This is a genomic window from Burkholderia sp. BCC1999, assembly GCF_905339975.1.
Taxonomy (GTDB): domain Bacteria; phylum Pseudomonadota; class Gammaproteobacteria; order Burkholderiales; family Burkholderiaceae; genus Burkholderia.
Window position 1 is genome coordinate 1 of the sequence record NZ_CAJPHP010000013.1, and the last position, 56976, is coordinate 56976.

Sequence of the window (56976 nt, forward strand, 5' to 3'; positions counted from 1 at the left end):
CGTTTTCGATGCGCACGAATGCGTCATTCGGTTTGAGCATATCCGTCGTCGGTCGATGCATCGCATCAGGTGTACTGAATGAATCCCGTTTCATGATGGTCCGTTTTAAGCAGGTAAGCGAATCTCTGGCGTCAGGCGCGACCGGTCGGCAGTCGCGCGGTGCTGGCGGAGAGGGATCGAGCGATTCCTCGTCCGGAACGAATGGCGCAACGAAACAGGTGTGGGGGCTCGCACGGCGATCAGCGGCAATCAGTCGCGAACGACCGGAGGCACCGCGCTGGCTGTCAGGAAGATTTCATCGGTTTTCATCGGGCTTTCCGCACGTTTCTGTCGTCTCCAGTGCGAATTTTTAAACCCGTCAAAAACCTTTTGGATCGCGGATTTCCGTTTCGGACATTGAACGGGATCGATGTTTGGGTAGGCGGCAAAACGGGGCATGACCCGGCCGCGCGCCGCACCGCGGGCGCCCCGGCGGGACGGGCGCCGCCGGGTGACACGGAGGGTGAAACGGGGGTCGGGAAAACGAGCAGCCGGGCGGCTGCCACGCGCGGCCGGTGCGCCGCGCGGGTCACGTCACTTCGCGTTCAGTTCCTTCCAGCGCCGGTAGACGGCGATCGCGTCGGCGTGCTTGTGCTGCACCATCGGCAGCCGGCGTTCCTCGATCGGTTTCGCATATTCGGCATAGAACGTGTCGAGCTCGAAATACTTGCGGTCGTCGCGGTAAAACGGCGCGTAGTCCTCGCGGGTCGTGATGTAGACGACGCGTTTCGGGCTGCAGTAGTACAGCGAACCGAGGCACATCGGGCACGGGCTCGCGAGAATGTAGATCTCGCAATCGGTCAGGTGCTCGGTGCCGAGCTTGCGGCACGCGTCGCGCACCGCGAGGATCTCCGCATGCGCGGTCGGGTCGCTGGTCTGTGCGACGAGGTTCGGGCTTTCCGCGACGATCTCACCGTCGCGGACGATCACCGTCGCGAACGGGCGGCCGCCCTCTTCCACGTTCTTCATCGCAAGATCGATCGTGCGTTTCACAAAATCCATGGCTGCATCCTCGTTGAATCGGAATGGTGCGAACGTGCGGCGGATTCAACCGGCCGATGCACGTCGGGCGGAAACCTGCGCGGCACCGCTGCCGCGGCGCCGCGCAGGCCTCAGAACGGCTTGGTCGGCAGGTACTTGCCGTCGAGCGTGATCACCGCGCGCGAACCGCCTTCGGGATCGTCGACCTTCTTCACGTCGAGCCGGAAATTGATCGCGCTGATGATGCCGTCGCCGAACTTCTCGTGAACGAGTGCCTTCAGCGTCGTGCCGTACACCTGCAGCATCTCGTAGAAGCGGTAAATGGTCGGATCGGTCGGCACGCGATCGTCGATGCTGCCGCGCAGCGGGATCGTCTGCAGCAGCAGCACCGCATCGTCGTCGAGGCCGAGCTTGCTGGCAACGCTGCGCGCCGCATCGGCCGGCAGCGCATGCTGGCCGAGCAACGCGGCCGTCACGAACGCTTCGCTCAGGCCCGTGCCTTCGGTTAGCTGCGCGAACGACAGGTTCTTGCGCGCCTTCGCGAGAACGATGGCCTCCGCAAGCGCGTGGCGGGCGGTCTGGCTGTGCTGGGACTGGATCATGGCAATTCCTCGTGGTGGGGTGGGAGCGATTCAGGCCGCGACGGGAAGCGTCGCGGGCGTGGCGCGAACGTCGGGATGGTCCGCCAGGGAGACGAACCGGCCGGTCGCGCCGTCATGGGCGTCGATGCAGCCCGATTCGATGTCGTAGACCCAGCCGTGCAGCGCGAGCCGCCCTTCTTCGAGCGCGAGCCGCACGGCAGGGTGCGTCTTCAGGTTCGCCAGTTGCGCGACGACGTTCTCGCGCACCATCGAGTCGATCCGCTCGCGTTCGCTGCGATGCGTACGCGCCTCGTTCACGACACGCGCCGAATCGGCGTAGCGCAGCCAGTGGCCGACGGCCGGCATGTGGTCCATGCACTGACAGGTGGCAATCGCCGTCATCGCGCCGCAATCGGAATGGCCGCAGATCACGACGTCGGTCACGCGCAGCGCGGCCACCGCGTACTCGACCGATGCCGACACGCCGCCCGGCTCGGGGCCGTACGACGGCACGATGTTGCCGGCATTGCGGATCACGAACAGGTCGCCCGGTTCGCGCTGCGTGACGAGTTCGGGCACGAGCCGGCTGTCCGAGCACGAGATGAACAGCGCCCGCGGATTCTGGCTGCGCGCGAGATCGCGGAACAGCGCGGCGCGCGCCGGATAGGCATCGCGCTGGAACTTCAGGAAGCCTTCGATGATGTCCTTCATCGCGTGTTCTCCGGTGCGGGTGGAATCGATGAAGGGCAGGTTACGCCGGACTTCCAATAACGTAAAAGACTGATTTATGATCCCCTGGATAAGCAGGACTTATAGGAACGACCATGCTGCTGCGCCATATCCACTACTTCCTCGCCGTCGCCGAGCACCGCAGCTTCACGCGTGCGGCCGCCGCGCTGCACGTGTCGCAGCCCGCGCTGTCCCAGCAGATTCGCCAGCTCGAGGAGACGCTCGGCGCGCAACTGTTCGACCGCACCGGACGCGTGACACGGCTGACCGACGCCGGCGACGTGTATTACCGCTATGCGCGGCAGGCACTGCATGATCTCGCGGAAGGCCGGCGCGCCATTCACGACGTGCAGGATCTCAGCCGCGGTTCGCTGCGGATCGCGGTCACGCCGACCTTCACGAGCTATCTCGTCGGGCCGCTCGTCGAGGCGTTTCACGGCCGCTATCCGGATGTGTCGCTGTCGGTGCGCGAGATGTCGCAGGAACGCATCGAGGCGCTGCTCGTCGACGACGAGCTCGATGTCGGCATCGCGTTCGACGAGGTGCAGACGGCGGATATCGAAGCACAAACGCTGCTGGTGGAAACGCTCGCGCTCGTCGTGAGCCGCCGGCATGCGCTCGCCGGGAAACGCAAGGCCGGCCTGCGCGCGCTGCACGACGCGCCGCTCGTGCTGCTCACGGCCGAGTTCGCGACACGCGTGCAAATCGATCGCTATTTCCGCGAACACGACGTGCAGCCGCGCGTGTTGATGGAAGCAAATTCGCTGGGGGCCGTGATCGAGATCGTGCGCCGCACGAACCTCGCGACGCTGCTGCCCGCGACGATCGCGAGCGGGCACGACGATCTCGTCGCCGTCGCGCTCGATCCGGCCGTCCTGCGGCGCACGGCCGTGCTGTTGCAGCGCAAGGGGGCGTACCGGAGCGCGGCCGCGCGCGCGTTCGTCGAACTGGCGCTGGCACGGGGAAAGGGAAAGGAGAATGAGAAGGAGAAGGAAAAACCGATAGGCGATACACGCCCGGCGAGCCGGAAGGCCGCCGGTCAATGAATGCCGCGGCGCCGGATCGAACCGGCGCGGCAAACCACGTCAGTTGTAGCCGAGAATCGCCACCGCCGCGACGTCCGGCCGATCGATCGTATTCCCGACGAGCGACGTCATCGGCTCCTGCAGTACGGCTTGATACGACGTCACGCGCGCGGCCTCGGGCACACCCGCATCATCCGGCGCCGGTTCGTCGAATGCCGTATCGAAACCGCTGTAAAAACCCGGTTGTTTCTGCGAAAAAGTCATCTCCACTCCTTTACCTGATTATGTTTTCGATGTTCTAACCGACCTGCTTCATCGCTGCCGCATGCACCACGGTACCGTCATGCGCAGCCTCCGATCGCGCCAGCTGTGCGCGCGTGCGCCGCGTGATGTGAATCACCGCGAACACGACCGGCGCGATCAGCAGGCCTTCCGCCAGTTCGGGATCGACCGGCAGGTTCATCACGTGCAGCGCCTTGAACGCCGCCGTTGCGAGCGACAGCACGTAGTACGAAATGGCTGCCACCGACAACCCCTCGACCGCGTGCTGAAGATGCAGCTGGTTGCGTGCGGTGCGCTCCATGCCCGCCAGCAGGCGCGTCACGTCTTTTTCCTGCGCGAGATTCACGCGCGTGCGCAGCAGGTCGACCGCCCGCGCGATCCGCGCGGCAATCTGTTCGTGGCGCGCCCATACGCTGCGACATGTTTCCATCGCCGGTGCAAAACGACGCTCCATGAATTCGGCGATCGTCGGCATCCCTTCGATGCGCTCCTCGCGCAACTCGTGGATGCGCGCCAGCACGAGCTTTTCGTACGCCCGCGACGCGCTGAAGCGCGCGCCCGATCCCGACAGCGATTCGACCCGTACCGCGAGGTGCGTGAGCTTGACGAGCAGCGCCGTGTCATCGCCATCGGCGCCGCTCGCGTCCATCCGCTGCATCAATGCGTGCAGCGCCGCATGGATCTCGTCGAGCTCGCGGCTCATCCGGCGCGCGACGGGCAGCGCCAGCAACGCCATCATCCGGTACGTTTCGATTTCATACAGGCGCTGCAGCAGGCGGCCGCCCTGCTCCTCGCGGAAATCCTCGTCGACGACGAGAAAGCGCATGAAGCCGTCGTCGCGCACATGCCAGTCGCAGAACACCTTGCCGCCACCGAGCACGTTGCTGCCGACGAGCGCGGGCCCGTCGATCCAGCGGCGCAGGTCGCCGCAAACCAGCCGCGCGGCGTCGCCCGTCAGCAGCTCCATGCGCACCGCGACGAAGCGGATACCGGAGAGCCGCGCGAACCACGCAGCCGGAATGCCTTCGATCGCGAGATCGTCGAAATAGCCGGTGTCGCGCCGCGGCGCGACGAACGTGAAGGTCGAGAATTCGGTGTGGCGCTCCCACTTCAGGTGCCAACCGCTTGGCGACTGCACCGCGTAGTGCGTCGCGCCTTCGTGCGGCGCGGCGATGCCGGTATCGCGGCACAGCGCGTGCAGCAACGTTTCGTGGATGTCGGGCTGGCCATCCGCGTAGATCGCGTAATGCGTGAGCGACACGGCTTCGGCGAGCCGCAGGAACGGCCGGGCATGCAATTCCGCGGCCAGTGCGGCGCGCAACGGATGGTCGATCATCGATACACCACGCTTCCTTGTTCAGTCGTGCACACCGGATCAACCGGCCTGAACGCCGCGCCGCCCTCGGGCGAAACGCCAGCGTGATCGCACTATGGCAGACACACAGCAACAATAAAAACGCATAATGTTGATCGTTACGTTCAGTTTTCCTGATACCCATGAAGATGCTCGATCACGACGTGCTGGCCACCGTCGTCGCCGTCGCGGAGACCGGCAACATGACCCGCGCCGCCGAGGCGGTGAACCGCTCACAGTCGGCCGTGAGCATGCAGATCAAGAGCCTGGAAGACGCGATCGGCCGGCCGCTGTTCGTACGCAAGCCGCGCAGCATCGTGCTGACGCGCGAAGGCGAGGTGCTGCTGGGATTCGCCAGACGAATGCTGGCGCTGCGCGACGAGGCATGGGCGGCCGTGGTGCGGCCGGAAGTGACCGGTAAAGTCGTGATCGGCGTGCCGGACGACTACGCGTCGTCGCTGCTGCCGTCGGTCCTGAAGAAGTTCTCGGCGACCTACCCGAAGGTCGAGATCCAGGTGATGGGGCTGCCGAGCAGCGCGCTCGCGCCGCTGATCAAGGAGGGCACCGTCGACCTCGTCTGCGGCACACGCATCAAGGGGCTGTCGGGCGACTTCATCCGCCACGAGCCGATGGCGTGGGCCGCGATGACGAACGGGCCGCGCGTGTGGGAAGAGCGGCCGCTGCCGATCGCGGTGTTCATGCCGGGCAGCGTCGCGCGCGAGAACGCGATCCGCAGCCTCGAACGCGCGAAGGTGCCGTACCGCACCTCCTATGAAAGCCCGAGCCTGCTCGGGCTGCTCAGCATGGTCGAGGCCGGCCTCGCGGTCGCGCCGCTCGCGCGCTGCGCGATTCCCGCGCAACTGTCGATGCTCGGCCGCGCCCACGGGCTGCCCGACCTGCCGCCGCTCGAACTGATTCTCGCGCGCAGCACGAAATCGAAGCGCCCGCCGTGCGACTTTCTCGCGGAACAGTTGATGGAAGACCTGCAGCGGCAGACCGGGCAGACTGGCGACGCGTGATCAGCGCGTCGCGCCGAACCCGGCCGCGCCCAGCGCCGCGTTGACGTTCGCGGCAACCCGATCGACGAGCGCTTCCAGCGTATCGCCGCGCACCTGCGCATGTTCCGGCGCGACGTGCTCCGTGCGTTGCCAGCCCCACTGCGCACCCGACGCGACCGACAGCGTCGCGCCGAAGCGATTGCCGTGGCGACGGCCGAAGGTGCTCACGCGCCGCTCGGCCACGTAGTCCTGTTCGGGCAGGCAGAGCCGGATCTCGATCGCCACCTGGTCGCGATCGTTGATGCGCGCGGCCGGGCTCACCGTTGCTGCGAACACCTTGCCGATCCGCCAGATCACGCAGGTCTCCCAGGCCGTGAGCGGCCCACCGGCTGATTCGACCCTTTCGGTGTCGACCGACCACTGATGCCGGTCGGGAACGACGATCGCCTGATGCAGCAGCATTTCGGCCACGCGCACCGTCGTCACGAGCTGACGCGCGAGTTGCTGGCCCGACGGCAGCGACGCCGTCCGGAACCGGCCGTTTGCCGGCCGCGCGACAGGTACTGCTTCCAATAGATCCACGACTCCTCCGTATTCGTGATCGGCGCCGCGCATGCAGGATCGCGCGCCGGTCCGCCGCTTGCGGGCGGACGGACACGGCGACCGGTAATCGGGCGACGGATCGGACAAGCCATCAAGGAACGAACGACAACCAACGAGCAACAACCGTTCCCCGCTTCATCGTGCCTTCGGCCCGACGCGCAACCGGCGCGCGACCGGCCCGATCACCGCATCGGCCTGCTGCGCGATCAGCATGTGCAGCGTGAAATCCAGGTCTTCCGGCGCGATGTCGAAGTGCACGTGGACCACGTCGCGCACGGCACGCGCACTGACGACATACACACCGAGCGGGGAATGCAGCAGCGCCGCGAGCCGCGCATGCGCGCGTTCGCCAGAATCGGCCGTCAACGTGACGGGCAACTGCAGGCGCGGGCGCGGCGGCGGGAACGGAATGACGTTGTTGCATACGCCGGCGCGCAACCGGCGGCCGGCGACATCGAAGGCGGGAACGGGATGAATGAAGGTCATGGAGCGGACGGAGGCCGTCTCGGCTGTTCGACACATCACCAGCTTAGAAGAGACGACATAAACGTCGTGCAAAAAAACGGGGCGCCGGTGCAAAAAGCGGCGTGGAGGACACGTCACCGGCTGGTGGCTGGTGGCTGGTGGCTGGTGGCTGGTGGCTGGTGGCTGGTGGCTGGTGGGCGGTGGGCGGTGGGCGGTGGGCGGTGGGCGGTGGGCGGTGGGCGGTGGGCGGTGGGCGGTGGGCGGTGGGCGGTGGGCGGTGAGCGGTGAGCGGTGAGCGGTGAGCGGTGAGCGGTGAGCGGTGAGCGGTGAGCGGTGAGCGGTGAGCGGTGAGCGGTGAGCGGTGGGCGCTGGACGGCGGCTAAAGCCCGGCGACCGATCTCGCAGTCGCCGTGCCCGCACCACGGCCGCGCGCCACAGTCCGCGTCGCCCCCGCCTGTGCGCCGGTCATCCCGCTATGCGAACGCTTCGAGCGACGCGCGCCGCCGCTCGTCGACCATCGATTCGATCAGCGACACCAGATCGTCGGTCAGCGGATCGCAGATGCCCGGCGAGCGATGCAGTTCGAGATCGGCAGCCGGCAGCGGCGGCAGCCCGTCCGTCTCGTCGAGCACGCGCCAGTTCTCGGGCAACGTGCAGCGGTCGATCATCGTCACGGCCGCGCCGTGGTTCACCGCGATCTTGATGCCGGTCGGGCTCTGGCTCGTATAGACGACGTGATACGGCCGCTCGGCCGTCGCGAGCGCCTGCAGCCCGCGCTGCCGGTAGCAGCACGTCTCCGGAAACAGCGCGAGCGGCACCGACGCCTGCGGGCCGAGCGCGAAATCCCGGTGCGCGGCCCACACGACCTCGTGACGGCCGAGCAGCCGCCCGCCCGCGTTCGGCCCATGGCGCACGACGAGCGCGACGTCGAGCTCGCCGGCCTGCAGCCGTTCGAGCAGTTCGAGCGACGTGCGGCAATGCACGTGAAAGCGCGCGCCCGGCCGCATCGCATAGAACGACTTCAACAGGTCGGGCAGCCACAGCTCCGCATAGTCCTCGGGCAGCCCGAAGCGCACGACGCCGCGGTCGCTGCTCGCCTGCTTCAGCGCGAGGATCGCGTCGTTCTGCACCTGGATGATGCGGCGCGCATGGATCAGGAAATTCTCGCCGTCGCGCGACAGTTCGAGCCGCCGGCTGTTGCGCATGAACAGGTGCGTGTCGAGCCGCTCCTCGAGCGTGCGGATGCGCAGGCTGATCGTCGATTGCGTGCGATGCAGTTGCCGGGCCGCCGCGGTGAAGCCGCCGCTCTCGACCACGGCGACGAATGCGCGGATCAGTTCGGGATCGAGCGAACTGAGCTTCGACCAATCGGGCCTTTGAATGGCAGCCATCGGAATTACTCGCTTTCGAAAAAAGAAGGGAAGACGAAAGATAGGGCTCGGAGTACGCCGATTGTTGTCCGGATGCGCCCGGCCCTCCAACCCCTGCCCGGGTATGACAAACCCGGAGCCGGTTCGCGAATGCCCACCCGCCGATCCCGCCCCTCCGGCCGTCATGACAACGGCCGAGGCTTGCCCGGCGGGCGTCCGCGTCCCGGGCCGAGGGCATTCCCGGAGACGACGAAAACTCATAGCCCGATCAGGAAACATCGATTCACCGGCCACGCCACGGCCCACCACAATCGCCTCACACCAACCTTATCGACGAGACACCGCAATGACCGCATCCCAACTCAGGCAGCTTTACATCGGCGAAGGCTTCGAAGGCCCCGGCGTCAACCTCGCGCATATCAACGTGCTGGTCGGCCCGCGCAACGGCCCGGCGGGCCAGGCGTTCGCCACCGCGCTCGCGACGCCGTCGGCCGGCCACGCGCCGTTCGTCGTGATCGCGCAGCCGGGCGTGCCGACCAAGCCGCTCACGCTGTACGTCAACAAGGCGCAGATCGCCAACGATTTCCACGGCAACGCCACGTGGGGCGCGTCGCAGGCCGGCATCGCGAAGGCGGTGGCCGAAGCGCTCGAGAACGGCACGCTGCCGCCCGAAGCGGAGAACGACTGGGTCGTCGTGTCGGCGAACTGGGTGAATCCGCAGACCGACGATCTCGATGCCGTGTTCGAGAACAACTATCGCGCGTGCCGCAACGCGATCGTAGCCGCGATGGAAGGGCTGCCGCATCGCGACGCGGTATTCGCCGCCGCGCGCGACGTGTCGAACCCGTTCTACACCCCGAAGAAAAACTGACGACGACAAGCGGCCGGCACAAGGCCGCACCTGGAGGAAACATGGAATACGTCCGCCTCGGCCAGTCAGGCCTGAAGGTGTCCCGCCTCTGTCTCGGCACGATGAACATGGGCACCCCCGAATGGAAGCCCTGGATCTTCGACGAAGCGCAGAGCGAGCCGATCGTGCGCCGCGCGCTCGACGCCGGCGTGAACTTCATCGATCTCGCGGATTTCTATTCGACGGGCGTCGGCGAGGAAGTGGTCGGCCGCATCCTGAAGCGCAATGCGCGCCGCGAGGAGCTCGTCGTGACGACCAAGGTCGGCTACGACATGGGCAGCTACCCGAACGCCGGCGGCCATTCGCGCAAGCACGTGCTGGACGGCATCGACGCTTCGCTCAAGCGGCTCGGGATGGATTACGTCGACATCTTCATGCTGCACTTCTTCGACGTGAACACGCCCGTCGAGGAGACGATGAGCGCGCTCCACGACATCGTGCGCGCGGGCAAGGCGCGCTATATCGGCGTATCGACGATGTACACGTGGCAGTTCGCGAAGATCATGCAGGCCTGCGAACGAAACGGCTGGAACAAGCCGATCAACATGCAGCTGCAGCTGAACCTCGCGTATCGCGAGGAAGAGCGCGAGATGGTGCCGTACTGCATCGACCAGGGCGTCGGCGTGTCGGTGTTCAGCCCGCTCGCGCGCGGCCTGTTGACCTGCGAGCCGCAATCGACGCGCAACCAGACCGACTTCTTCACCGCGCAGATGTACGGAGATGCATCGTCGCTCGCAATTGCCGCATCGGTCGCGAAGGTCGCGAAGCGCCGCGGCGTGCCGCCCGCGCAGATCGCACAGGCCTGGGTGCTGAGCCGCCCGGGCATCGCGAGCATGCTGGTCGGCGCGGATTCCGTCGCGCAATTCGACAGCGCGCTCGGCGCGCTCGAAACGCAGCTCACCGAAGAAGAACTGTACGAGCTGGAACGCAACTACACGCCGTGCGACCTGATCAACGACTACACGGCCGGCAAGCGCATCGCGCGCGAGTCGCGTCCGGCGCAGGGCAGTTTCGCGACGGACTGAGGCACTGAAGCACTGAAGCTCCGAGGCACTGAAGGAACGACCCACAATGAACGAATTTCTGAGGACCGGCCATTACATCGGCGGCGAATGGCACGAATCACATGGCGCGAGCGATGCAACCTATCCGGTGCTGAACCCGGCGACCGGCGAGACGATCGCGAAGGTCGCGAAAGGCGGCGCCGACGACACCCAACGCGCGATCGATGCCGCCGCGCACGCGTTTCCCGCGTGGCGCGCATTGACCGCGAAGGAACGCGGCGCCCGCGTGAAGCGCTGGGGCGAGCTGATGCTCGAGAATCGCGACGCGCTCGCCGAGCTGCTGACGCGCGAGCAAGGCAAGCCGCTCGCGGAAGCGCGCGGCGAAGTCGCGTATGCGGCGAGCTTTCTCGAATGGTTCGCGGAAGAAGCGAAGCGCATGTACGGCGACGTGATCCCGAGCCCGAAGCCGGATTCGCAGATCGTCGTCACGCGCGAGCCGGTCGGCGTCGTCGCGGCGATCACGCCGTGGAATTTCCCGCTCGCGATGATCACGCGCAAGGCCGGCCCCGCGCTCGCGGCCGGCTGCACGATGGTGCTGAAGCCGTCGGAGGAAACGCCGCTGTCGGCGTTCGCGCTCGCGGTACTCGCCGAGCGCGCGGGCGTGCCGGCCGGCGTGTTCAACGTCGTGTCGGGCGACGCGGTCGCGATCGGCGAGACGCTGACGAGTTCGTCCGTCGTGCGCAAGCTGTCGTTCACGGGCTCGACGCGGGTCGGCAAGCTGCTCGCGAAACAGTCGGCCGACACGCTGAAGAAGCTGTCGCTCGAACTCGGCGGCAACGCGCCGTTCATCGTGTTCGACGATGCCGATCTCGATGCGGCGGTCACGGGCGCGATCGCGTCGAAGTTCCGCAACACGGGCCAGACCTGCGTGTGCGTGAACCGCTTTCTCGTGCAGGACGGCGTCTACGACGCGTTCACGCGCAAGCTCGCGGACGCCGTGCGCACGCTGCGCGTCGGCAACGCACTCGCGGGTGAAGTGGACCAGGGGCCGCTGATCAACGAGGCGGCGCTCGGCAAGGTCGAGCGGCACGTGGCCGATGCGACCGCGAAGGGCGCCCACGTGCTCACTGGCGGCAGGCGTCACGCGCTCGGCGGCACGTTCTACGAGCCGACCGTGCTGACCGACATGACGGCCGACATGCTGATCGCCGAAGAGGAAACCTTCGGCCCCGTCGCTGGCTGCTTCCGCTTCACGACCGAGGAAGAGGCCGTCGCCGCGGCCAACGACACACCGTTCGGGCTGTCCGCGTATTTCTACACACGCGACCTCGGCCGCGCGTGGCGCGTGTCGGGTGCGCTGGAGAGCGGGATGGTCGGCGTCAACGACGGGATCATCTCGACCGAAGTCGCGCCGTTCGGCGGCGTCAAGCAATCGGGGCTCGGCCGCGAAGGCTCGAAGTACGGCCTCGACGAATACGTGGAACTCAAGTACACGCTGATGGCCGGCCTCGGCCGCTGACCGCTCCCCGCGGTCGACCCGCGCCGCGCGCCGTCCGACCGCGCGGCGCCTCGCACGACGCTCGCGGCGGCATGCCGCCTGCGCGCGCCGCTGCGCACCAGATAACAATCCAGGAGGCAGCTTGACCCAAGCCAACGTTCAATCCGGCACTGCACGCGCGTTGCCGCTGCCGCGTGGCGCCGGTGCGCCGCACCGCTCCGTCGCGCTCGACGACGTGCCGCTCAACCGTTTCCACGTGAAGATCGCCGGCCTCACGTTCGGCGCCCATTTCACCGAAGGCTACACGCTCGGCACGATCGGCTACGCGCTCGCCGCGCTCGGCAAGCAGATGCCGATCGACGCATTCTGGATGGGAATGATCGGCAGCTCGGCGCTGATCGGCATCTTCTTCGGCAGCCTCGTGTTCGGCTGGCTGTCCGACCGGATGGGCCGGCAGAAGATCTTCCTGACGAGCTTCGTGATCATCACGGCGGCCGCGTTCGCGCAGTTCTTCGTCACATCGCCGCTCGAACTGTGCGTGCTGCGCGTGCTGATCGGCTTCGGGATGGGCGGCGACTTCACCGTCGGCCACGCGATCCTCGCCGAATTCTCTCCGCGCAGGCATCGCGGTGCGCTGCTCGGCTCGTTCAGCGTGATCTGGACGATCGGCTATGTCGCCGCGAACGTGCTCGGCCTTGCGTACGGCGATGCCACGCCCGACGCATGGCGCTGGCTGCTCGCGTCCGCTGCGTTGCCTGCGCTGATCGTGCTGGTGCTGCGGATCGGCACGCCCGAATCGCCGCGCTGGCTGCTCGGCAAGGGGCGCGTGCAGGAAGCGCGCGCGATCGTCGCGAAGCATTTCGGGCCGCACGTGATGCTCGACGGTTCGGCCGAACCGCATACGAATGCCGGTTTCGCGCGACTGTTCCAGCGCGACCTGATTCGCCGCACGCTTTTCAACTGCGCGTTCTTCGTGTGCCTCGTGATTCCGTATTTCGCGATCTACACGTTCCTGCCGACGATCCTGAAGACGATCGGCCTCGCCGAAGGTTTCGGTGCGGACCTGCTGCTGAACGCGTTTCTCGTGCTGGGTGCGCTGATCGGCATCTGGCTGACGATCCGGCTGTCGCGACGCGGCTTTCTGATCGGCTCGTTCGCGGTGACGTGCGCGTCGCTCGTCGCGTTGGCGGTGCTGCCGTCGGCGGCGGCCGTCGCGATGATCGTCGCGTTCGCGATCTTCACGCTGACGATGTCCGCGTTCAGCAACCTTGTCGGCGTGTTCCCGCCCGAGTGCTTCCCGACCGAAGTGCGTGCATGCGGCGTCGGTCTCGCGATCGCGTGCAGCCGGCTCGGTTCGGCGATCGGCACGTTCCTGCTGCCGGCCGGCATCGCGACGCTGGGCTTTCACGCGACGATGTTCGCGCTCGCGGGTGTGCTGCTGGTGGGGATGATCGTGTCGATCGCGTGGGCGCCGGAGACGAAGCATCTGACGCTGGAGGAGGCGTCGGGGCATTGACGAGGGAGGCGGGTTGCGTGCCTGCCTGCGTCGGTACGCTCGACGCTTTTACGTCGGCACGCGGCTGATGTGCGGCGGCAATGTGGAATGCGATTCGAATGAACCCGGCCAAGGCCGGGTTCGTGCATTCGAGCCGGCAGTTTTTCTACCTTCCCGACAATACGCGATTCGTGAAATCGCTCAGAACAGAATCGGCGCGTAGTCCCGCGCGCCGTGCAGGATGTGAAGGATATCGATCTGCTCAGGCGGATCACCGACGATCCGATAGAAGATCTGATAGTTGCCGTACACGCGGTGCCGCACGCCGTGACGCTCGAAGCGCGGCACCAGCGGAAAAGCCAGCGGCATCCCGGCAAGACCCAGACACTTGTCGCGAATCTCCCGCACGAAGGTCACGGCTCGTTGCGGATTGTCACGCGCGATGTAATCGGCAATCGCTTCGAGTTCAGCAATCGCGAAATCTGACAGGCGCACGGTCAGGTCTGGCGATCGGCCTGGGCCCGGTACTTCGCCTCCAGACGATCGAAGACTTCCGCCGCCTCGGCGCCGCGTCCGGCTTCCGCATCGGCCAGGCTGCGCGCGATCACCGCGTCCAGCGCATTGAGTTGCGCCTCGCGATCCTGGATCAGGCGCACGCCTTCGCGCAGCACTTCGCTCTTGGATCCGTAACGCCCCGATTCGACCAGCTTCGCGACGTAAGCCTCCAGCTGCTGGCCCAGTTCCGCACTGATCATGCCGACCTCCCGACCGGATTGAATTCGATCCATCCAGCGTATCCCGGTTATCAACTATTATCAAGAAGACGATCTCCAGACGGATCGACGCGAATGCCTTCACAGCCGATCGGGTGGATGGAACGGGACGGAATTCAGACAGGCCGCGGCGCGCCGGCATTCATCCGGGTTTCGCCTTCCCTCGTGTAGCCTTGCCGAACGCTCACCATGCGGACACCGATCATGATTGAAGACATCGTCACGCCACCACCTGGCCTGAAGGTCTACCCGTCGGACACCGACGTCTTTGCCGAGCCCCATGCCGCACTTGCGCGCCATCTGCATCCGCTCGTGTCGATCGACCTGTCGACGGTCAATCCGTCGTGGGAGGGCTGGATCCACCTGCTCAGCCCCGTCGAACCTTATGACGGGCTCGTCGGGCAGGACACGGCCGCGTACCACAACGACTATCTCCGCGCGAACTGGATCGGGTTCCGGCTCGACGAAAACAACCGCTACACGCTGCTCGGCGACCCGCGCTACTTCTATCTGGAAAACCCGCCCGGCACGCATGACACGGGCTATCGCAAGGAACTGGAGGCGCACTACGCCGAGCAACAGGCCAGCATCGAAACCGCGCGCAAGCGGTTCGCCGAATACGGCGTGCTCTACTCGTCCAACCAGTACGCGCCGGACGAGCGCGATTTCAGCCAGGAAAAACCGTGCGACCTCATCGACCAGCTTGGCGGATCGGTCGGCTGGGGCAACTGGTCGGGCACATCGGATTTTCCGATCGACGACAGCAATCCGGACGACATCCGGCCGATCGGCCCCGACGGTGCGCGCTTTCGCTTCGTCGCCGGCGTGACGGGGTGGGAATATCGCGCGATGGGGGCCGACTGGATTCTGCTGTTTTACGAGCCGGTCAGCCGCGTGGCACTGTTGACGTTCGACTGGTCGTAAGGCGGGCGGAAGGGGCCATCGTCCCGCCTCGCGATTGGCCGTTTGGGGGACTCGGCCTGCCGGATTCGCGGCGATATGCTGGGGTTTTCCATTCACTACCGGAAGCCATGCCCGCTCCAACTGTCGATCTCAGTCATGTTCTGCCGTACGAGACGACGTACTTCGACGATCGGCTCGAGGTCGATCGAAACGACCTCGATATTTCCGCGTTGCTTGGCGTGAGCGGCAACGTCCCCGACGAACTGCTCGTTTCGTTATGCGGAGCACCTGCCGGATCAGAAATTCAAGCCTATCTCGACAGCGCGGACAGATTGACATTCGCCGTCACGCACCCGAAATTGATTCGATCGGAGAACCGCGTCTCCGTGCTTCAGACCCGAGACTCGTCCGTACTCGAATTGGGATCTATCGATCTTGTCGATAACGCCATCGCCGGCCTCGGCGCAGCGATGCTATGGCGGATTGTTAGAGCATGCGATAGGTTGAGGATCGCCCGGATCAGCGCGTTCGCGATAGGCGGTCGCAAAGCCGCACCGCAACCCGGCGGGCCACGGCTCTCCGGATACTACGCATGGCCCAGGTTCGGCTTTGATGCGCCCATTCCGAATCGGCATGGTGACGAGGCCGCGCTGTTCCAGTATTTCCCCGGATATCCGGTCGGGTTGGCCGATCGGTCGCTTCGGTCGTTACGTGCACTCTTCACAACGCGATTCGGGCGGGACTTCTGGCGAGTCGCGGGGTCACATCGCTGGATGACATTCGAGGTTGCCCTGCAGAGCCATTCCGTGCGGACGCTGCGGCAATACCTGATCGAGAAAGGAATTTACGAATGACCCAAAAGCACCGCCCGATCACGGGCTTCCGTTTCGCGAAGCAAATAGCCAGGCGCAGCCGCATGACGAACGAGAATCGCCCCATTCGTCTCTCGGAAATCCGGCTGCTCATTGGCGAACTCGTCGCAAGCGCACGCCATCACGATCAAGCGCAGGCGGCGCTGACGTCTGCCGTCGAATATCACGCGCAACCGGCCGGCAAGCCGACATCACCGCCGCAAAGAAAAGTCTTCGACGTGGGGCCGATCGATCACTCGAAAAGCACATTGCAGATCATCTCGATGGCCGATGCCGAAGCCCGTTGTCGCCGGGAAACACTCCTGCACTTCGGACAGGACCCCGACCTCTAGCCCGCGGCAATGGAACGCAACCGCGCGGCTCGGTTCAACGGCGATCCAGCCAGTCTTCAGTTCGTAACGATCTTTGACAGACACCAAAGCAGGAGGCACCGCACGACCGGCGCGGACCGATCCGATTTTTCCCACATTCCAATCAGCCGCGTCCTACAGTCGCCCCCTCCCCCTTCCGTCCCGCCTGCCCGCGCATCCACGCGGCAAATGCAACCACGTGCTCGACGGCGACTGTCTCCGGCTCGACATCGAGCCAATAGCCGAACGGCCCGATCGGCTGCACCGGAGACAGTCGCACGAGGCTGCCCTCGGCGATCTCCTCCTCGATCATGTTCAGGTCGACCACCGCGAGCCCCGCGCCTTTGCGCGCCGCACGGATCGCCTGTTCGAGCGTGGAAAACTCGATACCATCGCCGATCCGCGCCAGCGGCACGCCCGCCTGCTCGCACCAGTCGGCCCACAGCGTCAGGCGCTTGCCTTCGTGCAGCACATGCAGCGACGGCAGCCGGCCGAGCAGCACGTCGAGCGCGTCACCGCGATAACGCGGCGCGCCGACGAGCGCATGCCGCTCCATCATCAGCAGCTCCGACTGCATCCCCGAGCGCGCCGCGCGCCCGAAGCGGATGTGGCAATGGCAATCGTCGGCCGGCTCGGTGCGGATCGACAGCTCGACGTCAGGCAACGCCTCCGCGAGCGTGCCGAGCCGCGGCGAAAACCACTGCGTCGCGAACGTCGGCGGCAACGACACCGTCAGCCGCCGCTTCGCACCCGGCCGCGTGGCGGCGATTTCATCGACACCACGCTCGATCGTGTCGAACGCCTGCCCGATGAACGGCAGCAACCGCTGGCCGGCATCGGTCAGGCGCACACCCTTGTGATCGCGCTCGAACAGCCGCGCGCCGAGCGCTTCCTCGAGCAGCCGGATCTGCCGGCTCACCGCCCCCTGCGTCACGCACAGCGAAACTGCCGCACGGTTGAAGCTCAGGTGACGCGCGGTCTCCTCGAAAAATCGCAATGCGATCAACGATGGCAGGCGTCGCATGATGAGTGTCCCTTTCGTTCGTATCGTTTGTATCGTTCGTGCTGTTACCGGCCGTCACCGCCGTCCCGACTGCGGGCAGCCTGATCGCAACAAGGCGCCCCAATCACCGCGCCGTAAAAACCGCGACGGCCCGCGCCCTCCGTCGCATCCATTCATCGTCCCCGCGCCCGCGCCGCCCGCCTACAATAAGCATCCCGCACCAAACACGACACCGCCCCGTGAGACGCAAGATGCCGGCGCTGAACGCGCTGAAAGCCTTCGAGATGGCCGGCCGCACCGGCAGCTTCACGCGCGCGGCCGAACTGCTCAACGTGACGCAGAGCGCGGTGAGCCGCCAGGTCCGCCAGCTCGAGGGCCAACTCGGCGAAACCCTGCTCGAGCGCCGCCATCACCAGCTCGAACTGACGGCGGCCGGCCGCGTGCTGCTGCGCGCGCTGCAGCAATCGTTCGACAAGATCGAGCTGACCGTCCGCAGCCTGCAGGAAAAAACCCACCTGAACCGCCTGCGCGCGAACGTGCCACCCACCTTCGCCGCGCGCTGGCTGATGCCGCGGCTCGGCCGGCTGCGCGACGCACATCCCGAATTCGAGCTGAGCCTCACGACCCGCATTCACGACAGCCTCGGCGAATCGCGCGTGCTCGACTGCGCGATCCGGTTCGGCGACGGCGAATGGGACGGCTTCGACAACGCCCTGCTGATGCAGGAGCAGCATATCGCCGTCTGCGCGCCCGCACTGTATGCGCGGCTGCGACAGGACGGCGCGCCGATCGACCTGAACCGCTTCACGCTGCTGCACGTGCTCGCCACCGACGACCAGCGCTACCTGACCTGGCAGCACTGGCTGAAGGCCGCCGGCATCGCCGACGTCGACACGCGCGGCGGCTACGAATTCGACCTCCTCGACCACGCGATCCGCGCGGCAATCGACGGCCTCGGGATCACGATCGCCGATCGCCACATGGTCGCGCGCGAACTCGCGACCGGGCAACTGATGCAGGTGCTCAACGTGCACGTCGACGGCCACCAGTCGTACTGGTTCGTCACGCGGCCCGAGCAGACGAACCTGCCGCACATCGTCCAGTTCCGCGACTGGCTGCAGCAGGAAGTGTGGCTCGCGAAGCGCCATCTCGAACCGTCGTCGCCGCTGCCGCAAGTGCCGCTGGCCTGACGCGCGATCCGCCCGCGACCGACGCGACCGCCGGCCGCGGGCGACACCTTACCGGCTCCCGCGCGGGTCCGCACGCGGTCCGGTCGAAAATACGACAGGGCCGCCGCCCGCGCGCCATCCCGCCACCACCGCGGCAGCCTTGCCGGACGGCCGATTCCGGCCGATTCGCCGAGTAACGTGCATTTTTCTCATGTTCGACGCGAAAATAAGTCGTTTGTCGTGCGCTAAACGCATGAACAGAATGGCCTCTGTCCCGTGCCACGCGTGTCGCCACCCGAAGCGATCCGCCTGCATTCATCGGAGGAGTCACTTCATGCGCACCGAACGCAACTACGTCAACGGCCGTTTCGTCGCCCCGGAAAGCGACACGTTCATCGTCGTCCACAATCCCGCTACCGAAGCGCCGTTCGCGCGCGTGCCGGCCGCGACGCCGGCCGACGCACTTGCTGCCGTCGACGCCGCGGCCGCCGCGCAGAAGGCATGGCGCAAGCTGCCGAGCGCCGAGCGCGCCGTGTACCTGCACCGTTTCGCCGACGCGCTGACCGCACGCGCATCCGAGATCGGCACGGCGCTCGCGCAGGAATCCGGCAAGAGCGTCGAGGACGCGTCGAACGAAGCCGTCTACGCGGGCCAGATCACGCGCTACCACGCCGAGTGGGCGCGCCGGATCGAGGGCGAGATCATCCCGAGCGACACGCCCGACGAAAACCTGTTCCTGCAGCGCGAGCCGATCGGCGTCGTCGCGTGCCTGATCCCGTTCAACTATCCCGTCTACACGCTGCTGCGCAAGGTCGCGCCCGCGCTGATCGCCGGCAACACCGTGGTCGTGCGACCGAGCAACCACACGCCGGTGTCCGCGTTCGAGATCGCGAAGGCGGCCGACGATGCGGGCTTCGCGCCGGGCGTCATCAACATCCTGACGATGGACCACGCGACGGCCGAAGCGCTGTGCACGCACCCGGCGGTCGGGATGATCACGCTGACCGGCAGCGTAAACGCGGGCCGCAAGGTGCTCGATTACTGCAAGACGAACATCGCGAAGCCGTCGCTCGAACTCGGCGGCAAGACGCCCGCGATCATCGAGCCCGACGCCGACCTCGAACGCGCGGCCGCCGCGCTCGTCGCGTCGAAGACGACCCATTGCGGCCAGCTCTGCACGGCGATCGAGCGCGTGTACGTGCACGACAGCGTGCACGACCGTTTCGTCGCGCTGCTGAAGGAAAAGATGGCGGCCGTGCGCATCGGCAACCGTGCGGAAGACGCCACACGGATGGGCCCGCTCGTCAGCGCATCGGCGCGCGCGCACATTCACGGAATGGTCGAACGCGCGATCGCGGCAGGCGCGACGCTCGAAACCGGCGGCGCGATCCCCGACGGCCCTGGGTTCTTCTACCCGGCCACGCTGCTCACCGGCGTGCGGCAGGACATGGAGATCGTGCAGGAGGAAACCTTCGGCCCGATCATGCCCGTGCTGCGCTACACGACGATCGACGAAGCGATTGCGCAGGCGAACGACCACCAGTTCGGCCTGTCGTCGGTGCTCTACACCGAGCATTACCGCACCGCGATGAACGTCGCGAACGCGATCGAAGCCGGCGAGCTGTACGTGAACCGCACGCCGGCCGATCCGTACCAGGGCTTCCATGCCGGCTGGAAACGTTCGGGCCTCGGCGGCGACGACGGCAAGCACGGGATGCTCGAATTCACGCAGACGCGCCTCGTCGTCATGAAGTACTGACACCGGCGCGCGCACCACGACACCACCCCGCGCGCGCCGCCCCTGATTCAACCAGAACATAAAAAACCTGCAGGCCTCCGCTTCAAGGACGCCTGATGGAGGAAGACATCATGCCGACCCAACCGTCGACGCCCGCGGCGTCGCTCGCGTTGCACGACGACGCCCACGCGTCGCCGCATTCCCGTGCGCAACGCTACCTGCAACTGCTGCTGCTCGTGATCGCCGCGGGCGCGATCTACCCGATGCTGTATCTGCGGCAGGTGTACCAGCCGACGATGCTGCAGTTCTTCCATATCGACGACGTGCAGCTCGGCTACCTGTATTCGTCGCTCGGCACGATCTTCCTCGTCAGCTACCTGCCGAGTGGCTGGCTGGCCGACCGCCTGTCGCCGCGCTGGCTGATCTGCTTCTCGCTGCTCGCCACCGGCGCGCTCGGGCTCGTCTACGCGACCGGGCCGTCGTTCGACACGCTCGTGCTGATCTTCGGCGGCTGGGGGCTGACTACCGGCCTCACGTTCTGGGCCGCCGTGATCAAGCGCGTAAACATGATCGCGGGCCCCGACGAACAGGGCCGTTTCTTCGGGCTGCTCGACGGCGGCCGCGGGCTCGTCGAGGCGCTGCTCGCGACGATCGCGATCACGTTGTTCGCCTATGTGACGCAGGCGCACGGCGGCACCGACGCGGCCGGCTTCAAGCTCGTCGTGCATCTGTACGCGTTCTCCTGCATCACGCTCGGCTTGCTGCTCGCGCTGGTGAAGGATCCGACGGGCGCGAACGAACGCAAGGCCGTGACGGAACGCAGAACAGGCAACGTGCTGACCGACCTGAAGACGCTCGCGGCGATCCCCGAGCTGTGGCTCGTCGCCGTGATCGTGTTCTGCGGCTACCAGGTGTTCTGGGCGACCTACAGCTTCTCGGCCTACCTGCACGAAGGCAATTTCGGGCTCAGCGCGACGGCGGCCGGCTTCATCACGACGCTCAAGCTGTGGATGCGCCCCGTCGGCGGCATCGGCGGCGGCTTCCTCGGCGACCGCGTATCGAAGGTGTCGGTGCTGTTCTGGGCGCTGGTGCTCGCCGCGCTGTCGCTCGTCGGGCTGATCGCCGCGCCCGCGCACAGCCCGCAGGCGATGCTCGTCGTGCTCGTGCTGTTCATCGGCATCCTCACCTATGCGATCCGCGGCCTGTACTGGTCGCTGCTCGACGACTGCAAGGTGCCGACGCATTGCGCGGGCCTCGCGATCGGCCTGATCTCGGTGCTCGGCTATTCGCCCGACGTGTTCGTGCCGCTGATCAACGGCTACGTGACGCAGACCTACCCGGGCGCGCACGGCTACCAGCTCTATTTCGGCTACATCGCGGCCATCGCGCTCTGCGGCGCGGGCGCGGCTGCCTTCCTCAAATACCGCCTCAACCGCATTCACCGAATCCAGGAGTCCGTATGAAGATCGTTTCGCTCGAAACCCATATCGTCGCCGTGCCGCCGCCGCATATCGGCGGGATGTACTGGATCTTCGTGAAGCTGAAGACCGACGACGGCATCGAAGGCGTTGGCGAGATCTATTCGGCGACCTTCGGCCCGAAGGCAATGGCCCCGATCATCGACGACGTGTTCGAACGCCACCTGCTGAACCGCGACCCGCATCACGTCGAACGGCTGTTCCGCCAGGCGTATTCGAGCGGCTTCACGCAGCGACCCGACCTCACGATGATGGGTGTCGTCAGCGGCCTTGAAATGGCGTGCTGGGACATCATCGGCAAGGCGGCCGGCAAGCCCGTTTACGAGCTGCTCGGCGGCCGGATTCACGAGCGGCTGCGCTCGTACACGTACCTGTACCCGAAGAACACGAAAGGCGAATACGACTACGACGATCCCGACCTCGCGGCCGAATGCGCGGCCGAGAACGTGAAGCTCGGCTTCACCGCCGTCAAGTTCGACCCGGCCGGCCCGTACACGGCCTACTCGGGCCACCAGTTGTCGCTGGAAGTGCTCGACCGCTGCGAGCTGTTCTGCCGCCGCGTGCGCGAAGCCGTCGGCAGCAAGGCCGACCTGCTGTTCGGCACGCACGGGCAGATGGTGCCGTCGTCGGCGATCCGGCTCGCGAAGCGGCTCGAGAAATACGACCCGCTGTGGTTCGAGGAGCCGGTCCCCCCCGGCCAGGAAGAGGCGATCGCGCAAGTCGCGAAACATACGTCGATTCCGATCGCGACCGGCGAGCGCCTGACCACCAAGTACGAATTCCACAAGCTGCTGCAAGCCGGCGGCGCGTCGATCCTGCAGCTGAACGTCGCGCGCGTGGGCGGCCTGCTCGAAGCGAAGAAGATCGCGACGCTCGCCGAAGTGCACTACGCGCAGATCGCGCCGCACCTGTACAACGGGCCGGTGGGTGCAGCCGCGAGCATCCAGCTTGCGACCTGCACGCCGAACTTCCTGATCCAGGAAAGCATCATGACGTGGGGCGGTTTCCACGCGGAAGTCGTGAAGACGCCGATCCGCTGGGAAGACGGCTACATCATCCCGTCGAACGAGCCGGGCCTCGGTATCGAACTCGACATGGATGTCGTGCGCCGCCACACGCCGTACACCGGCGAACGGCTGCACCTGCAGATGGGCGAACACCCCGTCGACGTGAAGGATCTCGCCCCCGCGAAAGGCTGAGCGCAAAGGACAGACATGAGCTACGACTACATCATCGTCGGCGCGGGCTCGGCCGGCTGCATCCTCGCGAACCGCCTGAGCGAATCGGGCCGGCACTCGGTGCTGCTGCTCGAAGCGGGCGAACGCGACGCGTCGTTCTGGTTCAAGGTGCCGGTGGGCTTCACGAAGACCTACTACAACCGCCGCTACAACTGGATGTACTACAGCGAGCCCGAGGCGCAGCTCGCCGACCGCAAGCTGTACTGCCCACGCGGCAAGGTGGTCGGCGGGTCGGGCTCGATCAACGCGATGGTCTACGTGCGCGGCCAGCGCAGCGACTACGACGACTGGGCGAACGCCGGCAATCCGGGTTGGGCGTACGACGACGTGCTGCCGTACTTCCGCAAGCTCGAAACCCACGCGGCCGGCGCGACCGATCCGCGGCATCACGGCGCGACGGGGCCGATCCACATCACGTCGATGAAGGCCGACGTGCATCCGATCGTCCACGAGTTCCTGAAGGGCTGCGGGCAACTGAACCTGCCGCGCACCGACGATTTCAACGGTGTGCAGTTCGAGGGCGCGGGCATCTACGACCTGAACACGAAACACGGCGAACGCTGTTCAAGCAGCTTCGCGTACCTGCGCCCCGCGCTGGACCGCGCGAACCTCACGCTGCGCTCGGGCGTGCTCGTGCGGCGCGTGACGTTCGACGGCACACGCGCGACCGGCGTGGTCGTCGCGGGCGAGCATGGCGACGAAACGCTCGTCGCCGCGCGCGAGGTGATCCTCGCGGCCGGCGCGGTCGATACGCCGAAGCTGCTGCAACTGTCGGGCGTCGGCGATCCGGCGCTGCTCGCGCGCCACCGCGTGCCGCTCGTGCAGGCGCTGCCGGCCGTCGGCCGCAACCTGCAGGACCACCTGTGCGTGAGCTTCTACTTCAAGGCGAACCGGCCGACGCTGAACGACGAGATGGGCACGCTCATCGGCAAGATGAAGATCGGGCTGCGCTACCTGCTGACGAAACGCGGCCCGCTCGCGATGAGCGTGAACCAGGCGGGCGGATTCTTCCGCGGCACGGCCGACGCGCAGGAGCCGAACATTCAGCTCTACTTCAACCCGCTGTCGTACCGGATCCCGAAAAGCGACCGCGCGAGCATCAAGCCCGAGCCTTACTCCGGATTCCTGATCGCGTTCAACCCGTGCCGGCCGACGAGCCGCGGCACGATCGAGATCGCGTCGAACCGCGTGGAAGATGCCGCGAAGATCCACATCAACGCGCTCACCACGCAGAAGGATCTCGACGAGGCCGTGCAGGGCAGCAAGGTGATCCGTGCGCTGATGCGCGCGCCGGCGCTGAAGTCGATGACCGTCGAGGAAATCTCGCCGGGGCCGCAGGTCGATTCCGACGAGGCGATGCTGCAGTATTTCCGCGAGCAGTCGGGTTCGATCTACCACCTGTGCGGCTCGTGCGCGATGGGGCCGGACGCGGCGACGTCGGTGGTCGATGCGTCGCTGCGCGTGCACGGGCTGCAGGCGCTGCGGATCGTCGATGCATCGGTGTTCCCGAACATCACGTCGGGCAACATCAACGCGCCGACGATGATGGTCGCGGAGAAAGGCGCGGATCTGATTCTGGCGGATGCGGGGCACGGCGAAGCGTCTGCCGTGAGAGCAAGCGAACGGGAAACGGTCACGCATTAAGGGGGCTGTGTTTTCGCCGATTGCCGCCCCGGCAATCGGCTTCACGACGCAACTCGATGCAACGTCAGCGCCGCGACTATGCCCAATAGGACAACACGATCAACGGGTCACCCCCTTCCTTCGTTGCTCGCCAATTGATGAACGCGCTGCACTCGACGAGTGCGGCGAAAATCTCCGGATTGCGATCCTTCAACGCTCCCGCATCGTCGATCCGCAGCGACACGATGCCGTGCTCGTAGCAATAGTCGCTCATGCAATCATTCCATGCATCCATGTTCCGGCCGTAGTAACCCGGAAATCCGAATTCGCCCGCGAAGTAGTCGTGAAACTTCGCCCAATCGCCAAGCGCTTTTCCGTCCACACTGAATCGATTCATCGAGTCCTCTCGTTCACCGTAAAATCACCGCCGCCGTTCGTTACTCACGCTCCCAAGGCCGGCTCGCCAGCATCGAACAGGTCACACCCGCCCGGGCCGATCCCGCAGATCGCCGGCACGTCGCAGCGTGCCGCATCCCGTCCTTCGACTCACATTCAGTCCCCCGCGCTGCCCCGCGCCTCCACCTCGTCGAACACCCGCACGATGTGATCGATCATCGCGCTCATCCGCGCGGTATGCCGCAAATCCTTGTGCGTCACCATCCAGACTTCGTAAGGACGCGCCGACGTACGCGCCGGCCACACGCGCACCAGCGCGTCGCGCTCCGCGATCGGCACCGGGAGTTCGGCGAGCCCGAGCCCGGCGCGCGCCGCCGCGCGCAGCATGAGATTCGAATTCAGCCCCGACACGATCCGCCCGGCGCGCACCGGCTCGCCGACCACCGTGAGCGGGCCGCGCGCATTCAGGTGCGGCAGGAAGCACACGAGGTCATGCCCTTCGAAGCCGGTGCCGGGCACCGGTTCGCCATGCCGCGCCAGGTATTCCTCTGACGCGTACAACCCCGTCGGCCACGCGGCGAGCCGGCGCATGAGCAGATCGGGATTGTCGGGCTTGATCGTGCGGATCGCGATGTCCGCCTCGCGCTTGGCCAGGTTCTCCACCTGCGTCGACGTGTTGAGCAGCACGCGCACGTCCGGATGCTCGTCGTGCACGTTGCGCATCGCGCGCATCACGAATTCGAGCCCGATCGTATCGGTCGTCGTCACGCGCACGTCGCCGGCCAGGCGCCGGTCGACGCCCTGGGTCTGCCGCACCAGATCGATCGCCGACTGCTCCATCTTCTCCACGTTGCGCAGCGCGACCTCGCCCACCGCGGTCGGCACGTACCCGGCCGACGTGCGCAGGAACAGCGTCGCGCCGAGCGCGCGCTCGAGCGCCGCGAGCCGCCTGCCGACCGTCGCCTGGTCGAGCCCGACCGCCCGCGCGGCGCCGCGCAGGCTGCGTTCCCGGTGAATGGCGAGAAAAATCCGTGCGTCGTCCCAGTTCAAGCGCCTTCTCCGCTGTGATGCAAATTTGCATCTGTGGTCGTGAAAATCGCTGCGCGAATTCATCAAGGCCCAAGCCTATACTTTTTTCACCGACCACTCATCTGTCTTTTCGAGGCAAACATGTCCGATACGCTCTCCCCCATTCCCGCCGACATGGCGGCAGTCGAAATCACCCGCCCCGGCGGCCCCGAGGTCCTCGCGACCGCACGTCGCCCCGTGCCGCGGCCCAAGGCCGACGAAGTGCTGATCCGGGTTCACGCCGCCGGCGTGAACGGCCCGGACGTGCTGCAACGCAAGGGGCTTTACAACCCGCCGCCCGGCGCGTCCGACATCCCGGGCCTGGAAATCGCCGGCGAAATCGTCGCGACCGGCGAAGCCGTGCACGGTTTCGCGCCGGGCGACCGCGTCAGCGCGCTGGTGACGGGCGGCGGCTATGCGGAATACGCGGTCGCCCATCACCTCACGACGATGAAGCTGCCGCCCGGCCTCGACATGATCGAAGCCGCGGCGATGCCGGAAACGTTCCTGACGGTCTGGCTGAACCTGATCCAGCGCGGGCGGCTGCAGGCGGGCGAATCGGTGCTGATTCACGGCGGCGCGTCGGGCATCGGCACCACTGCGACGATGATCGCGAAGGCGATGGGCGCATCGACCGTCATCACGACGGTCGGCTCGGAAGCGCATCGCGCCGCGAGCCTGCGGCTCGGCGCGGATCACGCGGTGAATTACCGCGAACAGGATTTCGTCGCCGAAGTCGACGCGATCACGGCGGGCAAGGGCGTGGACGTGATCCTCGACATCATCGCGGGCGACTACGTGGCGCGCAATTACCGGGCCGCGGCGATGAACGGGCGGATCCTGCAGGTCAGCGCGCTCAACGGGCCGGCGAAGGAACTCGACGTGTGGCCGATGATGACCAAGCGCCTCACGCACATCGGTTCGACGCTGCGCTCGCGCACGCCGGAGGAAAAGGGCGCGCTCATCGCCGAACTCGAACGCCACCTGTGGCCGCACGTCGCGGCGGGCACGGTCAAGCCGCAGGTGTTCCGCACCTTCCCGCTCGACGACGCGCACGGCGCGCACGTGCTGATCGATTCGGGCGTGCACGTCGGCAAGATCGTGCTGACGACGGCCGCGCACAGCCCGCAGTGAGCGCGGTACGCGGCCTGGGTAGCGTGACGCGCGTCAGTTCATGCTCGTGCGCTTCTCGACGAACCGCTTCACGTAATCGTCCGCCGGACGCGACAGGATGTCGTCCGGCGTGCCGACCTGCACGAGCGTGCCGTCACGCAGGATCGCGATGCGGTCGCCGATGCGCAGCGCCTCGTCGAGATCGTGCGTGATGAACACGATCGTCTTCGACAGCGTCGCCTGCAGTTCGAGCAGCTGATCCTGCATTTCGGTGCGGATCAGCGGGTCGAGCGCGGAGAACGCCTCGTCCATCAGCAGCACGTCGGTATCGGCCGCCAGCGCACGCGCCAGCCCGACACGCTGCCGCATCCCGCCCGACAACTCGTCCGGATAGTGATCGCCGTACCCGTCGAGCCCGACCTTCGTCAGCCAGTTGCGCGCCGCGTCGGCCGCGTCGTGCCGTTTCTCGCCGCGCGTGCGCAGCGCATACGCGGCATTGTCGAGCACGGTCTGGTGCGGCAGCAGCCCGAAGTTCTGGAACACCATGCTGACCTTGAAGCGGCGCAGCTCGCGCAACCCGTGCGCGTCGAGCTTGATCACGTCGCTGCCGTCGATCACGATCTCGCCGGCCGTCGGTTCGATCAGCCGGTTGAAGTGCCGCACGAGCGTCGACTTCCCCGAGCCCGACAGCCCCATGATCACGAAGATCTCGCCCGACTCGATACCGAGGCTCACGTCGTTGAGCCCGACGTTGCAGCCCGTTTCGGCCAGCACGTCGGCCTTGCGCTTGCCCGAGCGCAGCAGGTCGAGCACGCGCGCATGCGCGGCCTGCGGCCCGAACAGCTTGTACACGTGTTTGACGTCGATGGTCGCCATGTCTGCCTCCGTTCCTATGCGCGCGACGATTGCGTCGCCTGATTCGAATCGACGCCCGCCGACTGCGCCTTGCGCGGCAGCCGGTACGGCACGCGCGATGCGCCCTTCTGCCGGCGCTGCTGCGCGAGCCGGCGGCGTGCGCGCTGCTCCTGGCCGAAGCCCTGGCTGATCCGGTCGATCACGATCGCGAGGATCACGATCGCGAGGCCGGCCTGCGTGCCCCTGCCGACGTCGAGCGTCTGGATGCCCGCGAGCACGTCCTCGCCGAGCCCGCGCGAGCCGATCATCGACGCGATCACGACCATCGACAGCGCCATCATCGTCGTCTGGTTGATGCCGGCCATGATGCTCGGCCGCGCGAGCGGCAACTGCACGTTGACGAGCAGTTGCCAGCGCGTCGTGCCGAATGCGCGCGCGGCCTCCGTCACGTCCGGATCGACCTGGCGGATGCCGAGATCGGTCAGGCGGATCAGCGGCGGCAGCGCGTAGATGATCGTCGCGAGGATCGCGGGCACCTTGCCGAGCCCGAACAGCATCAGCACCGGGATCAGGTACACGAAGCTCGGCAGCGTCTGCATCACGTCGAGCACGGGCAGCAGCAGCCGGCGCAGCCACGGGCTGCGCGAGGCAAGGATGCCGACCGGCACGCCGATCGCGACCGACAGCACCGTCGAGACGAGCATCAGCGCGAGCGTCTGCATCAGCTTGTCCCACAGGCCGAAGCAGCCGATCGCGTAAAGCAGCAGCATGAAGAGCACGCCGAGGCCGATGCGGCGCGTCGCATTCCACGCGATCGCGCCGACGACCAGCAGCACGAGCCACGGCGGCGCGACGCGCAGCGCGCCTTCGAGCGGCACGAGCAGGTAGCGCAACACGAGCACGCTGAAGTGATGGAAGCTGTCGCCGTATTGCGCGACGAACGTCTCGAGCGCGCTGTTCACCCAGTCGGCGATCGACAGGTGCAGAAAGAAGCCGTTCATGTTGATTCTCCGTCGCGCCGCGAAGGCGCGTGACGGCGGCGGCGGGCGCGGGCCCGCCGCCGCGCGCAGGTTACGCGCCCTTCAGGCTGCCGGCGATCTTCTGCGCGACGTCGGCCGGCACCCACTGCTTCCACATGTCCTGGCGAGTCTTCAGGAACTGCGTGGCCATCGCCGCGCCGTCGATCTTCTTCGTCGTCATCTCGAGGATCGTCTGGTTCAGGAAGTCCATCGGAAAACGCACCTTGCCGAATACGCCGACGAGATCCGGGTTCGCATCGGCGAACGGCTTCGACACGCCCACCGTCAGCCGCGACACCATGTACGACGACGCGCACTGGTGCGTGCTGCTCTCATCGCGCAACGTCTTCCAGCATGCTTCGTTATAGGCCGGCATCTTCAGCGCGGTGAACTTGTATTTCGCCATCAGCGCGGCCGGGCCCCAGTAATAGAACACGATCGGCGCGCCGCGCTGGTACGCGGACGCGATCGCCGCGTCGAGCGCCGCGCCCGTGCCCGGATGGAAGTTCGTGTACGACTGGTCGAGCTTCAGCACCTTCAAGAGACGTGTGTTCACGCGCTCGCAGTCCCAGCCCGTCGGGCAGTTCAGGAAGCGGCCCTTGTCCGGTTCCTCCTCGTCGGCGAACACCTGCTTGAACTTCGGCAGATCGTCGACCGACACGAGCCCGGGCGCGACCGGCTTGATGTTGCGCGCCGGATCGCCCTTCACCACGTAGTCGGGCACGAACCAGCCTTCGGTCGTGCCGCCCGGCAGCGTGTCGCCGATCAGCTTCACCGCGCCCGACGAGACGGCCTTCGCGGTGATCTCGCTGCGGCCCGTCCACTGCTCGGCCCAGATCTGCAGGTCGTTGCGCGCGAGCGCCGTTTCGGTTGCGGCCGTGCTGCCCGGCACGACGTCCGTCTTGCAGCCGTAGCCCTTCTCCATGATCTGCCGCAGCACTTCGGTCGCAAACGACCCGCTCTCCCACGTGATGCCCGCGAAATGGACCGTCTTGCCGTCGGCGCACGCGCCGCCGGCCGCGTGGGCCGCGGGCGCGGAAAGGATCGCCGCGGCGGCGAGAAGGACCGTTTTCAGTCGTCGAATCTGCATGGTGGGTCGTCTCCAAATCGAATCTGTTGTTTGTGCGTCGCGGCATGCGCGGCGACCGGCGAATCGTGCATCCAGCCACGTCCGGTCAGCCTGCATGTTTCAGCCGCCAATATGTTTAGGGAAACGAGTAATTCCGATCATTGCAATCGGCAGCGTCAATCGATCGCCGGGGGCGCCGCGAGGCCCGCCGGACGGGCTTCCCGGCCGATTTCCCGTGCGCGCGCACGGCCCCGCCAGGGCCGCGTCGCGCCCGCGTTCGGCGAGGGTGCGAGCGGTGTTGCAGCGCGGCGCCGCGCACGCCGTTCCGACTGTCGAAACGGCCTGTCGCGCCCCCATTGGCGAACCCGATTCCATCCATCGAAATTACTCGCTTTCGGTTCCTTTTCGGCTTGGGAAGAATGCGCGGTGTCATCGGAGGAGACACGACCCGGCACAGCCGGTCGCCGCGCCGCCGCGCATCGCGCGTTTCCGGCGCCGCGCGCGCTGCGCCAGATCGCCCCGGATGACGGGGCGCGCCTCGCCGGACGCGCTCACGACAACCGATACAAGAAGCTGGATATCCCGGAGATCTCTCAATGAAAAAGACCCTGACGGCGCTCGCCGTAACGGCAACCTTCGCAGCCCCCGCGTTCGCGCAAAGCAGCGTCACGCTGTACGGTGTGATCGACGAAGGCCTGAACTACACGAACAACGTCGGCACCGGCCACGTCTACGAAATGGCGAGCGGCTACGCGCAAGGCAGCCGCTGGGGCCTGAAGGGCAGCGAGGATCTCGGCGGCGGCATGAAGGCGCTCTTCCAGCTCGAAAACGGCTTCGACGTGAACACCGGCCGGCTCAACCAGGGCGGCCGCATGTTCGGCCGCCAGGCGTACGTCGGCCTGAGCCAGACGCAATACGGCACGCTGACGTTCGGCCGCCAGTACGACTCCGTCGTCGACTATCTCGCGCCGACCACCGCCAACGGCAACTGGGGCGGCTACCTGCTCGCGCACCCGTTCGACAACGACAACACCGACAACTCGTTCCGCCTCGACAACACGGTGAAATACGCGAGCCCGAACTTCGGCGGCTTCACGTTCGGCGGCGCATACAGCTTCAGCAACAGCACGAACTTCTCGGACAACCGCGCGTACAGCTTCGGCGCGCAGTACCAGAACAACGGCCTGCTGATCGGCGCCGCGTACCTGCAGGCGAACCACCCGGGCGACGGCTCGGCCGGCGCGATCACCGCGAACGACGCGAGCTACATCGCCGAGCGCATGCGCGTGTTCGGCGCGGGCATCAACTATACGTTCGGCCAGGCGACGGTCGGCTTCGCGTACACGAACTCGAACTACAAGAACCCGACCGGCAACGGTTACCTCGGCACGCCGGGCGCGATCATCGCCCCGGGCGCGACGGTCAGCGCGATCAAGTACCAGAACTTCGAGCTGAACGGTTCGTACCAGATCACGCCGGCGTTCATGGTCGGCGCGCAGTACGTGCTGTCGCTCGAGAAGTACGACGCATCGACCGGCAATGCGAAGCCGAAGATCCACTCGGCCGGGCTGATGGCCGACTACAACCTGTCGAAGCGCACCGACGTATACGTGCAGGCCGCGTACCAGCACATCGCCGGCGACAAGACGAACTCGATCCTCGACAACGCGTTCATCCCCGGCACCGACGCGCCGTCGTCGACGTCGAACCAGGTGGCCGTGCGTCTCGCGCTGCGCCACAAGTTCTGACGCAACCCGGTTCTCCGTTCTTCACGCGACACCCGCGCCGGTTGGCCCGAGGTGTCTTCGCCCGCCCGCAAGCGCAAGCCTGCCGGCGGGCTTTTTCATGCGCGCCGCCACACGTGACCGGCCGGCGCCGCCGCAACGGATAGCAAGCAGGCGCGCTATCGCCCCGTCAACCGTGACAGGTCAACGGACGACGATCCGTCGATACACTGTGGGCCTGCGCAACGGCCGCCATCCCCGCCTTCCTCGATGCCGGCCGTCACCTTCATTGCGCACGGCCTGGCGCCTTTCGTCCGCGCCGTGCGCCTGCCGCCCATCCCCGAGGAGTGTCACTTGAAGCACTGGCGCCGCGCGCTGTTCACCTTCGCCGCCGGCCTTCTGGCCAGCGCGACTTCCGATGCCCGCCCGATCTGCACCGTCGTCGCCGACGCCGCCACCGGCCAGATGCTCGTGCAGCAAGGCGACTGCGCGACCCGCGTAACGCCGGCGTCGACGTTCAAGGTCGCAATCAGCCTGATGGGCTTCGACGCAGGCGTCCTGAAGGACGCGCACACGCCGACGCTCAACTTCCACGCCGGCTACCCCGACTGGGGCGGCGCGCCGTGGCGCGAGCCGACCGATCCGGCACGCTGGATGAAGCTGTCGGTGTTCTGGTACTCGCAGCAGGTCACGCAGGCGCTCGGGCAGGGGCGCTTCCAGCAGTACACGAACGCGTTCGGCTACGGCAACGCGGACGTGACCAGCCAGCAGGGCGAACTGAACGGCGTGATGGGCGCGTGGGTCAACGCGTCGCTGCGCATCTCGCCGCTCGAACAGGCCGGCTTCATGCGCAAGATCGCGAACCGGACGCTGCCCGTCAGCGCGCACGCGTACGACATGACCGAGCGCATCACGCTGATCGATACGCAGCCCGGCGGCTGGATCGTGCATGGCAAGACGGGCACCGGGTCGCCGGGGCGCAAGTACGATGCGTCGCACGCGTACGGCTGGTTCGTCGGCTGGGCGGCCAAGGGACCGCGCAAGCTCGTGTTCGCGTACCTGATTCAGGACGACGAGCGGCAAACGCCGAACGCCGGCTTGCGCGCACGCGATACGTTTCTGGCGACGCTGCCGGCCCTCGCCGAAGCGGGCGGCCCACAATGAGCGCCGGCCCGCGCAACGCGCGAATCGACCTGCTGCGCGGGGTGTCGATCGTGCTCGTCCTGCTGCATCACTTCAACATTCCCTACTCGCTGCGCGACACGTCGCTCGCACGCGTATTCGGCTGGGATGCGGTGCATGCGGTGGCGCGCAACGGCAACTACGGCGTGACGATGTTCTTCGTGATTTCCGGCTACCTGATCACGTCGAATGCGCGGCACCGCTGGGGCAACCTCGGCGCGATCGACATGCGCGCGTTCTACGTGTCGCGCGTCGCGCGCATCGTGCCGTGCCTGCTCCTGCTGCTCGCGCTGGTCAACGGCCTCGCGGCGGCCGGCGTGCCGATCTTCCAGAACCACGCACCGGAGGGTATCGCCGTATCGTTCTGGCTCGTGAATCTCGCGTCGCTCACGTTCTGGATGAACGTGCTGATCGGTGCATACGGGTGGGTCAACTACGCGCTCGGCGTGCTGTGGTCGCTGTCGGTCGAAGAGGTGTTCTATCTATCGTTTCCGCTGTTGTGCATCGCGTTGCGCCGCGATGCACGGCTGGCCGCGTTCTGGGTGATCGTCGCCGCGATCGGGCCCGTGTACCGCTTCACGCACGCCGGCGACGAAAGCGGGTTCCTCTATGCGTACTTTGCGTCGTTCGACGGGATCGCGATCGGCTGCTGCACCGCGTTGCTGGCCGAACGCGCAAGCTGGCAACGGTTGTCCGCGCCGCTCGTGCAAGGTCTCGTCGCGGCGGCGATGGCCGCGCTTTACCTGGCCTGGCCGATCGCGGAAAGCCACGTCGCCGGCGTCACGGCGATGGCGCTCGGCACCGCCGTGCTGCTGATCGGCGCGCACGTCAACGGCACGCGCGCGCAGGGCCGCCTGCTCGCGCCGTTGCGCCGGGCCGGTACGCTGAGCTACGAGCTGTACCTGTTCCACCTGATCGTTCTCGGCGCGTTGCGCACGTTCTGGCCGCCGTCGGGCCTGCACGGCGACGGCAAGCTCGGGTTGCTCGTCGCGTATCTGGCGCTGTCGGCCGCATTGAGCGCAGCGATCGCGCGCGGCTATGCGACACCGCTCGACCGCTTCATCAAGCGGATCGCGTCGCGGCCTTCAGCGCGGGTGCCGGACGGCGCGCAGCTCTAGCAAATCGTCGGCATCCCCTGCCGGGCGACACGACGCCGGAAAAAGAAAAAAGCGGCCAGCGCCCGGCAGTATCGCGATTGCGATACCGGCCGGCCTGACCGCAAACCCCGCGTACGAATCGTACGATCGACCGGCCGACAGAAGCCGTTGCGTGATCGGTAGAGCGTGGCCGCCCGCCGGTCAATCCAGATAGTCGGCGTACTCCTTGCGCGTATAGCTGGCGAGCGTCGTCCACGGCAGCGGCTCGCGCCGCGCGGCCGGCGCCGGCGTCAACGTCAGCTTGCGCACGACGCGATCGTCGACACTCCGGTATTCGACCGACAGTGGCGCCTGCAGCTTCTCGCTCCACAGGATCCGGTTCACCCCGCGCGCGCCGGGCGTATCGACGGCCTGCTCATACCAGACGGTGCCGGGCGCGTCGCCGCGCTTGACGACCGCGAGCCGCTTCAACTGCGACGGCGGCGTCACGTAATACGCGTTGTCCCACGAGCCGTCGAAACCGGTGGTTTCGTACTCGGCCGGCGGCACGCCGACGACCGTCCGGTTCGCCGCATCGACGTACTCGATGCGTGCCGTCTTGCCGTCGTAAGTCACGTGCCGCGCGGCCGCCTGGAAGTTGAAATGCTTGTGGCCCGCGTGGGCGGCGGCCGGCTGCACGCCGGCGCGGCGGCCCGTGTCGTGGTCATGGTCATGATCGTGATCGTCGCCATGACCGCCGCCAGCCGCCGCGACGGGCAGCACGCGTTCGACCCACACGTGCCCGTCGCGCCGCACCATCCGTTCGCGATACAGCGTCGTGCGCGTCACGCCGTCGGCCGTCACCGTGCGGCTCTCGTGCAGCAGCACGGCGTCGAGATCGGCCGCTGCAAGGGCCGGCAGCGCAACCCACCCGCAAGCGAGCGCGCAGAGAAGCTGACGTTTCATCGGGCAGTCCCGTTCCTCATGCAGTCAACGGACTCAGAAACCGAACGCCGAGCGCACGAGACCGAACACTTTCGTGTTGTCGATCGTGCCCTTGAACGCCTTCGCATCCGCGCCGTCGGCGAACAGCATTACGTCGCCGCCGCCGTGCGTTTCCGAACCCGCGCTGCCCATCCGCACGCCGACTTCCTGCAGATACGCCTCGTTCGTCGCGGTGGCCGAATCGACCGATGTGCGCACGTTCGGCCGGTTCGCGCCGTTGCCGAACACCAGCGTCGTGTAGGTATTGCCGTCGGCGTCCTTGCTCGGCTGGCCGTCGCGGTAGTTGCGGCTGATGTCCAGAATCGGGTTGCCGCGCTTCGAATAGCCGTTGATCGTCATCGTGTGGTCGTGGTCGGCCGTCACGACGATCAGCGTGTTCGACAGGTCGACCTTCGACAGCGCGACGCGAATCGCTTCGTCGAATGCAGCCGTGTCTTCGAGTGCGCGCTTCGCGTTGGTGCCGTGCAGCGCGTGATCGATCCGGCCGCCCTCGACCATCAGGAAATAGCCGTTCGAATTCTTCGACAGCACGTCGATCGCCTTCGACGTCATGTCGGCGAGGCTCGGCTGCGACGGGCCTTCGCCCTTGCCCGCGACGCGGTCCAGCTCGTACTCGAGATGGCTCGTCGAACTGAACAAACCGACCAGCTTGCCGTTGCCGGCCTGCGCGAGCTGATCCTTCGTGGCGACGACCGTGTAGCCCTTCGCCTTCATCTCGTTGAGCAGGTTGCGTCCGTCCGCGCGGCCGCGCTTGTTGGTCGCCGCGTCGAACGGCGTCCAGTGGTTGCGGCCGCCGCCCATCAGCACGTCGACGCCGTCGCCGAGCGCCGCGTTGTAACCCGCGCCGCCCGGAGCGGCTTGCGCGGCGATGTCGTATTGCGCGTCGCGATGGCAGATGTGTGAATAGGTCGCGGCCGGCGTCGCGTGCGTGAGCTCGGTCGTCGTGACCGCGCCGACCGCCTTGCCGCGCGCCTTCGCCAGCTCCAGCAGCGTCGCGACCGGCTGGCCGTTGCCCGGTGCGCAGTTGTTCACCGTCTTGTTGCCGTTCGTGTCGCTGCCCGGCGCGACCGCGCGCGTGTCGGACGACATCGACAGCACTTCGTTGTTCATCTTCACGCCGGTCATGTACGCGGCCATCGACGGCGCGCTGTCGGTCGTCTGCGCGTCGTTCGAGAAGGTCTTGATGCGCGCGGTGCGCGCCAGCTTCTCCATCGTCAGTTGTCCTGACTCACCGACCTTGTAGATCCGGCTCGCCGTCACGGTCGTCGGCCCCATGCCGTCGCCGAGAAAGAAAATCACGTTCTTCGCCTGGCCGGCGGCCTGCGCCGCGCCGCACGCGAAACCCGCGACGGCCAGCGCCGCCGCGATGCACTTGATGGTCGACATCCTGTATTCCCCTGTACCCGTATGGTCGGCGCTCACAGCTGCACCGCGTTGCGCACCAGCTCGAAGACCTTGTTGTTCTCGATCACGCCGTGGAACGCATCCGCGCCGCGGCCGATCGCACCGAGGAACACATCGGTGCCGCCGTGCGTCTCGTTGCCCTTGTCCATCCGCACGACCGCCTCCTGGCGATAGTCGTCGGCGCCCGTCACCGCATCGGTGAGCGCGGTGCCCGCGCGACTGCCCTGCACGCGGTTCTCGCCGTTGCCGAAGCCGATGATCGTGTACGGCGCGCCGTCCGCGTCCTTCGCGATCGCGCCCGTCTGGTAGCTGCGCAGCACGCCGAGCACGCCGGGCTTGCCCGCCTCGGTCTTGCCGGTGCGCGCCGCGTAGCCGTTCAGCACGAGCGTGTGGTCGTGGTCGGCCGTGACGACGATCAGCGTGTTCTTCAGGTCGGGATCGGTCTTGCGCACCTTGTCGATCGTCGCCTTGATCGCGTTGTCGAATGCGACGGTGTCCTGCAGCGCGCGCTTCGCGTTGGTGTCGTGCAGCGCGTGATCGATCCGGCCGCCTTCGACCATCAGGAAATAGCCGTTCGAATTCTTCTGCAGCACGTCGAGCGCGCGCGTCGCCATGTCGGTGAGGCTCGGCTCCTTGGTCGCGCCGCGATCGAGGTCGTAGCTCATGTGGCTCGACGAGAACAGGCCGACCAGCTTGCCGCTCTTGGTCGCATCGGCCGCCAGCAGGTCGTCGCGGTTCTGCGCGAACGCATAGCCCTTCGCCTTCAGCTCGTTGACCAGGTTGCGCCCGTCGGTGCGCTTGCCGCCGCCGTCCTTCGGCACGAAGAATTGCGTGCCGCCGCCGAGCACGACGTCGACGCCGTCGCCCAGCGCGCCGTTGTAGCCCGCGCCGCCCGGCACGAGCTGCGCCGCGATGTCGTTCTCGGCATCGCGATGGCACACGTGTGCGTAGGTTGCAGCCGGCGTCGCGTGCGTGACGCGCGTGGTCGTCACGACGCCGGTGGCCCAGCCCTTCGCCTTCGCGATTTCAAGCAGCGTCGTCGCCGATTTGCCGTTGTTCGCGCCGCAGTTGCCGGTCAGGCTCGCGCTCGGCTCGATCGCCTTCGTGTCGGGCGACATCGAGATCACTTCGTTGTTGGTCTTCACGCCGGTCATGTACGCCGACATCGACGGCGCGCTGTCCGTCACCTGCGCATCGTTCGAATAGGTCTTCACGAATGCGGTTTCCGGCAGCGTATCGATCGTGAGCGCGCCGTCTTCACCGACGCCGTAGATGCGTGCGGCCGTCAGCGTCGTCATCCCCATGCCGTCGCCGAGGAAGAAGATCACGTTGCGCGCCGCCGTCTGAACGGGCGGCTGGGTGGGCGACGTGCTGGTCGGGCCGTCGTCGCTGCCGCATCCGGCAAGCGCAAAGGCGCCGGCACAGAGCAGCGCCGCCATTTTGTTTCGATTCATGTTGCCGGTTCTCCCCGCCGTTGATGCTTTCGAAATGAAAGGCGATGGTAGGAACCTGATGTGACGGCAATGTGAATGGTTATTGGAAGGTGGCGAATGAATTATGAAAGGATTCGGCGAGGCGCCCCGGTCGGGCGCCGCGCGCGCGGCGGCATCATTCCGCGTGTTCGGCGGTGATGCTGCGCACGGTCACGATGCGCGCGGGCGGAATGTTTGCCCAGACGATCCGGCTGCCGCAGGCAACAAATGCCGAATCGCCCAGCGGATGGCGACCGGGTGGCCGCAGGTCGTACGTGAACTGGATCATCACGCCGTCGGCCGACAGCACGCGGTGGCACTGATCGATGATCGCCGTCACATCCTCGCGCGGCAGTGTTCGCAGCGGCAGGCACGACACGATCGCGTCGACGCGCGCATCGGGCGGCAGCAGCCGCTCGAGCTGCCGCGCATCGCCCGATACGATCGAGATGCCCGGAAAGCGTCGTCGCAGATGCTGGACGAACGCCAACGAGCGTTCGACCACGACGAGGCGCCGTGGCGCGACGCCGCGGTCGAGCAGCGCCGCGGTGATCGCGCCGGTGCCGCCGCCGAGCTCGACAACGAGCCCGTCGCCGTCCGGCACCGCATCGGCCATCTCGCGCGCCAGGTGCCGCGAACTCGGACACAACGCCCCCACCGCGGCCGGACGGCCGACCCACTCACGCACGAACAGTGCCGAGACACGCCACGCATTCGGCCACATCATGGGCAGCCCTTGAGCGATTGCGCCGTCAGCAACGACGCGCCGACGACTTCATGGAACAGGGCTACGGCGACACGAGGCTTTGGCATGCGCATCCTCCTGGACGAATCGGTCCGCCGCAGGAAGAGCGACGATCAAATCGATTCTAGGAAACGCAAACTTAAGGCGACGTGAAGATTGACCCTGATTCCCCTGATCAATTCGTGCCCGATCAGACGCCGGATGCGTTCAGCGATCGACGCGCTGCTGCAAGTGCGCCGGATAACGCTCGCCGACGATCCTGATTTGCTGCAGTGCGGTCTCGATCGCGGCGAGATCGTCGGCCGTCAGCACGACGGCGGCCGCGCCCACGTTCTCGTCGAGCCGGTGCAGCTTCGTCGTGCCAGGAATCGGCACGATCCACGGCTTGCGGGCCAGTAGCCAGGCCAGCGCAATATGCGCACGCGTCGCGCCTTTATCGGTCGCGATGCGGCCGAGCAGATCGACGAGGCCCGCATTGGCCTTGCGGTTGTCCTCGGAGAAGCGCGGCACGATATTGCGGAAATCGTTCTCGGCAAAGGTCGTGTTCGCATCGATCGCGCCGGTCAGGAAGCCTTTGCCGAGCGGGCTGAACGGCACGAAGCCGATCCCGAGTTCCTCGAGCGTCGGCAGGATCCGCGCCTCCGGCTCGCGCCACCACAGCGAATACTCGCTTTGCAGCGCGGCGACCGGCTGCACCGCGTGCGCGCGGCGGATCGTCTGCTCACCGGCTTCCGACAGCCCGAAGTGCGCGACCTTGCCCTCGCGGATCAGGTCCTTGACGGTGCCTGCCACGTCTTCTATCGGCACGTTCGGATCGACGCGGTGCTGGTAAAACAGGTCGATGCGGTCGACCTTCAGCCGCTTCAGCGCCGCGTCGGCCACATCGCGGATATGCGACGGCCGGCTGTCGACGCCCTTCATCGGCAGGCCGTCCTCGAAACCGAACTTGGTCGCGATCACGACCTGGTCGCGAAACGGCGCGACCGCCTCGCCGACCAGTTCCTCGTTGACGAACGGGCCATACGCTTCCGCCGTGTCGAAGAACGTCACGCCGCGCTCGAACGCGGTGCGAATCAGCGCGATGCCGCTCGCCTTGTCGGTCGCGGGGCCGTAGCCGTAACTCAATCCCATGCAGCCGAGCCCCATTGCCGAGACTTCGAGGCCGCTCTTGCCAAGCATGCGCTTTTGCATGAATTTCTCCTGCGAAAAAGGTGAAGACGATCGACGGAATGCCGAGGAACGCAGTGTAGGTTGATGGATACCGCTCAACAATCGGCGTACCATTTCACGCGTTATTGATGAATTTTCACAAATGCAGCGCACCGACATCGGCGAACTCACCAGCTTCATCATGATCGCGGAGCAGCGCAGCTTCAGCGGCGCGGCGCGCATCCTGGGTGTGTCGCCGTCGGCGCTGAGCCATACGATCCGCCATCTCGAAGCACGGCTCGGCGTGCGCCTGTTCAACCGCACGACGCGCTCGGTCGCGCTGACGGATGCCGGCGAACAGTTGCTGGTGCGCGTGCGGCCCGCGGTGGCCGATCTCGAGGACGCGCTGAACGACGCCGCGACCGCCCGCAACCGCCCGTCCGGCCAGATCCGGATCAGCGCGTCGGAGGCCGCGTCGCGCCCGCTGATCCGGCACGTGCTGCCGGCCTTCGTCGCCCGCTACCCGGACATCCACGCCGAGTTCGTCACCGATTCGCGGCTGATCGACATCGTCGAACACGGTTTCGACGCCGGCGTCCGCGTTCACGAAGACGTGCCGCGCGACATGATCGCCGTGCGCTTCGGCGGCCCGATGCGCTTCGTCGCGATCGCATCGCCCGACTACCTGTCGCGGCACGCTGCGCCGGAAAGCCCGCAGGACCTCACGCGCCACGCGTGCATCCGCTACCGCTTCGAAAGCGGCGCGCTTTATCGCTGGGATCTTATGCGCGACGGCAAGCGCGTGAGCGTCGATGTCGACGGGCCGTTGACGCTCGGCAACCAGACGCTGATGATCGACGCGGCGCTGGCCGGCATCGGGATCGCGTGGGTCACGGAAGCGCGCGTCGCCGAGCATCTGGCGTCGGGGCGGCTGGTGCAGGTACTGCCCGAGTGGAGCCAGCTGTTCGACAGCCTGTGCCTCTACTACCCGGCGAACCGGCATCCGCCGGCCGCGTTGCGGCTGTTCGTCGAGGCCGTGCGCGAGTGGGTGGCGGCCGGGTGCGAAGCGGCGCCGGCCTGAACGCACGCGCGAGCACAAGCGCACCGGAACATCATCGCGGCCGACGCCGTGCAGCGTGCGTGCCGTCCGACAGCGTGTGCAGGTCGGATGCCTCGCAGGCGCGAATTTCGATTGCCGTGTTTTCGTGTGGTTCAATGCCTCACGCATCGACGCTCGCACCCCGGCGCGTTCGTCGATGCGTAACGCCGCGGGCGCTGCCCGAAGCAGCGCGGCGCGGCTCGTCTTACCGCAGGTTGGTTTTCGCCAATTCGACGATCTCGTCGCCGCGACCGCTGAGGATCGCGCGCAGCATGAACAGGCTGAAGCCCTTCGCATGCGCGAGTTCGATTTTCGGCGGCATCGCGAGTTCGTACTTCGACGTGACGACGTCGACGACGGCCGGCCCGTCATGCGCGAACGCCATGCGCAGCGCTTCCTCGACGTTCTCCGAGTGCTCGACGCGCACGCTGAAGATGCCCGCGCCCTTCGCGATCGCCGCGAAATCGGTCGGGCTCAGGTCGACGTTCGTGTCGAGATAGCCGGCCGCCTTCAGCTCCATCGACACGAAGCCGAGCAGGCTGTTGTTGTACACGACGATCTTGATCGGCAGCTTGAGCTGGCGTGCGGTGAGCAGGTCACCGAGCAGCATCGACAGCCCGCCGTCGCCGGACAGCGACACCACCTGCCGCCCCGGATGCGCGCCCTGCGCGCCGAGCGCCTGCGGCATCGCATTCGCCATCGAACCGTGATTGAACGAGCCGTGCAGTTGCCGCTTGCCGTTCATCGTCAGGTAGCGCGCGGCCCACAGCGTCGGCGTACCGACATCGGCCGTGAAGATCGCGTCTTCCGCCGCGACTTCGTCGACGATCTTCGTCAGGTATTGCGGATGGATCGCGCGGCCCGGCGGCTCGGCCACCGCGAGATCGTCGAGCCCCTTGCGAGCGGCTGCGTAATGCTTCAGCGCATTCTCGAGGAAACGCCGCTGGGTCTTGCGCGTCAGGCGCGGCAGCAGCGCTGCGATCGTTTCCTTCACGGTGCCGACGAGGCCGAGCGCGAGCGGCGCGCGATGGCCGAGCTGCGAGCCTTTCCAGTCGATCTGCGCGACCTTCGCGTTCGACGGATAGAACGGCCGGTACGGGAAATCCGTGCCGAGCATCAGCAGCGTATCGCACGAGTCCATCGCGTGATAGCCCGAGCTGAAGCCGATCAGCCCCGTCATCCCGACATCGAACGGGTTGTCCCATTCGACGAACTGCTTGCCGCGTAGCGCATGCACGACCGGCGCGCCGAGCGTGTCGGCCAGCGCGACCACCTCGTCGTGCGCGCCCTGCGTACCGCTGCCGCACAGCAGCGTGATCGCGTCGGACGCATTGAGCAGCGCCGCGAGCCGGTCGAGATCGGCGTCGGCCGGCAGGATCGACGGCGGCGCCGCATCGCTCCATGCAGGCAGCTCTTCCGGGCCGTCGCCGAGCGCGATGTCGCCCGGCAGCACGATCACCGCGACGCCGCGCTCGTCGATCGCGGTGCGCATCGCGCGCGCGAGCACGCGCGGGAATTGCGATGCGTTCGTCACGAGCTCCGCAAAATGGCTGCACTCGCGGAACAGTTCCTGCGGATGGGTTTCCTGGAAGTAACCGAGCCCGATCTCGGTCGACGGGATGTGCGCGGCAATCGCGAGCACCGGCTGGTGATTGCGGTGGCAGTCGTACAACCCGTTGATCAGGTGCAGGTTGCCGGGGCCGCAACTGCCCGCGCACACCGCGAGCCGCCCGGTCGACGCGGCATCCGCGCCGGCCGCGAACGCGGCGCTTTCCTCGTGCCGCGTATGCATCCAGCGGATCGAGCCGATCTGGCTCAGGCTGAACGACAGCCCGTTCAGGCTGTCGCCCGTCACGCCCCAGATGCGCTCGACGCCCGCTGCCGCCAGCGTCTTCGCCAGGTATTCCGCCATCGTCTGTCTTGCCATGTTGCCCTCGCTCGTTGATCGGTCGTCACACGATTGATCCGGCAACGGCAGCCGCCGTCGCCGCTGACGGGACGAGCATACGCGATCGTGCCGCGCGGCGTCGTGAACACGCGAACGCCCTGCACACCGCCGCGGCAGCGATCCGCCGTGCCGCATGCCGCCCCTTTCGACGGCGTCGGGCAATCGTCGGCACTTTGTCATCGCTCCGACTGCGCTCGGAAGTCTGAAACCAGGCAGGCGCGCCTGCGACTCCCCGCTCAGCTCCAGTCCGACGCGGCCTCGTCCGGGTCGACCAGCGTCAACCCCGCCGCCGGCAGCGGCAGCGCGGTCTTGTAGCGCACCTGCTTCAGCGCGAAGCTCGACCGGATGTTCGACACGCCGGGAATCGTCGTCAGGCGCTCGATGATGAAACGCTCGAGCGTGCGCATGTCGGGCATCACGACGCGCAGCAGATAGTCGGCGTCGCCCGACATCAGGTAGCACTCCATCACCTCGGGCCGCTGCGAGATCGCCTCCTCGAAGCGCTGCAGCGCATCCTCGACCTGCTTCTCCAGGCTGACCTGGATGAACACGTTGATCCGCAGCCCGAGCGGCTCCGGATCGAGCAGCGTGACCTGCTGCCGGAACAGCCCGAGCTTCTCCAGCGCGCGCACGCGATTGAAGCATGGCGTGGCCGACAGGTTCACCGCACGCGCGAGTTCCGCGTTCGTGATCCGCGCGTTCTGCTGAAGCTGGTTCAGGATGCCGATGTCGATGCGGTCGAGCCGCCGCGGGTTTGAGCTCATGGTCGAAATATTCCGGAAGAGTGGCCACAACCGGAATATTTACACTATCGGAGCGCGAAATCACAATGAAATCAGACGCATATTTTGCGGATCGGCGGGTAGCATGATCCGACCGATTGCCACTGATGCGCGCCGCTTTGAACCAGCGCGCGGGAGACCTGCGATGACGGACCTGTCGAACGGTATCGATGCCACGCGGCGCGCGGGCGCAGCACACGCCGACGCCGACCCTGAAGAAACCGCCGAATGGCTGGAGGCGCTCGACGCCGTCGTCGCGCACGTCGGCAAGGAACGCGCGCAATACCTGCTCGGCCAGCTCGCCGCCCATGCGCACACCCGCGGGCTCGCGGCCCCGCGCGGCCCCGTCACGCCGTACCTGAACACGATCGCCGCGCACGAACAGCCGCCCTACCCGGGTGACGCCGATCTCGAGGAACGGCTGTCTGCCGCGTTGCGCTGGAACGCACTCGCGATGGTCGTGCGCGCGAACCGCGCATACGGCGAGCTCGGCGGCCACATCGCGAGCTACGCGTCGGCATCCGACCTGTTCGAAGTCGGCTTCAACCACTTCTTCCGCGCGACGCCGGCCGGCGCGGGCAATGAAGGCGGCTCCGGCGGCGATCTCGTGTACTTCCAGCCGCACTCGTCGCCGGGCGTCTATGCACGTGCGTATCTCGAGGGCTTTCTCGGCGAAGACCATCTCAAGCACTATCGCCGCGAAATCGCCGGGCCCGGGCTGTGTTCGTATCCGCATCCGTGGCTGATGCCGGACTTCTGGCAGTTCCCGACCGGCTCGATGGGCATCGGCCCGATCAACGCGATCTACCAGGCGCGCTTCATGCGCTACCTGCAGCATCGCGGGCTCGCGAACACCGCCGGCCGCACCGTGTGGGGCTTTTTCGGCGACGGTGAGATGGACGAGCCCGAATCGCTCGGCGCGCTGTCGCTCGCCGCGCGCGAGGGGCTCGACAACCTCGTGTTCGTGATCAACTGCAACCTGCAGCGGCTCGACGGCCCGGTGCGCGGCAACGGCCGCGTGATCGACGAGCTGGAGGCGCTGTTCGCAGGCGCCGGCTGGAACACGATCAAGGTGCTGTGGGGTTCCGACTGGGATCCGCTGTTCGCACGCGATCACGCGGGCGCACTTGCGCGCGCGTTCGCCGATACCGTCGACGGCCAGTTCCAGACCTTCTCCGCGAACGACGGCGCGTACAACCGCGCGCGCTTCTTCAGCCAGGACCCGGCGCTCGAGGCGCTCGCCGCGCAGCTCACCGACGCGGAGATCGACCGCCTGCGCCGCGGCGGCCACGATGCGCGCAAGCTGCATGCCGCGTATGCCCGTGCGCTCGCCCATCGCGGCCAGCCGACCGTGATCCTCGCGAAGACGATGAAGGGCTACGGAATGGGCGCGGCCGGCCAGGGCCGGATGACGACCCATCAGCAGAAGAAGCTCGACGTCGACGATCTGAAGGCGTTCCGCGACCGCATCCGGTTGCCGCTGTCGGACAGCGACGTCGAGCAGTTGAAGTTTTACAAGCCAGCGGAAGACAGCCCGGAAATGCGTTACCTGCATGCCCGCCGGGCTGCCCTGGGAGGCTATCTGCCCAGAAGGCGGATGGCGGCATCGAAGGGGCTGACCGTCCCTTCGATGCCGGCCTGGGGTGCGTTCGCGCTGGATGCGGTCGGCCGCGAGATGTCGACGACGATGGCGCTCGTGCGCATGCTCTCGGCGTTGATCAAGGATCGCGACATCGGCCAGCGCGTCGTGCCGATCGTGGCCGACGAAGCGCGCACGTTCGGCATGGCGAGCCTGTTCCGGCAGGTCGGCATCTACTCGCCGCTCGGCCAGCGCTACGAGCCGGAAGACCTCGGCTCGATGCTCTATTACCGCGAGGACACGCGCGGGCAGATTCTCGAGGAAGGGATTTCGGAAGCGGGCGCGATCTCGTCGTGGATCGCCGCCGCGACGGCATACAGCGTGCACGACCTGCCGATGCTGCCGTTCTACATCTACTACTCGATGTTCGGTTTCCAGCGCATCGGCGACCTGATCTGGGCCGCCGCCGACCAGCGCTCGCGCGGCTTTCTGATCGGCGCGACCTCCGGGCGCACGACGCTCGGCGGCGAGGGCCTGCAGCATCAGGACGGCAGCAGCCATCTCGCGGCATCCACGATTCCGAACTGCCGCGCGTACGATCCGGCGTTCGCGTACGAAGTCGCGACGATCGTCGATGCCGGCATGCGCGAGATGGTCGAGCAGCAGCGCGACGTGTTCTATTACGTGACCGTCATGAACGAGAACTACGCGCAGCCGTCGATGCCCGCCGACGATCCGGACGCGCGGCGCGAAGGCATCCTGAAGGGCATGCACCGGCTGCCGTCCGCGGCGAACGCGACCGCGCGCGTGCAGTTGTTCGGCGCGGGCGCGATTCTCGGCGAAGTGCTCGCCGCGCAGCGGATGCTGCTCGAAGACTGGGGGATCGATGCGGCCGTCTGGAGCGTCACGAGCTTCAGCGAATTGCAGCGCGACGGGATGGAAGCCGAGCGGCTGTCTCGACTCGGCGACGAATCGGCATCGTCGTATGTCACGCGGATGCTTGGAGGAACACACGGCCCGGTGATCGCCGCGACCGATTATGTGCGCGCGGTGCCCGAGCTGATCCGTGCCTACGTGCCGCGCCGCTACGTGACGCTCGGCACCGACGGGTTCGGGCGCAGCGACACGCGCGATGCGCTGCGCGCGTTCTTCGAAGTCGATCGTGCGAGCATCGTGCTCGCCGCGCTGAAGGCGCTGGCGGATGACGGGGAACTCGATGCGGCGGTGCTGCATACGGCGCGCGAACGGCTCGGCAAGACGGTGCGGCAGCAGCCGGGCGCGGCGCCGTGGCAACGTTGAGCCCTGGCTAGTCGCTTGCTCCACGGAGCGCTGCCCTGCAGGGTAGCGCTCTCCTCCATTTGCCCGCATGCCGCCAACCCGGCATGCGCGGGTCAGCCACCTCGCTCCGCGCTACACCGGCAGCGCATGCGTCGACAGAATCTCCTTGAGCACCATGAACGAGCGCACCTGCCGTACGCCGGGCAGGTACAGCAACTGTTCGGCATGCAAACGGTTGAAGCTCTCGTTGTCGCGCGTGCGGACCAGCATGAAGTAGTCGAATTCGCCGGTCACCACGTGGCACTCGACGCACCCCGACACTTTCTGCGCGGCCTTCTCGAATTCGGCGAACGCCTCCGGCGTCGAGCGATCGAGCACGAAGCCGATCACGACCAGCATCCCGGCACCCAGCGGCTTCGGGTCGAGCAACGCGACGATGCCGCGAATCAACCCCATCTCCTTCAACCGTTCGACGCGCCGCAGGCACGCCGGCGCGCTCAGCTTCACCTTCGCGGCGAGGCTCACGTTCGAAATCGACGCGTCCTGCTGCAACTGCCGCAGGATCGCGCGGTCGATGCGGTCGAGCGCCGGCGCGGTGTCGGCCGGCGACGTACTACCTCGATCTAATTTCATTGCGTCTCACGTCTATTCTACGAATCAAAGTTGTCTTGACTACTCATATCTCATCGATAACGTAGGTCGTCACTATTTATTTCGCAAGCTCATTTCGCGCCGTCCTGCCTATCATTTTTCCATCGGGACACGGCGTGCGAGCAGCACCCGACCGATCCGGTTTCCTGCCCACCGCCTTTCGGAGCTTGTCGATGAACCTGCAACGTTTCCCCCGTTATCCGCTCACGTTCGGCCCGACGCCGATCCAGCCGCTCAAGCGCCTGAGCGCGCACCTCGGCGGCAAGGTCGAGCTGTATGCGAAGCGCGAGGACTGCAACAGCGGTCTGGCGTTCGGCGGCAACAAGACACGCAAGCTCGAATACCTCGTCCCCGACGCGCTTGCGCAAGGCGCCGACACGCTCGTGTCGATCGGCGGCGTACAGTCGAACCAGACGCGCCAGGTCGCGGCCGTCGCCGCGCATCTGGGGATGAAGTGCGTGCTCGTGCAGGAGCATTGGGTCAACTACGAGGATCCGGTATACGACCGCGTCGGCAACATCCAGCTGTCGCGGATGATGGGCGCCGACGTGCGGCTCGTCGCCGACGGTTTCGACATCGGCATTCGCCGCAGTTGGGAAGAAGCGATGGAAAGCGTGCGGCAGGCGGGCGGCAAGCCGTATCCGGTTCCGGCCGGGTGTTCCGAGCATCCGCTCGGCGGGCTCGGCTTCGTCGGCTTCGCGGAAGAAGTGCGGGAACAGGAAGCGCAACTCGGCTTCAAGTTCGACTACATCGTGGTCTGCTCGGTCACGGGCAGCACGCAGGCGGGGATGGTCGTCGGCTTCGCGGCCGACGGACGCGCGGATCGCGTGATCGGCATCGACGCGTCGGCGAAGCCTGAGCAAACGCGCGAACAGATCACGCGCATCGCGCGGCATACGGCCGAACTGGTCGGTCTGGGGCGCGACATCGGCGAACGGGACGTCGTACTCGACACGCGTTACGGTGGGCCCGAATACGGTTTGCCGAGCGACGGCACGCTTGAAGCGATTCGTCTGTGCGCGCGACTGGAAGGCATGCTGACCGATCCCGTCTATGAAGGGAAATCGATGCACGGGATGATCGACAAGGTGCGCCTCGGTGAATTCGAACCGGGGTCGAAGGTGCTGTATGCGCACCTTGGCGGGGTGCCGGCGTTGAGCGCTTACTCGGAGATCTTCCGCAACGGTTGACGGGCATCCGAAGTCGATCCGGCGCACGATGGCCATTTCTGCGCACGCAATGAAGCAGCGACCTCCGTCACCCGCCGGAGGCGCGGGCATGCCGGATAACCTGTAATCGGGCGTCGCGCTGTTCCGCGCGATGCCGTTCGACGCCCGCGTGCCGCCCCGCTTTCGGCACGGCGACGTGTCGGGGCGCCGCTACTGCATGCTGCGCGTCCATCATTGCTGTCGCGCGTCCGTCCATGAACATATTCGACCGGCGAGCGCCTAACTCCAGAAGATTCAGTGTGCACGCCTGCGCAGCGCTCGTGCTCGTGCTCGTGCTCGTGCTCGTGCTCGTCGGCCATCATCGTCGCGTGCGTCTTCCGCCGTCGCGCCCGAAGGCACGGCGCCGCTCCGTTCAGATGCCCGACAATCTCGACAGCGCAGCCTCCACCGCCACGCGCAGCTCCGGCCATTCCGGCTTGAGCGCATCGGCACCGCCTGCGGCCAGCACGCGCTCGCCTTTCGCGCATGCATCGCTCGCGTCTACGTCGCCGGCCAGCGCGAAGCCGCCTCGCATCGAATGCAATTCGCCCCTGAGGCAATCGTCGTCACCACGGAGCAATGCGGCGTCGATCGTCGCCAGCGAGTGCAGCGTCGCGGCGCGCAATTGCTCGCGCATCTCGTCCGTCATCGGCGGTGCCTGCCGGTCGTCGCGATCGGCCGCCTGCAACGCCGTCGCGCCGCGCCCGCCGTGGCGCTGCAACACCGCACCGAGCGCATCGATCGACAGCGGCTTGAGCGCGACCTCCACCACGCCGACCTGCGCGCACCGCCGACGATCGTCTTCGGTCGCGTGCGCGGTCATCGCGATCACGGGTACCGTCGCGCCCTGCTCGCGCAGGAAGTTCGCCAGCGCAAAACCATCGAGTTCCGGCATGCCGAGATCGGTCAGTACCACGTCGAACGAATGCGCGAAGTACGCACGCATCGCCTCGACGCCGTTCGTGACGATCGTCGCATCGTAGTGCAGCGCGTCGAGTTGATCCCGCAACAGTACGCGGCTCGCCGGGTGGTCTTCCGCGACGAGCACGCGCAGTGGCGCGCCGTCGTCCGCGTGCGCCGGCAACGCAAGTTCCGCAGCGGGCTCGTCGCCGAACGCGACGCGCCATCCGGGCGGCGCCTCCGTCAGCGGCAGCGATGCGGTAAAGGTTGTCCCCATATCCGGTTGGCTTTCGACCGTCAGCGCACCGCCCATCAGGCGCGCGAGACGTCCGCAGAGCGGCAGCCCCAGCCCGGTGCCGCTGAAGCGCCGGTCAATCGATGGATCGGTCTGCACGTACACGTCGAACAGTGCCGGCAGCGCTTCTGCCGGAATGCCGATGCCCGTGTCGCGCACCGACACTTCAAGGCCGCACGGGCTGCCGGAAGCAGCGGCCGGCATCGCGTCGATCGTCACGCTGCCGTGCTCGGTGAATTTGATCGCATTGCTGACGAGGTTCGACACGATCTGCCGCAGTCGGGCCGGATCGCCGACGTAACCGTCGGCCAGCCCCGGCGCAATGCGGCATTCGAGTACGAGCCGTTTCGCCTCGGCAAGCGGACGAAAGATCGCCGCGACATCGCGCAGCACCGCACGCAGATCGAACGGCACGGCTTCCAGCACCATCTGGTTGGATTCGGCCTTCGACAGGTCGAGCACGTCGTTGATCACGCGCATCAGCGCGTCGGACGACGACATGACCGTCTGCAGCCGACGCTGTTCGTCCGATGGCAACGCCGCACGCGCCATCAATTCGAGATTGCCGATGATCGCATTCAGCGGCGTGCGAATCTCGTGGCTCATCGTCGCCAGGAAGGTCGACTTCGCCTTGTTCGCGTCGTCCGCGGCTTCGCACGCCTCGCGCAGCTTGTCTTCCGCCTGCTTGCGCGCGGTGATGTCGGTCAGCGTACAGAGCAACACATCGACGCCGCGATAGCGGGTACGGACGATGTGCGCAGCAAGATAGGCCGCCCCGCCACCGTTGCGGTCGACCGACAATTCGAGCGTGACGATGCGCGGCCTCCGCCCGCCCGCGGGACTGTCGCGGTACGCCTGCCAGATGCGCTTGCCGAGCGACGGCGCCGCGCCGGTGTCGCCATAATCCTGTGCGGCCTCGTTGCGCGCCATCGTGTCGCCGTTGGCCAGCGACAGCAGCATGATGCCGGCCGGCGCCGTGCGAATCAGCGTGCGATTCAGCGCCTCGCTTTCGATCAGCCGGATCGCGCGGCGGTTGGCGGGGCTCAGCGCGCGCCAGTCGAACATGACGATCGCGAACCAGACCGCTCCGATCGCGAGCAACGCGAGACCGGCGGCGATACCCAGGCGGACGGCCACGCCGTCGAACAGGCTGCGCCACGAGTACGTCGCGGTCAGCACCACCTCGTGGAACCCCGGCATGCGGTCTCCGATGACGATATTCGTGCCGACACGGTGTGCGGCCGCCCGTTCGCCACGGGCCGCGCGCGCATGATCGAGCGCGCGGGCAGTCAGCGCGGGCGCCGCCTGCCGGCCGGTCAGGACATTCGCGTTCGAATCGACCAGTGCGTAGTCTTTGCCGGCGGACGACGCACGCAGGATGTCGTCGATCTCCGGTCGCGTAACGACGACGAACCATGCGATCGGCTTGCCTTGCTCGTCCCGCACCACCTGCGTGAACCGCAGCACGGATCGCCCGAGCAGCGGGTCCTGCCGCCGGTCCAGAAAAATCGGCCGATTGCCTGACGCGGCGGCCGCCGATACAAAATCGGCCGGCGGCTTCAACTGCCGGATCAACGCCTTCACGTCGAAATCGGCCGGCAGCGCGCGCGCCGACGTCACCAGCGGATCGCCGGCGACGATGACAAAGCCGCCGCCGGGATCGATCAGATATCCGCCCATGCCCGGATCGCCGGGCTGTCTCGGCGGCATGACACCGGTCTTCTCGACCTGCTCGAGAAACGCGGCCAGAAACGGCGCATAGGCGCCCCCTGGCCGGGACGACGGACCGGCCGCGAATGCGGCCACCGCCACGCGTCCCGCGCGCCCGAGGACGGACAGCCTGCCGCGCTCGTCGGCAAACCGGCTGAGGGCATCGGGCGGCGCGCTCGGCCCGTGTCCGGCGATCAACTCGAAGTTTTCGAGATAGCGATTCTGGAGCGCCTTGACCACCTCCATCTCCGCCAGCAGGTCGGCCTTGCGTACCAGGAACTCCGACCGGTCATGCGCAACCGATTCCTGCAGGTCGAGCCGCGCGACCAGTGCCGCGCAGACCAGCACGAACACCGTGATCGCCACCCCGCTTCCGTACAGCAGCCATTGCTGCTGGCGTCGCACGCGGCCCGGCTCGAACGGTTTGCGGCCCGCGGCCGCGGCATGCGCGATCAGCGTTTTCAGTTTGTTGGGCATGCGTGTCGTCGAAGTCGCGTCGGCGCCGGCGCCGGCACGGCGTCATGCGTTGTCCCGGTCACTCGGTACAGTCCGCCGGGCACCGTCTACGCACCGGCCCCGGGCAATTCGGGCAGATGGCCCTCGCTCGCGTAGCGAATCAGATCGGCATCGCGGACGATACCGAGCTTCTTCATCGCGCTCGATTTCTGCGAACTGATCGTCTGCTTGCTGCGGTGAAGCTGGACGGCGATCTCGCCGACCGTCAGGCCGGCCCCGTAGAGCCGCACGACTTCGATCTCGCGGGCGGTCAGCGTACGGAGACCCGCCGACGGTTGGCAGTCCTCCAGCAGTTTCTTGACGAACGGAGACAGATAATTGGCGCCGACGAAGGCCGCATGCACCGCGCCGACCAGATGCGAAATCGCATCGGACTTGCTCAGGATGCACCCGACACCCTGCTTCTGAATCGCGAGCAGCACGCTCGGATTGTCGATCATCGTGATCGTCACGAGGCGCAGCGCGGGGTAGCGGCGCTGGAGAAACGACAGCAGTGAAAGACCGTCGCCATACTTGCCGCCGGGCATCACATAGTCGACGACGAGTACGTCGCTTTGCTGCTCGTCGAGCATCACCACGAGGTCGGTCGAATTCGAGACAGTGCCGAGCAGCTTGATCGTGCTGCTGCCTGCGAGCGCCTGCGACATCCCGAGCGCGGACGAAGGATGATCGTCCGCCACCATCACCCGCACAAAAAATTCATCCATCTCTCTTCTTCTCCCGATACACGCGGCCCGACGTGCCATGTCGTGCGACGCGCCGGAACTCGAATCGATCCCGCAACACGGTCGCGTTGCGGCGTTCGGCGAACCCGGCGGTGCGCAGCGTATTTTTAGATTACAGACGGGTTCCGCGTCGCGGCCGTGCGATCAGGCTTGGCGGCCTGCACCCGCACCGATCCCATACACGAACCATCTTGCCGGCAGACGCACCCGATACGACGTTGCGGCACGAACCGTCGATAGTCCGCTGCCCACGCGCATCCGATCGGCGACGCCCCCACGCCGTCGATCCGTCCCGTCCCGCAGAGCGGCCGAAGCCGCTCCCTAGTGCTTGACCGCGGTTCTGTCCGGCTCGCCAGCCCCGTCATCCGCGGCACGCTGCCACTCGCTGATGGCCCGCCGCTTCTGCGACGGCGACATCATCATGAATTCGTTCAGTTTCGTCAGGAAATCCCGTCTGGATTTCTCCGGCAGCATCGCGAATCCAAGCAACAGCCCGAACACCTTTCCCATATAGCGCACGGCCTTACCCTTCCTTCTTCAGTCGAAATCACGCGGCATCGAAGCGATGCGACGCGTCTGCCTTCCCAGTTCTGACGCAGGCGATCTACATCGCCGTCGCGCCGCCTCTTTTATCGTCCCGGCCAGTGTGTCGCCGTGGCGACCATTGCGCTCGAAGCGGGCCGCTCGTCCGCCGCGCGATGCGGGCGAGGCCACGGCGCAGGTCGGCCAGCGTCACCGGCTTGGTCAACACACACGCGACGTTCGATGCCGCGTAACGCCGGGCATCGTCGGGCGCCAGATGCGATGCCACGACGATCGTGTCGCACGGCAACGCGCGCGCATGGACGGCTTCCGCCAGTTCCCGGGCCGACATGTCGGGCAGGTCGGCGCCGAGCAGCAGCACGTCCCACGCGCCGTTCGCGAGCGTGTCGAGCGCCGCGTCGCCGGACGACACGCACCGGACCATGCAACCGAGCACATCCAGCTGCTCGCGGAAAATCGACCCGTTGACGGCCGCATCGTCGGCGACCAGCACACGTGGCACACGTGCACTGGAGGCCGGCAGTGTCGGCTGCCCGAAATCGGTCGCGCGCCCCCGCCCGCACGGCGATTCGGCGGTAGCCACTCGCGCCTGTGCGATCGCCATGTACAGCCCGTTCAGCGAATAGCTCGACACGCGGATCGTGCGGCCCGCGACGTCCGGCTGCAGCGGGCCGTCCGGCGTAGCCAGCACGACCGGCGTACCGCCGCCGAGGCTGTCGAGTTCCTCGCGCCGCCATTGGTCGGAATCGCCGAAGAGCACGATCGCGTGTGCACGCGCGAGGCACCCGGCGGCAATCCCGATCGGACTCGGATGCATCGCGACGTCGAAACCCCATGCACGCAGATGCGGAAATGCGAACGCACGCCACGCGTCCTCCGCCGACACGACGATCAGTGTCTGGCCGGCGCCCGCACCGGCCGGGGGTTTTGGCGCAATGCCCATGCGCAGCGGCAAGCGCACGGTAAACAGGCTGCCGACGCGCGGCGCGCTGTCGACCGAAATCGTGCCGCCCATCGCGGCGACCAGCCGATCGCACAGCGCGAGCCCGAGCCCCGTGCCGCCGTAGCGCCGCGTGATCGATGCGTCGACCTGCGAGAACGGCTTGAACAACCGCGCCTGCTGCGCGAGGTCGATCCCGATGCCGGTATCCTCGATGCCGATGGCGATCTCGGGCGCACCGCGCGCACTTCGCCCGACCGCCACGCGCGCGACGATGCGCCCGTTACTCGTGAACTTGATCGCGTTGCCCAACAGGTTGCCGACCACCTGTGCGAGCCGCGTCGGATCGCCGCGCATTCGCTGCGCGCTGCTCGCATCGATATCGGCGAATAGCGGCAACCCTTTTGTCTTTGCGACCGGCGCGAATGCCGCGAGCTCGCGCTCGATCACCGCGATCACGTCGAACTCGATCGACTCGACCGACATCGCACCGGCTTCGATCTTCGAGAAATCGAGCACGTCGCTGACGATCGCGAGCAGCCCTTCGGCCGACGCGCGCAGCGTCTGCACCCGGCTTTGCTGCGAAGCATCGAGCGCCGTGCGCTCGAGCAGCTCGAGGTTGCCGAGGATCACGTTCAGCGGCGTGCGGATCTCGTGACTCGTCGCGGCAAGAAACGACGACTTGGCCGCATTCGCCGAATCGGCCGCGCGCACTGCTTCCTCGAGCTGATGAACGAGGCGGCGCTGCGCGCTCGTGTCGGCGAACGTCGCGATCAGCACGTCCTCGCCCTGATAACGTGCGCCGTGCGCGATGACCTCCAGGTGCAGCGGCGTATCGCCATGCGCGTCGAGCACGAGTTCGCTCGTCATCGTCCGGCTGGCCCCGCCGTTCGCGACGAACGCGTCGTACTTCTCGAGTGCCCGCGCGGACAGCGCATGGTGATCGCCGCCATGCGGCAGCAGCATCTGCGTGAGCGTGTCGCTCGCGAGCATCACGCGCCGGTCGGACAACGACACGAGGCCGATGCCGACCGGCGCCATCGCGATCACGCTGCGGCACAGCGCCTCGCTGTCGAACACGCGGGCCGAGCGCGCGTAGACCGGCACGAGCACGCGCCGGTGGAAACGCACGAGCAGCAACCACATCACGGCGATTGCAACAAGGGTCGACGCCGCGAGCGCACCGGCCTGCACGCCGACGCCGGCCAACACGTCGCCCCATGACAACACGTAGGCAATTGTCCAGCCGGTGGCCGCGAGCTTGCTGCTGAAGACGATCGCACCGTCGCGAAAGCGCGGATCGGCGGACGCGGTACCACGATGCGCGACGTCGAGATTCACCAGCCGCGCGGTCAGTGCGTTCGTGCGTTCGACGTCGGGATCGATCGCGATCAGCCGGTTGTCCGCCGACGTGATGAAGAACGTGCCGGCCAACCCGCGCCCGGGCAGCCATGACAGCAGGTATTCGGGTGCGTATTCGGTGACCAGCACCGCGAACGGCTGGCCAGCGGCGCGTGCCTCGGCGGCGACGCGAATGCGCACCTGCCCGGTGACGGGGTTGATGTACGGCGGCAGCCAGCGGACATTCGGGCGGCCGTCGTTCAGGGCCGGCGGCGAGCCGTCGAAATCGACGCGCAATGCATCGAGCACGGGCGCACGCGCGTCGGCCGACGCAAGTGCCGGATGGTCGCGCGACGGATGCGGCACTAAGCCGAACACCCCCGTGCGCGTGCCGTAGTGATAGCCCTCGAGCGTGCGCCCGCGATTGAGCGAGCTCGCCGCGCAGATGCGCGACAGCAGGAACGATATCGCGAGATAGCGCGCGACTTCGTCGCGCTGCGCGGTTTGCCCCGGCACGCCGACCACGAGCGACGGATACGGCGTGATCGCGAGCTGCTGGCCGTCGGCGAAGAACGTGTTCACGACGTCGGCCGGCGCCGCGCCGATCTCGCGCCAGATGAGTTGCGTATTCGTGACGCCGTTGCGGAACGACATCTCGGCCACCTGCACCTCGTTGGCCGCTTCCTCGACACCGTTCAGGAAATTGCGCCGCTCGCCGTCCAGATGGCCGTAAACGATCGACGTGATCCCGAGCGCGCAGGCGATCAGGATCAGGATCGTGACGACGACACCGCCCCCGAACATCGAAATGCTCTGGTAGCGGCGAATGGACTGAAGCGCGCTGTATGGCATGGCTCGGCGTGACGGAACCCTGAGCGCGGACCTGTGGCAGATCCCCTTCGGGCGGACGTCACGATGGAAACAGTCGGGATAGTGATGCCCCGATCATGCCAAACGACATTGCGAAAATCAGGCGTGCATGATTACTTTAGTACTCGTCCTATCTATTTGAATGCTTGTTTTGAACTTGAACGAAACGTGACGGCGGAATCGTGTGTCGCGCACCGATCCGTCCGGACAGGCTGCTTCGTCGAATCGCCGCGGGCGCGCCAAAAATGAAATACCGCCGGCAAGCCGGCGGCAAAAGGTGCGTCAACGAATTTCGTGACGCACCGAGGCACCTGATTCGACCCGCGCGGGACGTCCTCACCGGATCGCCCACGCGCTGTTGCGCCGGCAGCGCCCGCTCAGTTTTGCGTGAGCGGATTGAGCGTCGTGCACAGGAAGCCCGTGCAGTTCGCCGGCTTGAAATAGAACGACGCCATCACGAGCGGCGGCGTGGTGCCGAGCGCGATATCGCTCAGGTAGGCGGAGCCCTGCGCACCGAAACCGTTCGCCTGCTGCACGAAGCTCGCGCCGGTCGACTGGATCGCGGCCGACTGGTACGTGAAGGTCGGCGACTGCGTCTGGTCCTTCACGTAGACCCACGAGATCGCCGTGCCGAACGCCATCGCGCCCTTCGCGCGATACCCCTTGGCCCCTTCGCTATTGGCCTGCGCGATGAAGTCGCTGACGGTCGACGTCGGCGCCAGCGCATCGTACGTATAGGTCGCGTTCGATGCGTTGTTCTTCATGTAGATGTTCGCCTGCACCGATGCCACCGCGATCGGCCCCAGGAACCAGTAACCCGACTGGCCCTGGCC

The 56976-nt window shown here is 66.7% G+C and carries 50 protein-coding genes (1 of these 50 only partly in view); 21 read left to right on the top strand and 29 right to left on the bottom strand.

The window, feature by feature from the left end; translation table 11 throughout:
- Positions 1–573: 573 nt before the first annotated feature.
- The 3 genes from U5809_RS19750 to U5809_RS19760 form a co-directional block, all read right to left on the bottom strand.
- Complete coding sequence (locus U5809_RS19750) at positions 574–1041, bottom strand: nucleoside deaminase (protein ID WP_282507903.1); 468 nt, start codon at positions 1039–1041, stop codon at positions 574–576.
- A gap of 110 nt (positions 1042–1151) precedes the next feature.
- On the bottom strand, positions 1152–1622 hold the full coding sequence (gene cynS, locus U5809_RS19755) for a cyanase (RefSeq protein ID WP_322087785.1): 471 nt from the start codon (positions 1620–1622) through the stop codon (positions 1152–1154).
- 30 nt (positions 1623–1652) lie between these two features.
- Positions 1653–2312, bottom strand: a complete 660-nt coding sequence (locus U5809_RS19760; protein ID WP_322087786.1) for a carbonic anhydrase — start codon at positions 2310–2312, stop codon at positions 1653–1655.
- Between the two features lie 113 nt (positions 2313–2425).
- Here U5809_RS19760 and cynR point away from each other — a divergent pair, with 113 nt between their 5' ends.
- On the top strand, positions 2426–3376 hold the full coding sequence (gene cynR, locus U5809_RS19765; protein WP_322087787.1) for a transcriptional regulator CynR: 951 nt from the start codon (positions 2426–2428) through the stop codon (positions 3374–3376).
- Between the two features lie 39 nt (positions 3377–3415).
- On the opposite strand, the gene U5809_RS19770 is transcribed toward cynR, so the two are convergent.
- Together U5809_RS19770 and U5809_RS19775 are read right to left on the bottom strand one after the other, a co-directional pair.
- A complete protein-coding gene (locus U5809_RS19770) occupies positions 3416–3619 on the bottom strand; it encodes a hypothetical protein (protein ID WP_322087788.1) in 204 nt (67 codons plus the stop codon).
- Positions 3620–3653: 34 nt separating this feature from the next.
- The gene (locus U5809_RS19775; protein WP_322087789.1) at positions 3654–4973 is read right to left on the bottom strand and encodes a DUF3422 domain-containing protein; all 1320 of its coding nucleotides are present in this window, start codon (positions 4971–4973) and stop codon (positions 3654–3656) included.
- 161 nt (positions 4974–5134) lie between these two features.
- On the opposite strand from U5809_RS19775, the gene U5809_RS19780 reads away from it, so the two are divergent.
- The gene (locus tag U5809_RS19780) at positions 5135–6010 is read left to right on the top strand and encodes a LysR family transcriptional regulator (protein ID WP_021160509.1); all 876 of its coding nucleotides are present in this window, start codon (positions 5135–5137) and stop codon (positions 6008–6010) included.
- On the opposite strand, the gene U5809_RS19785 is transcribed toward U5809_RS19780, so the two are convergent.
- From U5809_RS19785 to U5809_RS19795, 3 genes are all read right to left on the bottom strand, one after another.
- Positions 6011–6571, bottom strand: coding sequence for a hypothetical protein (locus U5809_RS19785; protein ID WP_322087790.1), 561 nt, complete (start codon positions 6569–6571; stop codon positions 6011–6013).
- Positions 6572–6727: 156 nt separating this feature from the next.
- Positions 6728–7078 carry a hypothetical protein gene (locus tag U5809_RS19790; protein ID WP_322087791.1) on the bottom strand — a complete coding sequence of 117 codons (351 nt, stop codon included), beginning with the start codon at positions 7076–7078 and terminating at the stop codon, positions 6728–6730.
- Positions 7079–7530: 452 nt separating this feature from the next.
- Complete coding sequence (locus tag U5809_RS19795) at positions 7531–8448, bottom strand: LysR family transcriptional regulator (protein ID WP_044848054.1); 918 nt, start codon at positions 8446–8448, stop codon at positions 7531–7533.
- A gap of 325 nt (positions 8449–8773) precedes the next feature.
- Here U5809_RS19795 and fae point away from each other — a divergent pair, with 325 nt between their 5' ends.
- The 4 genes from fae to U5809_RS19815 all read left to right on the top strand — a co-directional run bounded on the left by fae (position 8774) and on the right by U5809_RS19815 (position 13355).
- Positions 8774–9298, top strand: a complete 525-nt coding sequence (fae, locus tag U5809_RS19800) for a formaldehyde-activating enzyme (RefSeq protein WP_322087792.1) — start codon at positions 8774–8776, stop codon at positions 9296–9298.
- Positions 9299–9339: 41 nt separating this feature from the next.
- Positions 9340–10362: an aldo/keto reductase gene (locus tag U5809_RS19805; protein WP_322087793.1), complete on the top strand. Its 1023-nt coding sequence runs from the start codon at positions 9340–9342 to the stop codon at positions 10360–10362.
- A 46-nt stretch (positions 10363–10408) separates the two neighbouring features.
- Complete coding sequence (locus U5809_RS19810; RefSeq protein ID WP_322087794.1) at positions 10409–11860, top strand: NAD-dependent succinate-semialdehyde dehydrogenase; 1452 nt, start codon at positions 10409–10411, stop codon at positions 11858–11860.
- Between the two features lie 160 nt (positions 11861–12020).
- On the top strand, positions 12021–13355 hold the full coding sequence (locus U5809_RS19815) for an MFS transporter (protein WP_322087968.1): 1335 nt from the start codon (positions 12021–12023) through the stop codon (positions 13353–13355).
- Positions 13356–13535: 180 nt separating this feature from the next.
- Here the strand turns inward: U5809_RS19815 and U5809_RS19820 are convergent, their stop codons facing one another.
- A complete protein-coding gene (locus tag U5809_RS19820) occupies positions 13536–13829 on the bottom strand; it encodes a type II toxin-antitoxin system RelE/ParE family toxin (RefSeq protein WP_415877952.1) in 294 nt (97 codons plus the stop codon).
- Between the two features lie 2 nt (positions 13830–13831).
- Complete coding sequence (locus tag U5809_RS19825; RefSeq protein WP_226228420.1) at positions 13832–14089, bottom strand: type II toxin-antitoxin system ParD family antitoxin; 258 nt, start codon at positions 14087–14089, stop codon at positions 13832–13834.
- A gap of 222 nt (positions 14090–14311) precedes the next feature.
- On the opposite strand from U5809_RS19825, the gene U5809_RS19830 reads away from it, so the two are divergent.
- The 3 genes from U5809_RS19830 to U5809_RS19840 all read left to right on the top strand — a co-directional run bounded on the left by U5809_RS19830 (position 14312) and on the right by U5809_RS19840 (position 16214).
- Positions 14312–15031 (top strand): hypothetical protein, encoded by a 720-nt coding sequence (locus tag U5809_RS19830; protein ID WP_322087795.1) that lies wholly within the window; start codon positions 14312–14314, stop codon positions 15029–15031.
- A 107-nt stretch (positions 15032–15138) separates the two neighbouring features.
- Positions 15139–15864, top strand: coding sequence for a hypothetical protein (locus tag U5809_RS19835; protein ID WP_322087796.1), 726 nt, complete (start codon positions 15139–15141; stop codon positions 15862–15864).
- Positions 15861–16214: a hypothetical protein gene (locus U5809_RS19840; RefSeq protein ID WP_322087797.1), complete on the top strand. Its 354-nt coding sequence runs from the start codon at positions 15861–15863 to the stop codon at positions 16212–16214. The genes U5809_RS19835 and U5809_RS19840 overlap by 4 nt, the downstream gene beginning before the upstream one ends.
- Positions 16215–16356: 142 nt before the next feature.
- Here the strand turns inward: U5809_RS19840 and U5809_RS19845 are convergent, their stop codons facing one another.
- Positions 16357–17256, bottom strand: a complete 900-nt coding sequence (locus tag U5809_RS19845) for a LysR family transcriptional regulator (protein ID WP_322087798.1) — start codon at positions 17254–17256, stop codon at positions 16357–16359.
- Between the two features lie 230 nt (positions 17257–17486).
- On the opposite strand from U5809_RS19845, the gene U5809_RS19850 reads away from it, so the two are divergent.
- The 5 genes from U5809_RS19850 to U5809_RS19870 all read left to right on the top strand — a co-directional run bounded on the left by U5809_RS19850 (position 17487) and on the right by U5809_RS19870 (position 24502).
- Positions 17487–18425 (top strand): LysR substrate-binding domain-containing protein, encoded by a 939-nt coding sequence (locus U5809_RS19850; protein ID WP_011356424.1) that lies wholly within the window; start codon positions 17487–17489, stop codon positions 18423–18425.
- 313 nt (positions 18426–18738) lie between these two features.
- Positions 18739–20163 (top strand): aldehyde dehydrogenase, encoded by a 1425-nt coding sequence (aldA, locus tag U5809_RS19855; protein WP_322087799.1) that lies wholly within the window; start codon positions 18739–18741, stop codon positions 20161–20163.
- 110 nt (positions 20164–20273) lie between these two features.
- The gene (locus tag U5809_RS19860) at positions 20274–21605 is read left to right on the top strand and encodes an MFS transporter (protein WP_322087800.1); all 1332 of its coding nucleotides are present in this window, start codon (positions 20274–20276) and stop codon (positions 21603–21605) included.
- Positions 21602–22819 carry a mandelate racemase/muconate lactonizing enzyme family protein gene (locus tag U5809_RS19865; RefSeq protein WP_322087801.1) on the top strand — a complete coding sequence of 406 codons (1218 nt, stop codon included), beginning with the start codon at positions 21602–21604 and terminating at the stop codon, positions 22817–22819. The genes U5809_RS19860 and U5809_RS19865 overlap by 4 nt, the downstream gene beginning before the upstream one ends.
- 15 nt (positions 22820–22834) lie before the next feature.
- Positions 22835–24502 carry a GMC family oxidoreductase gene (locus tag U5809_RS19870; protein WP_322087802.1) on the top strand — a complete coding sequence of 556 codons (1668 nt, stop codon included), beginning with the start codon at positions 22835–22837 and terminating at the stop codon, positions 24500–24502.
- Positions 24503–24578: 76 nt separating this feature from the next.
- Here the strand turns inward: U5809_RS19870 and U5809_RS19875 are convergent, their stop codons facing one another.
- Together U5809_RS19875 and U5809_RS19880 are read right to left on the bottom strand one after the other, a co-directional pair.
- Positions 24579–24878, bottom strand: coding sequence for a barstar family protein (locus tag U5809_RS19875; protein ID WP_059709307.1), 300 nt, complete (start codon positions 24876–24878; stop codon positions 24579–24581).
- Between the two features lie 155 nt (positions 24879–25033).
- Positions 25034–25927 (bottom strand): LysR family transcriptional regulator, encoded by an 894-nt coding sequence (locus U5809_RS19880; protein ID WP_322087803.1) that lies wholly within the window; start codon positions 25925–25927, stop codon positions 25034–25036.
- Between the two features lie 120 nt (positions 25928–26047).
- Here U5809_RS19880 and U5809_RS19885 point away from each other — a divergent pair, with 120 nt between their 5' ends.
- A complete protein-coding gene (locus U5809_RS19885) occupies positions 26048–27079 on the top strand; it encodes an NAD(P)H-quinone oxidoreductase (protein ID WP_322087804.1) in 1032 nt (343 codons plus the stop codon).
- Between the two features lie 33 nt (positions 27080–27112).
- Here U5809_RS19885 and U5809_RS19890 read toward each other — a convergent pair whose 3' ends face one another.
- The 3 genes from U5809_RS19890 to U5809_RS19900 all read right to left on the bottom strand — a co-directional run bounded on the left by U5809_RS19890 (position 27113) and on the right by U5809_RS19900 (position 30022).
- Positions 27113–27934, bottom strand: coding sequence for a betaine/proline/choline family ABC transporter ATP-binding protein (locus U5809_RS19890; protein ID WP_322087805.1), 822 nt, complete (start codon positions 27932–27934; stop codon positions 27113–27115).
- Between the two features lie 14 nt (positions 27935–27948).
- Positions 27949–28914, bottom strand: coding sequence for a proline/glycine betaine ABC transporter permease (locus tag U5809_RS19895; protein ID WP_322087806.1), 966 nt, complete (start codon positions 28912–28914; stop codon positions 27949–27951).
- A 70-nt stretch (positions 28915–28984) separates the two neighbouring features.
- Positions 28985–30022, bottom strand: coding sequence for an ABC transporter substrate-binding protein (locus U5809_RS19900; RefSeq protein WP_044848040.1), 1038 nt, complete (start codon positions 30020–30022; stop codon positions 28985–28987).
- Between the two features lie 575 nt (positions 30023–30597).
- Between U5809_RS19900 and U5809_RS19905 the strand changes: the two genes are divergently transcribed.
- The 3 genes from U5809_RS19905 (at position 30598) to U5809_RS19915 (ending at position 34025) form a co-directional block, all read left to right on the top strand.
- Positions 30598–31749, top strand: coding sequence for a porin (locus tag U5809_RS19905; RefSeq protein WP_322087807.1), 1152 nt, complete (start codon positions 30598–30600; stop codon positions 31747–31749).
- A gap of 330 nt (positions 31750–32079) precedes the next feature.
- The gene (gene blaOXA / locus U5809_RS19910) at positions 32080–32889 is read left to right on the top strand and encodes an OXA-1043 family class D beta-lactamase (RefSeq protein ID WP_322087808.1); all 810 of its coding nucleotides are present in this window, start codon (positions 32080–32082) and stop codon (positions 32887–32889) included.
- Positions 32886–34025 (top strand): acyltransferase, encoded by a 1140-nt coding sequence (locus U5809_RS19915; RefSeq protein ID WP_322087809.1) that lies wholly within the window; start codon positions 32886–32888, stop codon positions 34023–34025. Before blaOXA ends, U5809_RS19915 begins: the two co-directional genes overlap by 4 nt.
- A 180-nt stretch (positions 34026–34205) precedes the next feature.
- Here U5809_RS19915 and U5809_RS19920 read toward each other — a convergent pair whose 3' ends face one another.
- From U5809_RS19920 to U5809_RS19940, 5 genes are all read right to left on the bottom strand, one after another.
- Complete coding sequence (locus U5809_RS19920) at positions 34206–34949, bottom strand: hypothetical protein (protein WP_322087810.1); 744 nt, start codon at positions 34947–34949, stop codon at positions 34206–34208.
- Between the two features lie 33 nt (positions 34950–34982).
- Positions 34983–36374, bottom strand: a complete 1392-nt coding sequence (locus U5809_RS19925; protein ID WP_322087811.1) for an alkaline phosphatase — start codon at positions 36372–36374, stop codon at positions 34983–34985.
- Positions 36375–36406: 32 nt separating this feature from the next.
- Complete coding sequence (locus U5809_RS19930; protein WP_322087812.1) at positions 36407–37846, bottom strand: alkaline phosphatase; 1440 nt, start codon at positions 37844–37846, stop codon at positions 36407–36409.
- A 154-nt stretch (positions 37847–38000) separates the two neighbouring features.
- The gene (locus U5809_RS19935) at positions 38001–38591 is read right to left on the bottom strand and encodes a class I SAM-dependent methyltransferase (protein WP_322087813.1); all 591 of its coding nucleotides are present in this window, start codon (positions 38589–38591) and stop codon (positions 38001–38003) included.
- Between the two features lie 225 nt (positions 38592–38816).
- On the bottom strand, positions 38817–39800 hold the full coding sequence (locus U5809_RS19940) for an aldo/keto reductase (RefSeq protein WP_322087814.1): 984 nt from the start codon (positions 39798–39800) through the stop codon (positions 38817–38819).
- Positions 39801–39921: 121 nt separating this feature from the next.
- Here U5809_RS19940 and U5809_RS19945 point away from each other — a divergent pair, with 121 nt between their 5' ends.
- Positions 39922–40839 carry a LysR family transcriptional regulator gene (locus U5809_RS19945; protein ID WP_322087815.1) on the top strand — a complete coding sequence of 306 codons (918 nt, stop codon included), beginning with the start codon at positions 39922–39924 and terminating at the stop codon, positions 40837–40839.
- A gap of 223 nt (positions 40840–41062) precedes the next feature.
- Here U5809_RS19945 and poxB read toward each other — a convergent pair whose 3' ends face one another.
- Positions 41063–42784, bottom strand: a complete 1722-nt coding sequence (gene poxB, locus U5809_RS19950) for a ubiquinone-dependent pyruvate dehydrogenase (protein ID WP_322087816.1) — start codon at positions 42782–42784, stop codon at positions 41063–41065.
- 257 nt (positions 42785–43041) lie between these two features.
- Complete coding sequence (locus tag U5809_RS19955) at positions 43042–43569, bottom strand: Lrp/AsnC family transcriptional regulator (RefSeq protein WP_039322783.1); 528 nt, start codon at positions 43567–43569, stop codon at positions 43042–43044.
- Between the two features lie 163 nt (positions 43570–43732).
- Between U5809_RS19955 and mdeB the strand changes: the two genes are divergently transcribed.
- Positions 43733–46465, top strand: coding sequence for an alpha-ketoglutarate dehydrogenase (gene mdeB, locus U5809_RS19960; protein WP_322087817.1), 2733 nt, complete (start codon positions 43733–43735; stop codon positions 46463–46465).
- A gap of 111 nt (positions 46466–46576) precedes the next feature.
- Here mdeB and U5809_RS19965 read toward each other — a convergent pair whose 3' ends face one another.
- A complete protein-coding gene (locus tag U5809_RS19965; protein WP_282507938.1) occupies positions 46577–47077 on the bottom strand; it encodes an Lrp/AsnC family transcriptional regulator in 501 nt (166 codons plus the stop codon).
- Between the two features lie 191 nt (positions 47078–47268).
- Here U5809_RS19965 and U5809_RS19970 point away from each other — a divergent pair, with 191 nt between their 5' ends.
- Entirely contained in the window at positions 47269–48285 is a 1017-nt protein-coding gene (locus tag U5809_RS19970; RefSeq protein ID WP_282507939.1) for a 1-aminocyclopropane-1-carboxylate deaminase, read from the top strand.
- 391 nt (positions 48286–48676) lie between these two features.
- Here the strand turns inward: U5809_RS19970 and U5809_RS19975 are convergent, their stop codons facing one another.
- The 5 genes from U5809_RS19975 to U5809_RS19995 all read right to left on the bottom strand — a co-directional run.
- On the bottom strand, positions 48677–51685 hold the full coding sequence (locus tag U5809_RS19975) for an ATP-binding protein (protein ID WP_322087818.1): 3009 nt from the start codon (positions 51683–51685) through the stop codon (positions 48677–48679).
- An 86-nt stretch (positions 51686–51771) separates the two neighbouring features.
- Entirely contained in the window at positions 51772–52431 is a 660-nt protein-coding gene (locus U5809_RS19980; RefSeq protein WP_322087819.1) for a response regulator, read from the bottom strand.
- A 339-nt stretch (positions 52432–52770) separates the two neighbouring features.
- Positions 52771–52959 carry a hypothetical protein gene (locus U5809_RS19985; RefSeq protein WP_322087970.1) on the bottom strand — a complete coding sequence of 63 codons (189 nt, stop codon included), beginning with the start codon at positions 52957–52959 and terminating at the stop codon, positions 52771–52773.
- A 94-nt stretch (positions 52960–53053) separates the two neighbouring features.
- Positions 53054–56125 carry an ATP-binding protein gene (locus tag U5809_RS19990; RefSeq protein ID WP_322087820.1) on the bottom strand — a complete coding sequence of 1024 codons (3072 nt, stop codon included), beginning with the start codon at positions 56123–56125 and terminating at the stop codon, positions 53054–53056.
- A 395-nt stretch (positions 56126–56520) separates the two neighbouring features.
- Positions 56521–56976 carry the 3' end of a hypothetical protein gene (locus tag U5809_RS19995; protein ID WP_322087822.1) on the bottom strand. Its footprint extends 567 nt past the window's final position, so only the last 456 of its 1023 coding nucleotides appear in the window; its start codon lies beyond the right edge, outside the window; the stop codon is at positions 56521–56523.

What these genes read in the sequence shown, in the direction of transcription:
- U5809_RS19750 (WP_282507903.1), bottom strand. Translation starts at nt 1,041, where the DNA reads ATGGATTTTGTGAAACGCACGATCGATCTTGCGATGAAGAACGTGGAA.
- cynS (WP_322087785.1), bottom strand. Translation starts at nt 1,622, where the DNA reads ATGATCCAGTCCCAGCACAGCCAGACCGCCCGCCACGCGCTTGCGGAG.
- U5809_RS19760 (WP_322087786.1), bottom strand. Translation starts at nt 2,312, where the DNA reads ATGAAGGACATCATCGAAGGCTTCCTGAAGTTCCAGCGCGATGCCTAT.
- cynR (WP_322087787.1), top strand. Translation starts at nt 2,426, where the DNA reads ATGCTGCTGCGCCATATCCACTACTTCCTCGCCGTCGCCGAGCACCGC.
- U5809_RS19770 (WP_322087788.1), bottom strand. Translation starts at nt 3,619, where the DNA reads ATGACTTTTTCGCAGAAACAACCGGGTTTTTACAGCGGTTTCGATACG.
- U5809_RS19775 (WP_322087789.1), bottom strand. Translation starts at nt 4,973, where the DNA reads ATGATCGACCATCCGTTGCGCGCCGCACTGGCCGCGGAATTGCATGCC.
- U5809_RS19780 (WP_021160509.1), top strand. Translation starts at nt 5,135, where the DNA reads ATGAAGATGCTCGATCACGACGTGCTGGCCACCGTCGTCGCCGTCGCG.
- U5809_RS19790 (WP_322087791.1), bottom strand. Translation starts at nt 7,078, where the DNA reads ATGACCTTCATTCATCCCGTTCCCGCCTTCGATGTCGCCGGCCGCCGG.
- U5809_RS19795 (WP_044848054.1), bottom strand. Translation starts at nt 8,448, where the DNA reads ATGGCTGCCATTCAAAGGCCCGATTGGTCGAAGCTCAGTTCGCTCGAT.
- fae (WP_322087792.1), top strand. Translation starts at nt 8,774, where the DNA reads ATGACCGCATCCCAACTCAGGCAGCTTTACATCGGCGAAGGCTTCGAA.
- U5809_RS19805 (WP_322087793.1), top strand. Translation starts at nt 9,340, where the DNA reads ATGGAATACGTCCGCCTCGGCCAGTCAGGCCTGAAGGTGTCCCGCCTC.
- U5809_RS19810 (WP_322087794.1), top strand. Translation starts at nt 10,409, where the DNA reads ATGAACGAATTTCTGAGGACCGGCCATTACATCGGCGGCGAATGGCAC.
- U5809_RS19825 (WP_226228420.1), bottom strand. Translation starts at nt 14,089, where the DNA reads ATGATCAGTGCGGAACTGGGCCAGCAGCTGGAGGCTTACGTCGCGAAG.
- U5809_RS19830 (WP_322087795.1), top strand. Translation starts at nt 14,312, where the DNA reads ATGATTGAAGACATCGTCACGCCACCACCTGGCCTGAAGGTCTACCCG.
- U5809_RS19835 (WP_322087796.1), top strand. Translation starts at nt 15,139, where the DNA reads ATGCCCGCTCCAACTGTCGATCTCAGTCATGTTCTGCCGTACGAGACG.
- U5809_RS19840 (WP_322087797.1), top strand. Translation starts at nt 15,861, where the DNA reads ATGACCCAAAAGCACCGCCCGATCACGGGCTTCCGTTTCGCGAAGCAA.
- U5809_RS19845 (WP_322087798.1), bottom strand. Translation starts at nt 17,256, where the DNA reads ATGCGACGCCTGCCATCGTTGATCGCATTGCGATTTTTCGAGGAGACC.
- U5809_RS19850 (WP_011356424.1), top strand. Translation starts at nt 17,487, where the DNA reads ATGCCGGCGCTGAACGCGCTGAAAGCCTTCGAGATGGCCGGCCGCACC.
- aldA (WP_322087799.1), top strand. Translation starts at nt 18,739, where the DNA reads ATGCGCACCGAACGCAACTACGTCAACGGCCGTTTCGTCGCCCCGGAA.
- U5809_RS19860 (WP_322087800.1), top strand. Translation starts at nt 20,274, where the DNA reads ATGCCGACCCAACCGTCGACGCCCGCGGCGTCGCTCGCGTTGCACGAC.
- U5809_RS19865 (WP_322087801.1), top strand. Translation starts at nt 21,602, where the DNA reads ATGAAGATCGTTTCGCTCGAAACCCATATCGTCGCCGTGCCGCCGCCG.
- U5809_RS19870 (WP_322087802.1), top strand. Translation starts at nt 22,835, where the DNA reads ATGAGCTACGACTACATCATCGTCGGCGCGGGCTCGGCCGGCTGCATC.
- U5809_RS19875 (WP_059709307.1), bottom strand. Translation starts at nt 24,878, where the DNA reads ATGAATCGATTCAGTGTGGACGGAAAAGCGCTTGGCGATTGGGCGAAG.
- U5809_RS19885 (WP_322087804.1), top strand. Translation starts at nt 26,048, where the DNA reads ATGTCCGATACGCTCTCCCCCATTCCCGCCGACATGGCGGCAGTCGAA.
- U5809_RS19890 (WP_322087805.1), bottom strand. Translation starts at nt 27,934, where the DNA reads ATGGCGACCATCGACGTCAAACACGTGTACAAGCTGTTCGGGCCGCAG.
- U5809_RS19895 (WP_322087806.1), bottom strand. Translation starts at nt 28,914, where the DNA reads ATGAACGGCTTCTTTCTGCACCTGTCGATCGCCGACTGGGTGAACAGC.
- U5809_RS19900 (WP_044848040.1), bottom strand. Translation starts at nt 30,022, where the DNA reads ATGCAGATTCGACGACTGAAAACGGTCCTTCTCGCCGCCGCGGCGATC.
- U5809_RS19905 (WP_322087807.1), top strand. Translation starts at nt 30,598, where the DNA reads ATGAAAAAGACCCTGACGGCGCTCGCCGTAACGGCAACCTTCGCAGCC.
- U5809_RS19915 (WP_322087809.1), top strand. Translation starts at nt 32,886, where the DNA reads ATGAGCGCCGGCCCGCGCAACGCGCGAATCGACCTGCTGCGCGGGGTG.
- U5809_RS19920 (WP_322087810.1), bottom strand. Translation starts at nt 34,949, where the DNA reads ATGAAACGTCAGCTTCTCTGCGCGCTCGCTTGCGGGTGGGTTGCGCTG.
- U5809_RS19925 (WP_322087811.1), bottom strand. Translation starts at nt 36,374, where the DNA reads ATGTCGACCATCAAGTGCATCGCGGCGGCGCTGGCCGTCGCGGGTTTC.
- U5809_RS19930 (WP_322087812.1), bottom strand. Translation starts at nt 37,846, where the DNA reads ATGAATCGAAACAAAATGGCGGCGCTGCTCTGTGCCGGCGCCTTTGCG.
- U5809_RS19935 (WP_322087813.1), bottom strand. Translation starts at nt 38,591, where the DNA reads ATGATGTGGCCGAATGCGTGGCGTGTCTCGGCACTGTTCGTGCGTGAG.
- U5809_RS19940 (WP_322087814.1), bottom strand. Translation starts at nt 39,800, where the DNA reads ATGCAAAAGCGCATGCTTGGCAAGAGCGGCCTCGAAGTCTCGGCAATG.
- U5809_RS19945 (WP_322087815.1), top strand. Translation starts at nt 39,922, where the DNA reads ATGCAGCGCACCGACATCGGCGAACTCACCAGCTTCATCATGATCGCG.
- poxB (WP_322087816.1), bottom strand. Translation starts at nt 42,784, where the DNA reads ATGGCAAGACAGACGATGGCGGAATACCTGGCGAAGACGCTGGCGGCA.
- U5809_RS19955 (WP_039322783.1), bottom strand. Translation starts at nt 43,569, where the DNA reads ATGAGCTCAAACCCGCGGCGGCTCGACCGCATCGACATCGGCATCCTG.
- mdeB (WP_322087817.1), top strand. Translation starts at nt 43,733, where the DNA reads ATGACGGACCTGTCGAACGGTATCGATGCCACGCGGCGCGCGGGCGCA.
- U5809_RS19965 (WP_282507938.1), bottom strand. Translation starts at nt 47,077, where the DNA reads ATGAAATTAGATCGAGGTAGTACGTCGCCGGCCGACACCGCGCCGGCG.
- U5809_RS19970 (WP_282507939.1), top strand. Translation starts at nt 47,269, where the DNA reads ATGAACCTGCAACGTTTCCCCCGTTATCCGCTCACGTTCGGCCCGACG.
- U5809_RS19975 (WP_322087818.1), bottom strand. Translation starts at nt 51,685, where the DNA reads ATGCCCAACAAACTGAAAACGCTGATCGCGCATGCCGCGGCCGCGGGC.
- U5809_RS19980 (WP_322087819.1), bottom strand. Translation starts at nt 52,431, where the DNA reads ATGGATGAATTTTTTGTGCGGGTGATGGTGGCGGACGATCATCCTTCG.
- U5809_RS19985 (WP_322087970.1), bottom strand. Translation starts at nt 52,959, where the DNA reads ATGGGAAAGGTGTTCGGGCTGTTGCTTGGATTCGCGATGCTGCCGGAG.
- U5809_RS19990 (WP_322087820.1), bottom strand. Translation starts at nt 56,125, where the DNA reads ATGCCATACAGCGCGCTTCAGTCCATTCGCCGCTACCAGAGCATTTCG.